This window comes from Streptomyces sp. NPDC058246, assembly GCF_042881985.1.
Taxonomy (GTDB): domain Bacteria; phylum Actinomycetota; class Actinomycetes; order Streptomycetales; family Streptomycetaceae; genus Streptomyces.
The window spans coordinates 1-57,671 of record NZ_JBHVWZ010000016.1 but is presented as its reverse complement, the minus strand read 5'-3'; the positions used below and the strand labels follow the sequence as shown (position 1 = coordinate 57,671).

Genomic DNA, 57,671 nt, shown 5'->3' with positions numbered 1-57,671 from the left:
TCGGTGTAGCCGCTGAGGCTCAGGTGCTGGGGGACGAGTGTCGGGGGTGTGCGGGTGACCTCGTCCGGCGACTTCATCGCGCCGGTCACCATCCAGTAGACCGGGAAGAGGAAGGCGAGCGCGAAGAGCAGGACGACGCCGGTGAAGACGGCCCAGTAGGCGGCCTTGCCGCGGGGGCGGGCCAGGGTGAGCGGCGAGACCAGGGTGCGGACGCTCATGACTCCTCCCCGGTGGAGCGGGTCAGCCGGAGATAGACCGCGGAGAAGGCGCTGAGCAGGACGAGCAGCATGACGCTCAAGGCACACGCCCCTCCGAAGTCGTTGTAGAGGAAGGCGTACTTGTAGATCAGGTACAGGACCGTCACGGTCGCGTTCTCCGGGCCGCCGCCGGTGATCACGAACGGTTCGGTGAAGACCTGCATGGTGGCGATGATCTGCAGCAGCATCAGCATGAGGATGATGAAGCGGGTCTGCGGGATCGTCACGTGCCGGATGCGCTGCCAGATGTTCGCGCCGTCCAGTTCGGCCGCCTCGTACAGCTCGCCGGGGATGCTCTGCAGGGCGGCGAGGTAGATGAGGACGGTGCCGCCGAGGTTGGCCCAGGTGGCGACGATGACCAGGGAGACGAGCGCGGTGTCGGCGCCGTTGGACCAGTTCGAGGTCGGCAGGTGCAGGAAGCGCAGCGCCTCGTTGGCGAGGCCCGCTCCGGGATCGTAGAACCACTTCCACAGCAGCGCGCTGACCACCGGCGGGATCATCACCGGCAGATAGACCACGACTCGGAAGAAGGCCTTCGCGTGCCTCAGTTCATTGAGGACCAGCGCCATCACGAAGGGGACGGCGAAGCCGATGAGCAGGGCGAGGAGCGTGAAGGTCAGGGTGTTGCGCCAGGCGGCGGTGAACTCCGGGTCGTGGAAGACGCGGGTGAAGTTCGCGGTGCCGACCCACTCGCCGCCTGAGCCGGGCGTGTACTTCTGGAAGGCGATCACGACCGCGCGGATCGCCGGGTACCAGGAGAACAGCGCGAAGCAGAGCAGGCCGCCGATCAGGAAGGCGTACGCGCGGGACTGGTCGGCCAGGCGCCGGCGCCATGGGCCCCCGTTCCGGCGCCCGGCCGACCGCGGCACCTCCGGCGCGCCGAGGGCGGCCGGAGGGAGTGCTGCGGGCTTCGATGCGGTCTTCATGAACGGTGTCAGCCTCGGGCCAGGATGGAGTCGATCTTGCCGGAGGCGTCCTTCAGCAGTTTGTCGACGTCGGCGTCCTTCTTGGTGAGGACCGCCGAGACGGCGCCGTCGAGGACCGAGTAGATCTGCTGGGCCTGCGGCGGCTCGATCTTCATCTGCAGGCTCTGGTTGCCGTCGAGGAAGGCCTGGTAGTTCTCGACGGGGACGTTGGCGTTGGCCTTCTTGACCTGCTGGTCCTTGGCGTCGGCGGCGCCGGTGAACAGGCGCGGCTCGGGCAGACCCACGGGCGCGTTGTTCTGCTTGGCGCGGGCGTAGTCACCGAGGAAGCCGTCACCGGGCGTCAGGAACATGCTGTCGAGCCACTTGAGGCCGGCCTTGATCTGCTCCGGACTGTCCTTCTTGTTGAACATGTAGCCGTCGCCGCCGATGAGCGTGCCCTTGCCGCCGGGCATGGGCGCGAGGGCGAGGTCGTCGTAGTTGCCGCCCTTCTCCTTGACGAGGATCGGGATGTTGTCGGGCGCGGAGAGGTACATGCCGAGCTTGCCGGAGCCCATCAGCTGCTGGACGTCGTTGATGACCAGGAGCTGTTTGCTGCCCATGGAGTTGTCGGTCCAGCGCATGTCCTTGAGGTTCTGCAGGACGGCCTTGCCCTCGGGGGTGTCGACGGTCGCCTTCTTGCCGTCCTCGCTCACCACGTTGCCGCCCTGCGAGTACATCTCGGCGGTGAAGTGCCAGCCGCCCTGGTTCTGGGCGCTGTAGTCGGCGTATCCGACGGTGCCGTTGCCGAGCGCGGCTATCTTCTTGGCGTCCGCGCGCAGCTCCTCCCAGGTCGCCGGGGGCTTGTTCGGGTCGAGACCGGCCTTCTCGAAGAGCTTCTTGTTGTAGATCAGACCCATCGAGTAGCCGGTGCGCGGGACGCCGTAGATCTTGCCGTCGACGGTGTAGATGTCGCGCAGCTGCTGCTGGATGGTGCTGTAGCTCTTGAGGTCCTTGACGTAACTGGTGATGTCGGCGGCCTGGTTGATGTCGACGACGTGCTTGGCGTCGGTGAAGTACGTGTAGAACACGTCCTCCATCTGGCCGCCGGCGAGCTTGGCGTCGAACGTCTTGGGGTCCTGACACGGGAACGCGTCGTGTGCGACGACGTCGATGGTCGGGTTGGCCTTCTCGAACGCCTTGACGTCGGCCTCGAAGAACGAACGGTCGACCTTGGCGCTCTTGGGCGGCATGCAGTTGACCGTGATGCGGGTCTTGCCACCCGCGGAGCCGTCGTCGCTGGAGCCGCACGCCGTGATCGCGGTCAGCGCGAGGGCGGAGGCCATGAGCGTGGTGCTGGTGCGGCGGAACCCGGGACTTCTCATCGGTGGACCCCTCTTGGGCAGGCGCAGGGAAGGGCCACGGCGGCGCACCTGGTGGTGCGGCGTCCGTGTCTGGCGCCGCACACTCAAGCACCGGTGACAGCGGTGCGCAAGATCTCGCGCAGAATCTGTAATTATTTGACAGCCCCATGGATCTGACGTGGCTGTAGTGACGGGACGCTTGCGCGGCCGGCCCACGGGATCCTTGCGCGGTCGACACGCGGGGCGCCCGCGCGGTCGATCAGCCGGCGCCCGCGCGCTGGGTCTGCGGGGCGCCCGCGCGGTGGGTCAGCGGGGCGCCGGCATGGTGGGTCAGCGAGGCGCCTGCGCTGTCGGTCATCGGGGCACCTGCGTGGTCGGTCAGCGGGGCGCCTGCGCGGTCGAGCCGCGGACCACCAACTCCGGCTCGAACAGCAGCTCTTCGGGAGTGACGCTGCCCCCGCCGATCTGGGCGTTCAGCAGCTCGACCGCGGCGCGCCCCATCGCCTCGATGGGCTGACGGACCGTGGTGAGCGGGGGTTCGGTGCAGTTCATGAACGCCGAGTCGTCGTACCCCACGACGGAGACCTCGCCCGGGACGGCGAGTCCCCTGCGGCGGGCCGCCCGCACGGCGCCGAGCGCGAGCGGGTCGCTGGCGCAGATGATGCCGGTGACGCCCCGGTCGAGCAGCCGGGTGGCGGCGGCCTGGCCGCCCTCCAGCGAGAACATGGCGCGCGCGACGTGCTCGTCGGGCAGGTCGGGGGCGAGCGCGCGGGCCGCCGTCAGCTTCCGCTGGGAGGGCATGTGGTCGGCGGGTCCGAGGACGAGACCGATGCGTTCGTGACCGAGCGAGGCCAGGTGGCGCCAGGCCTGTTCGACGGCGACGGCGTCGTCGCAGGAGACGCAGGGAAAGCCGAGATGCTCGATGGCCGCGTTGACCAGCACCACCGGAATGTTGCGCTCCGCGAGCTGCCGGTAGTGGTCGTGCGGCGCGTCCGCCTGCGCGTACAGACCGCCCGCGAACACCACGCCGGAGACCTGCTGCTGAAGCAGCAGCTCCACATAGTCGGCCTCGGAGACACCGCCCTTGGTCTGGGTGCACAGCACCGGGGTGAGCCCGAGCTGCGCGAGCGCCCCGCCGATCACTTCGGCGAAGGCCGGGAAGATCGGGTTCTGCAGCTCGGGCAGCACGAGGCCCACGAGCCGCGCCCGTTCACCGCGCAGCTGCGTGGGCCTCTCGTAGCCGAGGACGTCGAGGGCGGACAGCACCGCCTGCCGGGTGGAATCGGAGACTCCGGGCTTGCCGTTGAGCACCCGGCTGACCGTGGCCTCGCTGACCCCGACCTTCTTCGCCACCTGAGCAAGTCGTCGCGTCATGCACGCAAGAATAGCGCAAGTTATGCAAACGACTTGCGTAACCTCCTCGCCGCCCGTCAGCAGGCCCCACTCCCCCCGGGACGGGCCAGGGGTGTGCCCTGTCATCCACGGCCCGAAGCGGACGGAGCGCGACCGCCCCGGCTTCCAGCGCCTGTCCGGCGGATCATGCCGAAGAGACCCTAGCGGGCGGCCCAGATGCCCCGCACATGGCCGAGGTGACGGGTCATCACCTCGCGTACGGCGCCCTCGTCACGGGCCATGAGCGCGTCGAGGAGTTCCAGGTGCTCCTCCGCCGAGGCCTCCAGGCGGCCCGCCTCGACGAGGGCGTGGAGACCGTAGAGGCGCGAGCGCTTCCGCAGGTCTCCGACGACCTCGACCAGATGCGCGTTGCCCGCGAGGGCGAGCAGGCCGAGGTGGAAGCGGATGTCCGCCTCGACGTAGGCGATGAGGTCGCCGGCGGCCGCCGCGGTCACGATCTCCCGGGCGGCCGGGCGCAGCGCCTCCAGCGAGACCAGGTCCGCGGTGCCGGCCAGCCCCACCACGGTGGGGATCTCGATGAGCGAGCGGATGTGGGTGTACTCGTCGAGCTGCTTCTCGGAGACCGCGGTGACCCGGAAGCCCTTGTTGGGCACCGTGTCGACCAGGCCCTCCTTGGCGAGGTCGAGCATCGCCTCGCGCACCGGCGTCGCCGAGACGCCGAAGCGGGCGGCGAGGGTCGGGGCGGAGTAGACCTCGCCCGCGCGCAGTTCACCGGCGATCAGCGCGGCCCGCAGGGCGTCGGCGACGCGCTCGCGGTAGCTGCTCTTCTTGCCGCCCAGCGTGGGCAGGGCGGGAGCGGCGGAGGGTGCGCTGCTGCGCTGGGCGGCCATGGGGGTGTCTCCTCGAACGGGCATGTGCAATGTCACGCGCTACCAGTATCTCCTGAAGATCTAGAGGATGAAGCCGGCCGGGAAAGGATCGGAGGGGTCCAGCAGGTACTGGGCGGTGCCGGTGATCCACGCGCGACCGGTGAAACTGGGCAGTACGGCGGGGATTCCGGCGACCTCGGTCGTACCGAGCAGCCGTCCCGTGAACCGCGTCCCGATGAACGACTCGTTCACGAACTCGGTGTGCAGGGGGAGTTCACCACGGGCGTGCAGCTGGGCCATGCGCGCGCTGGTGCCCGTACCGCAGGGTGAGCGGTCGAACCAGCCGGGATGGATCGCCATGGCGTGGCGGGAGTGGCGGGCCGTGGCGCCGGGGGCGACGAGATGGACGTGGTGGCAGCCGCGGATGGACTCGTCCTCGGGGTGGACCGGTTCGTCCTCGGCGTTGATCGCCTCCATCAGTGACAGACCGGCGGCGAGGATGTCGTCCTTGCGGGCGCGGTCGAAGGGCAGCCCGAACTGCTCCAGCGGCAGGATGGCGTAGAAATTGCCGCCGTACGCGAGGTCGTACGTCACCGTCCGCCCGTCGGCGAGCGTGGCCTTGCGGTCCAGACCGACGGAGAAGGACGGCACGTTCTTCAGCGTGACCGCCGTGGCGGCGCCGTCCTCGACCGCGACCTCGGCGATGACCAGGCCCGCCGGGGTGTCGAGCCGGATGGTGGTGACCGGCTCGACGACCTCGACCATGCCGGTCTCCACGAGCACGGTCGCGACCCCGATGGTGCCGTGCCCGCACATGGGGAGGTATCCGGAGACCTCGATGTAGAGGACGCCGTAGTCGCAGTCGGGGCGGGTGGGCGGCTGGAGGATGGCGCCGCTCATGGCGGAGTGGCCGCGCGGCTCGTTCATCAGGAGCTGCTTGATGTCGTCGCGGTGCTCACGGAAGTGGAGTCGCCGCTCGTTCATGGTCGATCCGGGGATCGCGCCGATTCCTCCGGTGATCACCCGGGTGGGCATGCCCTCGGTGTGCGAGTCGACGGCGTGCAGGACGAGTTTGCTGCGCATGGCACTCCTGGGGGATCGAGGGGGGCGGCGAATCAGGCGAGGCCGGCGGCGACGGCGCGCTCGGTGGCGGCCCGGACGGCGGCCTCCTGCTCGGGCAGCAGCGGAACGCGCGGCGGCCGGACCGGACCGCCGTGCCTCCCGACGATGTCCATGGACAACTTGATGGCCTGCACGAACTCGACCTTCGAGTCCCAGCGCAGCAGCGGGTGCAGCTGACGGTAGAGCTTGCCCGCCGTGGCGAGGTCACCGTCGACGGCGGCGTGGTAGAGCTCCACGCTCGCGGCGGGCAGTGCGTTCGGGTAGCCGGCCACCCAGCCCTTGGCGCCCGCGACCGCGAGCTCCAGCAGGACGTCGTCGGCTCCGATCAACAGGTCCAGGGCCGGGGCGAGTTCGGCGAGCCGGTAGGCGCGGCGCACATCTCCGGAGAACTCCTTGACCGCGTGGATGTACCCCTCGCCGTGCAGTTTCGCGAGCAGCTCGGGGACCAGGTCGACCTTGGTGTCGATCGGGTTGTTGTACGCCACGACCGGCACGCCCGCCTCGGCGACCTGCGCGTAGTGGGCAAGGACGGAACGCTCGTCGGCGCGGTACGCGTTCGGCGGCAGCAGCATCACGGAGGCACAGCCCGCGTCGCGCGCCTGCTCGGCCCAGCGGCGGGCCTCGACGGAGCCGTAGGCGGCGACGCCGGGCATCACGCGCTGCCCGCCGATGGCCGCGACCGCCGTCTCCACGACCTTGGCGCGCTCCTCGGGCGTGAGCACCTGGTACTCACCGAGCGAGCCGTTCGGTACGACGCCGTCGCAGCCGTTCTCGACGAGCCAGGCGCAGTGGTCGGCGAACCTGTCGTAGTCGACGGAGAGGTCGTGGTTCAGCGGGAGGGCGGTGGCGACGAGGACTCCGCGCCAGGGGCGGGCCTGGGGAGTGGTGGCGGTCATGAGCGGTCCCCTCTCAATGGGGTGTGACATTTTACTGGTAGGCCTGGTCGCCAGGATCTGCGACGGATACGGCGGGGTGCGCGGACCGATGCGGCAGGACCTGCGGACGAATACGGCGGGGCTTGCGGACGGATACCGCGGGGCGCACGGGCCGATACTGCGGGGGCCTGCGCACAGATACGGCAGGGCCTGCGGACGGATACGGCGCGGCGTGCCGACCGATACTGCGGCGTGCACGGGCCGATACTGCGGGGGCGCGCGGGCCGATACGGCAGGCGTGCGGGCAAGTGCGTTGCGTCCGGCGTCAGTCGTCCTCCGGCTCCCCGGTGGTCTCGCCCGCGCGGGCGAGCACCCCGAGCGGTACCGGCCGAGCGAACGGCCGCCGCGACGGGGCGAGGGCGCACCCGGCGAGCCCCGCGACGGCGGGCGCGCACATCCGGCCCTGGCACCAGCCCATTCCGGCCCGGGTCAGCAGTTTCACCGTACGGACGTCACCGGCGCCGAGTTCGTCGACGGCCTCGCGGATCGCGCCGCCGGTGACCTCCTCGCAGCGGCAGACGACCGTCTCGTCGGTGATCAGCTCGGTCCAGCGCGCGGGCGGCGCGTAGGCGGCGTCGACCGCCGCGAAGAACCTCCGCAGTCTCGTACGGGACCGCGCGGCCGCCGCCCAGCCGCGCGGGTCGGGTTCGGTGCCCGCCAGCCGCGCGGCGATCGAGCGTCCGGCGATGTGCCCCTCGGCGAGCGAGAGGGCGGCGCCGCCGATGCCGGTGGTCTCGCCGGCTGCCCATACACCCGCCACGTCCGTGCGCTGCTCGTCGTCGACGCGCACGTTCAGGCCGTCCAGCCGGCAGCCGAGGGTCTCGGCGAGGTCGGTGTGCGGGAGCATGCCGTGGCCGACGGCGAGCGTGTCGCAGGGGATGCGCCGCTGCGTGCCGGGACGGACCCGGCCGTCGGCGTCGAGCGCGGCGACGGTCACGGCCTCCAGCCGCTCACCGCCCCGCACTTCGCCGCCCCGCGCTTCGCCGCCGTGGGCCGTGCCGCCGTGCGCCTCGACCACGGTGTGGCGCGCGTAGGTCCTCACCCGGTGGCGCAGCAGCGCGGCCGCGTACTGGGCGCCCTCGGCGAGCTTGGCCGGCTGCGCCGCGAACGCCCTGCCGTGCCGTAGGAAGGCCTTCGGGTCCGCGGACTCGACCAGTGCGGCGACCTCGGCGCCCGCCGCGGCGAGCCCGGTGGCGACCGGCAGCAGCAGCGGCCCGGTGCCCGCGACCACCGCGATACGCCCCGGCAGGACGAGGGCGCCCTTGAGCATGGCCTGCGCACCGCCCGCGGTCACCACGCCGGGCAGCGTCCAGCCGGGGAAGGGCAGGACCTTCTCATAACCGCCAGTGGCGAGCAGCACGGCGTCGGCGAGGACCTCGGCGGGCCTCTCCTGCTCGGGTCCGAGCAGCGCGTGGACGGTGAAGCCGTTCAAATGCCTTTCGACCAACCACACATGATGGTCTCTCAGGTGCGTGATCCGTCCGGCGGCGATGTGCGCGCGGAGCCCGTCGCGGAGCCGCTCCCAGGTGTGCCACTGGTGGTGCAGGGCCTGGGGGCGGCGGGCGCCGAGGTCGTCGGCGGGCTGCCGGTAGAACTGGCCACCGGCGTCGGCGCCGGAGTCGATCACGGTCACGTGCACCCCCCGGGCCGAGGCGGCGATCGCTGCGGCCAGCCCCGCGGGGCCCGCGCCGACCACGGCCAGTCGGGCTCGCTCAGTCATCGTGACCGCTCCCTTCCTGGGTGCGGATCGCGTCACCGGGTCGCAGCGGCACCAGACAAGCCCGTTGATTCGGGCGGCCGTTGACGGTCACCAGGCAGTCGAAGCAGACGCCGATGCCACAGAAGAGGCCGCGCGGACGGCCCTCGCCCCGGGTGGAGCGCCAGGAGGTGACGCCGACGGCCCAGAGCGCGGCGCCGACCGTCCGACCGGGCAGCGCCTCGATCTCACGGCCGTCGAGCGTGACGGTGAAGGCGGGGCCCGGGTGGGCCCGGACCAGGTCCAGCGGGTTCACGCCGCCTCCTGTGACGGGGGAAAACGGTCGGGCCGGAACGGCGCCAGGTCCAGCTCCGGGGCCTTGCCGCTCAGCACCTGGGCGATCAAGTGCCCGGTGCCGGTGGCGAGTCCGATGCCCGCGCCCTCGTGCCCGCAGGCGTGGAAGAGGCCGGGCACCCGCGCGTCGGGCCCGATCGCGGGCAGGTGGTCGGGCAGGTAGGGGCGGAAGCCGACGTAGGCGCGCATCGCCCGCACCTGTTCCAGGAAGGGGAAGAGCCGGGTGGCGCCCGCGGCGAGGGCCCGGACGACCGGCAGCGCGAACGTGCGGTCGAAGCCGACCCGCTCCCGGCTCGCGCCGATCAGCACCGGCCCGGCGGCGGTGCCCTCCACGACCGGCGAGGTCTGCAGCGCGGCCGAGTCGCTGGCCACGTCGGCGACATAGTCCGCCGCGTACACCTTGTGCCGGATCATGCGCGGCAGGGGTTCGGTGACAAGGACGAAGCCGCGCCGAGGGAGCACGGGGAGGCAGACCCCCGCCAGCGCGGCCAGCTCGGCGCCCCAGGTGCCGGCCGCGTTCACGACCGCCGGGGCGTGGATCTCGCCCTGGTCCGTACGCACCCCGCGCACCGCTCCGTCCGCCGTGCGCAGCACTTCGGTGACCGTCCGGCCGGTGAGCAGGCGGGCGCCCGACGCGCGGACGAGATGGGCGGCGGCCAGGGAGGGCATCACCTGGGCGTCCTGCGGATAGTGGACGGCGCCCGCGAGTCCCGGCGCCAAGTGCGGCTCCAGATCGTGGAGTCGACCGGCGTCGACCGGGGCGGCCTCGACCCCGGCGGCCCGCTGGCCGGCCGCGAAGCTCTCCAGGGCGGCGAGCCCCTTTGCCGTGGAGGCGACGACGACACCACCCTTGGCCTCGTACTCGATCGCCTCGCCTCTCCGCTCTGCGAGGGCGGCCCACAATCGCCCGGAGAGCAGGGCGAGTTCGAGCTCCGGCCCCGGTTCCTTGTCGGAGACGAGCAGATTGCCCTCGCCCGCGCCCGTCGTGCCGCCGGCCACCGGGCCCCGGTCGACCAGGACGACGTCCAGGCCCGTCCGGGCCGCGTAGAACGCGCAGGCCGCGCCCACCATTCCGGCCCCGACGACCACGACATCGCAGGTGAATCGCTCGCTCACATCAGTACTATGTCACATGGTTCTCTAGCTGGGAACAGTCACCACACGCGCTTGCCGGGAACACACCACACAACGAAGAAGGTGCCTGACGTGGCCAAGGGCCGAAAGAACGGACTGTACCGAGGAATCTCCGACGAGCTGTCCGCCCTGATGCGGACCGGCTGGGCCGACACCGAGAAGCTGGATCCGGAGCCCATCGAGCAGGCCCCGTACGCCGCCCGGCGCCGTGCCGCGCTCTCCGCCCGCTTTCCGGGCGAGCGACTCGTCGTCCCCTCGGGAATCCTCAAGATCCGCGCGAACGACAGCCACTACCCCTTCCGTCCGTACTCCGGCTATGTCCACCTGACGGGTGACCAAGCCCGCGACGGCGCCCTGGTCCTGGAGCCCCGCCCGGACGGCGGTCATGACGCGCACTGCTACCAGCTCCCCCGCGACAGCCGCGACAGCGACGAGTTCTGGACGGGCATGACGGCCGAGCTGTGGATGGGCCGCCGTCGCTCCCTGGCCGAGTCGGAGCGGGTGCTGGACCTGCCCTGCCGGGACATCCGTACGATCGCCGAGGACCTGCGGGACACCGGCGTACCGACGCGTGTCGTGCGCGGACACGACCCCGTCATCGAAGCGGCGCTCACCACGGACGAGGACCGGGACGCCGAACTCGAGGAGGCGCTCTGCGACCTGCGCCTGGTCAAGGACGCCTGGGAGATCGGCGAGCTGCGCGGGGCCGTGGACGCCACGGTGCGCGGATTCACCGATGTCGTACGGGAGTTGTCGCAGGCGGTCGCCACCTCGGAGCGGTGGATCGAGGGCACCTTCTTCCGCCGCGCCCGCGTCGAGGGCAACGACGTCGGCTACGGCTCCATCTGCGCGGCCGGCGAGCACGCCACGATCATGCACTGGGTGCGGAACGACGGTCCGGTCCGCCCGGGCGACCTGCTCCTGCTCGACGCGGGCGTGGAGGCCCGCACCCTCTACACGGCCGACGTCACCCGCACGCTCCCCGTCAGCGGCACCTTCACCCCGCTCCAGCGCGAGATCTACGACGCGGTGTACGAGGCCCAGGAGGCCGGCATGGCCGCGGTGAAGCCGGGCGCCCACTACCGCGACTTCCACGAGGCCGCCCAGCGGTCGCTGACCGGGCGACTGGTGGAGTGGGGCTTCATCGAGGGCCCGGCGGAGCGCGCCTACGACCTCTGTCTGCAACGCCGCTTCACCATGGCCGGCACCGGTCACATGCTGGGACTCGACGTCCACGACTGCGCACAGGCCCGCAGCGAGGGCTACGTCGACGGCGTGCTCGAACCCGGCATGGTCCTCACCGTCGAGCCCGGCCTCTACTTCCAGCCGGACGATCTGACCGTGCCCGAGGAATGGCGCGGCATCGGCGTCCGCATCGAGGACGATCTGCTGGTGACGGCGGACGGGTACGAGAACCTGTCGGCGGGACTGCCGCGCTCGTCGGACGAGGTCGAGGCGTGGATGCGGGAGTTCGCCGGGTAGCGGCCTGCCGCACCGGGGCCCTGTGCGGGCCGCCGCACCGGGCCCCGGTTCCAGCTCGCTAGATCCTGCTCTCGGCCGCCGTGTCGGCGGACAGTCGCTGGGCCGCGTAGATCGGAAGCACCGAGAGCAGGACGAGCACCGCCGCCACGACGTTCACGACCGGGGCCTGCTGGGGCCGGGTCATGTTGTTGAAGATCCAGATCGGCAGCGTCTCGATACCGGGTCCGGCCGTGAACGTCGTCACCACGATCTCGTCGAAGGAGAGCGCGAAGGCGAGCAGCCCGCCCGCCAGCAGCGCGGAGCGCATCAGCGGGAAGGTGACGTCGGCGAAGGCCCGGAAGGTGTCGGCACCGAGGTCCATCGCCGCTTCCTCGTACGACCCCGCCGTGCGGCGCAGCCGCGCCACCACGTTGTTGAAGACCACGACGATGCAGAACGTGGCGTGGCCGACGATCACGGTGAACATGCCGAGGCCGACGCCGAGCGGTTGGAGGACCGTGCTGAAGGCCGAGTTGAGCGCGATGCCTGTGACGATGCCGGGCAGCGCGATCGGCAGGACGACGACGAAGGAGATGGCGTCGCGGCCGAAGAAGCGGTGCCGGGCGACCGCGAAGGCGATCAGCGTGCCGAGGACGAGGGCGATGGCCGTGGCGCCGAGGCCGGCCTTGACCGAGACCCAGAGGGCCGCGCGGGCGCCCTCGTTCTGCCAGGCGACCGACCACCAGTGGAAGGTGAGCCCGCGCGGCGGCCAGCTGGCGCTGCGGTCCGGGTTGAAGGAGTTGACCAGGACGAGCGCGAGCGGGACGTAGATGACCGCGAAGCCGAGCCCGGCGGCGACGCGCAGCGCGATACGCGCGGAACGGGAGAGTTGCACAGCGGGCTCCTCAGAGGCTGCTCAGTGCGCCCGTGCGGCGCATCGCGAGCAGGTACAGCACGATGACGACGACGGGGACCGTGCCGAGCGCGGCGGCCATGGGCAGGTTCAGTTCGATGTTGGAGTAGACGAGGTTGCCGATGAGCTGGGTCTTGCCGCCGACGATCTGCACGGTGATGTAGTCGCCGAGGCTGAGCGAGAAGGTGAAGACGGAGCCGGCGGCCACGGAGGGCAGGACCATCGGCAGCACCACCGAGCGGAAGGTGCGTCCGGGGCGCCCGCCGAGGTCGGCCGACGCGTCGAGCAGGTTGGCGGGCAGCTGTTCCAGTGCCGTGTGGATCGGCAGGATCATGTACGGCAGCCAGAGATACGTCAGTGCGATGACCGCCGCGGGCAGTCCGAACCCGGGTCCGCTCAGCCCGAACGGCTTCAGCATCCAGTCGGCGAGGCCTCCCTGGGACAGGATCAGCCGCCAGGCGTACACCTTGACGAGATAACTCGCCCACAGCGGGGTGAGGATGGCGACCACGAGCAGCGGGCGCCACCGCGGCTTGGCGATGCGGGCCGTGTAGAAGGCGACCGGGAAGGCGATCACCGCGCACAGGGCGGTGACCGCGAGCGCGACGCCGATGCTGCGCAGGATCACCTGCCGGAAGACGGGGGTGGTGAACAGCGCGTGGAAGTTGTCCGTCGACCAGACCTTCACGACCTCGGAGGTGAAGGAGTCGGTCGTCCAGAACGCCGAGACGAACAGCACGGCCAGCGAGCCGAGGTAGAGCACGGCCAGCCAGAGCAGCGGCGCGGTGAGCAGCAGGGACAGCCGCAGCCGTGGGTGTCGGTGCAGGGTCCCGGCGAGCCGCCGGACGGGGGACCGTCCGGCGGCCTGCGCGGTGGTGGTCATCGGTGTGTCAGCCCTTGATCTCGGTCCAGGCCTGGACCCACTTGGCGTACGGCACGCACTTCACGTCGGTGCGGCCGTCGAGGCACTGCTCGATGGGCGTGTTCCAGAAGGCGATGTTCTTCCAGTAGCTCTCGTCGGCCGCGTGGAAGGTGCCGCAGAAGGACTTGTCGCTGGTCTGGGCGCATGCCTTGGCGTTCGAGGGGGCCTCACCGAAGTACTCGGCGACCTGGGCGTTCACCTTCGGCGAGATGATCCAGTCCATCCACTTGTAGGCGCAGTTGGGGTGCTTGGCCTTGGCGGAGATCATCCAGGTGTCCGACCAGCCCGTGGAGCCCTCCTTGGGCACGAAGGCCTTCACCTTGGCGCCCTCGCCCTGCGCGAGGTTGGCGATGACCTGCCAGGTGGTGCCGACCACGGAGTCGCCGCTCTTGAAGGCGGAGATCTCCTTGAGGTAGTCGCTCCAGTACTCCCCGACGTTCGCGCTCTGCTTCTTCAGCAGGGCGACGGCCGCGTCGAACTGCTTCTGGTCCAGCGCGTAGGGGTCCTTGATCTTCAACTCGGGCTTGGTTGCCTTGAGATACAGCGCCGCGTCGGCGATGTAGATCGGAGAGTCGTACGCCGTCACGTGCCCCTTGTACTTCGAGGCGTCGTCGAAGACGGCGGACCAGGAGGTCGGGGCGGGCGTGACCTTCTGTGTGTTGTACATGAGCAGGTTGGCGCCGCGGCCGTGCGGGATGCCGTACATCTGGCCGTCGACGGAGTTCCAGGCGCCCTTCTTCAGGCCGCTGAAGACGTCCTTGTAGTTCGGTACGAGGTCCGTGTTGACGGGGGCCGCGTCGCCGGAGGCGATGAGCCGCAGGGAGGCGTCGCCGGAGGCGGAGACGGCGTCGTACTGGCCGGTCTTCATCAGCTTGACCATCTCGTCGGAGCTGGCCGCGACCTTGGAGTTGACCTGACAGCCGGTCTGCTTCTCGAAGTCGGAGACCCAGTTGACCTTGGGGTCGTTGGAGCCGTCCTCGACATAGCCGGCCCAGGCGATGAGGTTGACCTGGCCCTCGGTCTTGCCGAGCTTCGACTGGGCCTTGAGGTCAGGGGGGTTGAGGCCGGTGGCCGAGGAGGCGCCCGTGTCGGACGAGCCGCAGGCGGAGGCCGCGAGGAGCACCGCGACGGCGGCCGCGGCGCGGAGGGTTCGGGTGAGGCGCACGACGTTCTCCATACGTAAGGGGCGTGGGGGTCAGTGAGCGTCGGGGACTTCGAAGGTGTGGCGGCGGTGCCACTGGAGCCGGACCCGGGTGCCGCGGTAGGCGGCGACGTCCTCGGAGGAGGTCTCCAGGTTCTGCTGGAGCGCGGTGAGGCGCCCGCCCGCGTCGAGGTCGACGAGGAAGCGGGTGGAGTCCCCCAGATAGACGACCTCGGCGACGGTGCCGGTGGCGGTGGAGTGCTCCGGCTCGTCTGCCTCGGCGGACTCCTTGAGGACCCGGATCTTCTCGGGCCTGATGCTGTACGTGCCCGCGGCGCCGACGATCTGTCGCGCGGACTGGCCGTCGAGCAGGTTGGAGGTGCCGACGAAACCCGCGACGAAGGGGGTGGCGGGCCGTTCGTAGATCTCGGCGGGGGTGCCGACCTGTTCGATGCGGCCCTGGTGGAAGACGGCGATGCGGTCGCTCATCGTCAGGGCCTCCTCCTGGTCGTGGGTGACGAACACGAAGGTGATGCCGACCTCGCGCTGGATCGCCTTGAGTTCGACCTGCATCTGTTCGCGCAGCTTGAGGTCGAGGGCGCCGAGCGGTTCGTCGAGCAGCAGCACGCGCGGGCGTCCGACGAGGGCGCGGGCGAGCGCGACCCGCTGTCGCTGCCCGCCGGAGAGCTGGCTCGGGCGCCGCTTGCCGAACCCTTCGAGGCGTACGTCGGCGAGCGCCTTGCGGGCCCGTACCAGCCGCTCGGCCTTGGGCACCTTGCGGACCTTGAGGCCGTAGGCGACGTTCTGCTCCACGGTCATGTGCGGGAACAGCGCGTAGTCCTGGAAGACGGTGTGCACGTCGCGCTCGAAGGGGGCCAGCCCGGTGACCTCCTGGCCCGCCAGTTCGATACGGCCGGCGGTCGGGGCCTCGAAACCGGCAATCATCCGCAGGACGGTCGTCTTGCCCGATCCGGACGGGCCGAGCATCGAGAAGAACTCGCCGTCGGCGATGTCCAGGTCGACTCCGGCCACGGCCGTCGTCTCACCGAACGCCTTCCGCAGGCCCTGGAGCCGGATCGCCATTCCCTCCATGGGCGGGGAACCTTTCTGATGCATGGACACGTTGGAACGCTGCCGGAAAGATATGAAGCCATAGTTCAAATCTCAAGACCCCTTTAGAGTAAAGGTTGAGTCAACGCACAAGGTGGTGGCCGTGAAGCGGCACGCGAGTAGCAATGTCGACGGCATCCGGAGAGCCGTCTTCACCCCCGTGGACAACCGCGCCCGGGTCGAGACGGTCGTCCACCGGCTCGGCGACGCCATCGAACTGGGACTGCTCGCCGACGGGGAGCAGCTGCCCGGCGAGATGGAGCTGGCCGGACAGCTCGGCGTGTCCACGGTGACCCTGCGGGAGGCGTTGATGGCGCTGCGTCAGCAGGGTCTGGTCACCACCCGCAGGGGGCGTGGCGGCGGCAGTTTCGTGTCCCTGCCCGACGTCCCCGGCGAGGAGCGGCTCAAGACCCGGCTGGCCGGCTGGAGCACCGAGGAGCTGCGCGATCTGGGTGACCACTGGGCCGCCGTGTCCGGAGCGGCCGCCCATCTCGCGGCGCAGCGCACCGAGCCGGACGACCTCCAGCCGCTGCGGCGCACCCTCGGCGAGTTGAGGTCCGCCCAGGACGCGGCGGCGCGCAGCCGCGTCTACGGCCGGTTCCATGTCGAACTCGCCGCGGCGGCCCAGTCCGCCCGGCTGACCCGCGCACAGGTCGCGCTCCAGACCGAGGTGGGGGCGTTGTTGTGTCTCGTGCTCGGGGACGACGAATATCGTGAAGAAGTCGCCGACCGTCACCGCTCCGTAATCTCCGCGGTGCAAGATGGGGCCCACGATTCGGCCAGAGCGCTGGCCGAGCGGTGCGTCCAGGACTCGACGGCGCGGCTCATCGCCCTGCGCCTCGCGATGCCGCGCACCGCGTCCGGTCCCCGTCCGCTGGAGGGCACCCATGAGCAGGAGCCCCGGCAGCCCGACGGGCGCCGCGGCGACGCTTGAGGCGACACCGGAGGCGGCCGTCGCCGCCCAGGTCCGCCGCACGCTGGAGGCCGTCTTCGAGGCGGTCGCCGAGACCCGATCCGATACGGCGGCCCTGCTCACCCGGGTCACCCCGCGGGGCCGGCGCCCGGCGACCGTGGATCTCGCCGCGCTGCGCCCGGGGCTCCATCTCCGGCTCACCCGGCAGGAGCTGGTGTCGGGCGTCGGGTTCGTCGCGGCGCCGGGGCTGCTAGGTGACGTACCGGCGTGGCTGGAGTGGTGGCAGCAGGGCGCCGACGGGGACGTACGACCGCTGCTGCTCGACCTCGATCCGCGGCACTCGGCGTACTCCGACTACACGCACTGGGACTGGTTCGCCCTCCCCCGTGACACCGGGCAGCGCGCGGTCGCCGGCCCCTATGTCGACTACCTCTGCTCCGACGAGTACAGCCTGACGCTGTCCGCGCCCGTGCACGTGGAGGGCCGGTTCGTCGGGGTCGCCGCGGCCGACGTGTATCTGCGGCACTTCGAGGCCGCCGTCGTCCCGCTGCTGCAACGGCTGCCGGGGGCCGCGCACTTGGTGAACGCGCGCGGGCGCGTGGCCGCGTCCGCCGATCCCGCGCATCTGGCCGGATCGCTCACCAAGGGGCCGGACTTCGGGGCCGTACTGACGGGAGCGCGGAGCGCGCGGCCCGCCGACGGGATGCGGCTCGTCCCGTGCGACGGCGTTCCGCTGGTGCTCGTGGTGCTGGACGACTGAACGTGGGGGACGGTACGGCCGGGCGGGCTCAGACTGCGCGCAGCTCCGCCGCGCCGTTGCGGGTCTTGCGTGCCCTGCGGGGTCCGGCCGCCGGCGCGTTCCGCGCCTCACGCAGGACCAGCGTGATCCGCGTATAGCCCATGTCCTGAAGGGTCTTGGGCGTGTCGTCGACGATCCGGCAGTCCGTGCTGCCCCAGCGCGGGTCGGGGTGCACCAGCGGCCGTACGGCGCCGTCGTGCTCGACGGCGCCCGGGCCCACCGCGCGGATCCAGTGCGGCAGGCCGTGCCGGTAGGCGGCGTCCATGATCGGGTCCTGGGCGATGTCCCGGCGGATCGACTGGAGTCCGCGGTCCTGGCCGTGCCGCTCCACGGCGGCCGCGAAGTGGGCCAGCATCGGCAGGCACCAGCTCGACTCGTGCTCGCCGAGGATCGTGGCCGCGTCCGGATGGAACAGGACGAACCGCAGGAAATTGTCACCGGGCATGGCCGTCGGATGGGGGCCGACGCCGTCGAAAAGTGTCTCGAACGCGGCGTTGGACAGGACGACGTCCCAGCGGTGGTCGAAGACGACGGAGGGGAAGTGGACGGCCTCCAGGAGGGCGGCGTAGTCCTGGAGATACGCCTGAGCCTGGAGGCTCTCGGGGACAGGTCGCGGCTGGGACCGCTGCCTTCCTGCCTGGTACGCCATCGGGAGGTCACCCCTCTTGCCTCTGCGGCCTTCACGCGGCGCCCCGATCCTGCTGCCCAAGAAGTAGCCGTGTCAACTATCGTGGCATTTGGCTCCTGTTGACGGCTGAATCTCGCCACAGTTGTGGCGAGACCTGGATGTGAGTTCGAGCGAGGGGCTAGTCTCCCGTTGGTTCCCGACCTTCGTGTCCGGGGTTCCCGACCTTCGTGTCCGGATGATTCCTCACCTTCGTGTCCGGATGATTCCCGACCTTCGTGAGAGCGACCTGAGAGAGACGTAGGAGACCTGTCGGTGACGGATGGCTTCGAAGTTCCGGGCGCCACGGCGACGGTTCTGCTCCAGGCCGTCGTGGCCCGGGTCACCGCACTCGCCGACCGGCTCGGCGTGGACCAGGCCGAAGTCTTCGACGTCAAGCGCCTGTCGGCCGAGTCCGGCGTCCCCGAACCCGTGGTCAAGGCCCTGCTGAACGGCCGGCCCGCCGGGGAGCCCGATCTGCAGGCCCGCTTCCTGCAACGCCTGGACCTGCTGCGCCGCACCCGGCTCAAGCCCAACGGACGCCGGTACACCCAGCAGGAGATCGCCGACGGCGCCGGGATGTCGCGCCAGCAGGCGGGGGCCCTCATCAACGGCGACCGGCGCCCCACCATGGAGCACTGCGACGCCATTCAGCGCTTCTTCCGGGTGCACGCCGGTTTCCTCACGGCCGAGGACGCCGAGGCGCTCGTGGGTGCCCTGCAGCGCTCGGAGCAGGAACTCCTTCAGCGGCTCGCCGATCGCGAGCGCGCGGCGGCCTCGGCCGCGGACGACCCGCTGGAGCGGCTGCTCCTGGACCACGGCGTCCGCGGAATCGCCTGGCGGGCCGCTCAGTTGCCCACCGACCAGCACCGGGACAAAGTCGCCGAGTGGCTGGACATGCTCCTGGAGAGCGTCAAGCGGCCCGAGTCGTGAGCCGGGGGAGAACTGTGGGCATCGGAAGGGACATGCGCCGCCTGTGCGGCGAGTTGGTCGCGGAGCTCTCGCTCCCGGCACCGGCGGAACCCGCCGCCCTGTACGCGGCGCTGTGCGACGCGATGAGCAGACGCCGGGGCCGTCCCGTCCAGTTCCGTACGGCCGCCTTCCCGCCCGGCACCGCGAGCGGGCTGTGGCTCGACATGGCCGAGCAGGACCTCGTCGTCATCGAGGAACGCACCGCGCCCGACCACCAGTTGGTGATCCTCGGCCATGAGCTGTGGCACATGAAGGCCGGGCACTGCAGTCACCACGTCGAGGGCGCGGCCGTCGCGGCGCGCTTATTGAGCGACAGCGCGGATCTTCAGGCGACCGTCCTGAAGGTGGCCGCGCGTACCCGCTTCGACCTCGCCGACGAGAAGGACGCCGAGAGTTTCGGTCTGCTGCTCGCCAGCAAGTGCCGTACCTGGCTGGCCGGTTCCTCCCTGCGCGGCCCGGTGCGGCGCGACGGGCTGGCCGGCCGCATCGAGGCGTCCCTGGGCTATCGCGGGCCCCAGGGCTGAAGGCCCTCGCGCACATGGACGGATCCAGCTACTACTTCCCGGCCGTCGCCATGGGCGCCGCCATCGCGTTCAAGGGGCCCGCCCTGATCCGCGGCCGGCGCGACCCGCTGATGCGCTCCGTGGGCGTGCTCCTCGCCCTCGCGGGCCTGGTGTTCCTCTTCGCGGCCCCGCCGACCATCGCCGAGGTCAACCATCTCACCGGAATCCCCAACATCTCGGCGCCACTGGTCTATTGCCTGCTCAGCGCCTTCAGTGCGTCCTGCCTCGTGCTGATCATCAACTGGCGGGGCGGGCCGCCCGAGGTGACCCGCAGGCTCTCGCGCCGCTGGATCGCCGGGTACGCCGTGGTGGGTGTGGCGCTGATCGTGCTGTTCGCCCTCGGGGACGCCCCCGAGGAGCGCCTGCGGGACCTCGACACGCACTACGCCAACACGCCGTTCATCCGCGAGATGATCGTGCTCTACCTCGCGTCACTCACCGTCGCGGGCGTCGCGATGAACATCATGTGCTGGCGCTGGGCGGTCCAGGTGCACGGCTGGCTGCGCGCCGGCCTGCTGGTCATCGCGTTCGGCTCGCTGTGCAACATCCCTTACGCGGCGGCCAAGTTCACCGCCGTGGTGGCCCGCTGGAACGGCGGGAACCTGGACGGCCTGAGCACCGATCTGGCCCCCGTGCTGGCGTCCGTCGGAGCCCAGCTCACCGCGATCGGCTTCTGCCTCCCGCTCGCCTGCCGGCGCATCGGGGACAGCTGGAACACCTGGTCGACGTACCGACGGCTCGGGCCGCTGTGGCGCGAGCTGAAGCCGCTCTCCGCGCACGAGGACCGCGCGGTACGGATCTCCTGGTGGTCGGCCGCCGAACTCCAGGTCACCCAGCGGGAGTCCGACATCCACGACGGCATGCTCAGTCTGTACCCCTACTTCGACTCCGAGGTGCGCTCCCACGCCTACGACACGGCCCTGGCGGCGGGCTCCTCGCCCGCCCAGGCGCAGGCCGAGGCGGACGCGGCGATGGTGACGGCGGCGGTGCGAGCCCGGGCCGCCGATCCGGAAGGCAGGGTCATCAGCTCGGCGGAGGCGGCCACCGCCCCGACGACATCCACCGACGGTCCCCGCGACCTCGTGCGGATGTCCATCGCCCTGCGTCAGTCACCCGTCGTCGCGGCCGCCCGGGGGCGCGCCGCGACCAGGTCAGAGAGCGACTCCCATGAACGAACCAGCTAGCACGTCCCGGGACTCGGACACACCGAGCAGACCCACGGATGCCCCTCGGGACACGGACTCGTCCGGCGAACCCGACGCCACCTCCCGGGACGCGGTACCGGGCAGCCCGCGTACGGGCTCGCGGCGGGCCGTCGTGGTGGGCGGGGGGCTGGCCGGGCTGTTGGCCGCCGCCGCCCTGCACGAGTACGCCGACGTCACCGTCGTCGAGCGTGACGTGCTGCCCGACGGGCCCGAGCCGCGCAGGGGGCTCCCGCAGGCCCGCCACGCCCATCTGCTCTGGTCCGGCGGCGCCCGTGCGATGGAGGACCTGCTGCCCGGCGTGACCGACGCCTGGCTCGCCGCCGGCGCCCGGCGCGTCCCGCTGCCGACCGGTCTCGTCTCGCTGTCGGCGCAGGGCTGGCTGCGGCGCTGGCCTGAGATGGAGTTCATGATCGCGTGCAGCCGGGATCTGCTCGACTCCGTCCTGCGCGCCCGCCTCGCCGAGAAGCGGCGCGTCACCGTCCTCCAGCGCACCGAACTGCTCGGCCTGGAGGGCAGCGCCGCCCGGGTGACGGGCGTACGGGTGCGCACGTCCGGCGGCGAGGAACGGGTGCTGGAGGCCGATCTGGTGGTCGACACCTCGGGGCGCGGTTCCCGGGCCGCCACCTGGCTCGACGCGCTGGGCGTGCCCGAGGCGCCGATGGAGGAGGTGGACTCCGGACTCGCGTACGCCAGCCGGATCTTCCGCGCGCCCGTGGGCGCCGAGGACTTCCCCGTCGTCAACGTACAGCCGGACGCGGCGCAGCCCGTGCCGGGCCAGTCCGCCACCCTCGTGCCCATCGAGGGCGGGCGCTGGCTGGTGACGCTGTCCGGCACGCGCGGCGGCCAGCCGACGGACTCCGCCGACGAGTTCGCGGCGTTCGCGCGCGGTGTCAGACATCCGATCGTGGGCGAGCTGATCGCCGGCGCCGAGCCGCTGACGGACGTCGTACTCACCCGCAGCACGGTCAACAGGCGGCGCTTCTTCGAGAAGGTGAAGGACTGGCCCGAGGGGTTGGTGGTGATCGGCGACGCCGTCGCCACGTACAACCCGGTCTACGGGCACGGCATGTCGGTGGCCGCACAGGGCGCCGTGGCGCTGCGCGGGCTGGTGGCCGAGCACGGGCTGACGGCGCCGGGACTCGCGCGGCGGGCGCAGCGTGCCGTGTCCCGTCCGGTGTCGACCGCCTGGGAGCTCGCCACGGGCACGGACATCCGTTACCCGGAGGCGATCGGCAAGCAGCCTTCCGGTGCGCAGAATCTGCTCGGCCGCTATGTGAACCGGCTCATGCTGACGGCGACCGGACGTCCCCTGGTCACCCAGGCACTGCTCACCGTGATCACCCTGTCGGGCCCGCTCGCCGCCCTCTTCAAGCCCGAGGTCGCCCTCGCGGTGCTCCGCGGCCCCCGACTCCCGCTTCTGACCGAGCCCCCGTTCACGCACCGGGAACGGGCCATGGTCGACACGGCCGAGTCACCCGCCAGAGGCTGACACCGGTCCTCGCGGGAGCGAGCGGACGTCAGGTCGCGCTGCGTTCGCTCGCCTCCTGCAAATCCCGCTCCACCGCGCGGTTCTGGGCCGTGTCCGGCTGCCCGGCCGCGCTGCCGGGGCGGCCCGCGCGCAGGAGTTCGCGCCAGTGCTCGCGGCTCCAGTCGGCCGGGCTGGTGGTGCGCGTGAACTCCTCGACCAGGGACAGGAAGCGCGCCGGGTCGCTGTGGAAGGGGAAGTGGCCCGCGCCCTCGAAGATCTCCAGCCGGCTGCCCGGCATGGCCTGGTGCGCCCCGTACGCGTGCCGCACCGGGACCACGCTGTCACGGTCGCCCCAGAGCAGCATCGTGGGCATGCCCTCCGTGAGATAGCAGCGGTCGAGCATGGTGACCACCTGGCCGCGCCAGTCGACGACGGCACGCAGCGTGCGGATGAAGGCACTTCGGGAGGTCGCGTCGGGCAGCGCGTCCACGAGGGTCAGCAACTCCGGGGCGTCCTGGCCGAGATCGGTGTCGAGGAGCCTCATCAGACGTGCGAACAGGCCGACTTGGAAGCGCATGCCGGGCAGCCGCAGCGTGGCGAGCATGAGGTGGGCGCCGGGCAGCGAGACGGCCCGCAGGACGGGGTTGACCTCTCCCCCGACGCCGCCCGCGCTGACCAGGATGAGCCGCTCGGTGCGCTCCGGGAACTGGTACGCGAACTGCATCGCCACTCCCCCGCCCAACGAGTGCCCGACCAGGGTGGCCGACTCGATGCCGAGTGTGGTGAGCAGATCGCGCACCCCGTTGGCGTACGCCGCCACCGAGTAGTCGGCGCGCGGCTTGTCGGAGGCCCCGTGACCGAGGAGGTCCGGTGCGATCACCGTGTGGCTGCGGGCCAGGTCGGGGATCAGCTCCGCCCAGGTGGCCGAGGAGTCGCCTATGCCGTGGATCAGCACGAGCGCCGGGCCCTCGCCCGCCATCCGGTAGGCGCGCCGGTAGCCGTGCACGACGCGGTGGTGCAGGCGCAGTTCTCCGTCGCCCACCGAACGCAGCCGCAGGGTGCGCCGCGGATGCCGGTGCGGTACGTCGACCACGGGCTCACCTCCTGTTCCAGTCCGCCGTGAAGGCGGCTCGCAGACCGCCGTGAACGCGGCTTCCCGCCCGCCGAGCAGACGGCTCCAGCTCTTCTCTCCAGCGTAGGGCCCCTGTCCCACAAGGGATTTCCGTGAGGTTTCGCCTCCGCTAAGCGGGCGAACCTGGCCGCACCGAAACGGGATTGTCAGTGGCGGACGGCAAGCTGGAGTCACGTACTGCCATGCACCACTTCATGTACCGCCATGTACCGCTACGACAAGCCGACCCGGGGAGAGCCGTTCCGATGCCGACCGCCGTACTGACCGACCACGAACGCGCCGCCGTGCAGGCCTACCTCCGCCTCCTGAAGACCGTACGAGCCGCCTTCGACGGCCCGCCGGACGGTCGCCGACCACCCGTGGTGCCCCCGTCCGCGCTCGCCGAGGCGGAGCGGGCGCTGGCGGCGGCCGGGCTCGCGGGCAACGAGGAGGCGTTCTTCCGGCTGCTGCACACCTGGCACCCGGGGCCCACCGACAGGTGAGCCACGGCGACCGGCCCGGCTCGACCGGGTGCCACCACCACCGGGGCCGACCCGGACGGCAGCCACGGTGGTCACCGCCGGGCCTGGACGTGAGCCACGGTGATCACCGCTGAGTCCGGACGTGAGTCACGGTGATCACCGCCGGGCTTGGACGAGAGCGGTGATGACCGCCGGACCCACAGGAGGGAGCCCAGATGGTCACCGCCGGACCCCGCAGGGACCGCAGGGAGCCCAGGTGGTCACCGCGGGGCCGGCAGGGAGCCAACAGTGGTCACCGCGGCCCCGCAGGGAGCGCACGGTGGCCACCGACGGGGCTCAGAGGAGCCCACAGTGATCACCGCCGGGGCTCAGAGGAGCCCACAGTGATCACCGCCGGGGCTCAGAGGAGCGGCACGGTCACCACGGTCGCGAGCAGGCCCCGCTGGACGGTCCAGCGCCCGTCGAAGGCGCCGACGCGCTCGCCGTCCACCAGCGGCCCCGGCACCAGGAGTTGGGCGCGGAACCGCCCTGACAGGGCGGTTCCGCCGGACGCGGGTCCCTGGACGATGTCGATGTCCGCCTCGGAGAAGTCCAGCCACTTCCGGGTGAGCGGGAACCACGCCTTGTACACCGACTCCTTGGCGCTGAAGAGCAACCGGTCCCAGTGGACGGTGGGGTTCTCGGCGCCGAGGCGGTCGAGGCGGCCCACCTCCGTGGGCAGGGCCACGGCGTCGAGGACGCCCTCCGGGAGCGCCAGGTGGGGTTCCGCGTCCATGCCGAGGGAGGCGAGGTCGGTGGCGCGGGCGAGCGCGGCGGCGCTGTAGCCCTCGCAGTGCGTCATGCTGCCGATCACGCCCTGCGGCCACTGCGGCGCTCCGCGCTCGCCCGGCAGGACGGGCCCCGGGGGCACGCCGAGTTTCTCCATGGCGCGCCGCGCGCAGGCGCGCACGGTGGTGAACTCGCGGCGCCGCTTCTCCACGGCCCGCGTCAGGAGCGCCAGCTCCTCGGGGTACAGGATCGCTCCCTCGGCCCCGTCGTCACCGTAGCTCTCCACGGCCACGACCGACTCCGGGAGCAGCTCCTCCATCACCGGCTCCGACCTCCATCGGCAGAATGCGGCGCAGCGTGCCCGGTGTTCCCGGTCGTCTGCGCCATTCACGGGGGTAGCCCACCGACACTTCTTCGAACCGGACACCTTCGTGCCAGGTGGTCCGCGGGATGTGGAGATGACCGTAGACCATGGCCTCGACACGGAACCTGCGGTGCCAGTCGGCGGTCAGCCGGGTGCCGCACCACATCGCGAACTCCGGGTAGCGCAGGATGTCCGTCGGGTGACGGTCCAGCGGGTAGTGGTTGACGGGGACGACGGGCAGATCGTCGGGCAGCTCGGCGAGCCTGCGCTCGGTCTCGGCGACCCGGGCCCGGCACCAGGCGTCGCGGCTGGGGTAGGGGTCGGGGTGCAGCAGATGCTCGTCGGCGCAGATCACCCCGGTGCCCTCGGCGTAGGCCAGCCCCTGTTCCTTGGTGACGCAGCCGCGCGGCAGGAAGGAGTAGTCGTAGAGCAGGAAGAGCGGTGCGACGACCACGGGTCCGCCGGGGCCCTCCCAGACCGGATACGGGTCCTCGGGGGTGATCACGCCCAACTCCCGGCACAGAGCCACCAGATGCTCGTAGCGGGCGACGCCGCGCAGCTGCACGGGGTCCGTGGGGTGTGTCCACAGCTCGTGGTTGCCGGGCGCCCAGATCACCTTGCGGAAACGGCCGCTGAGCGTCTCCAGCGCCCACCGGATGTCGGAGACGGTCTCGCTGACGTCACCGGCCACCAGCAGCCAGTCCTCGTCCGACTCGGGGCGCATCTTCTCGACCAGGTCACGGTTCTCGGCGTATCCGATGTGCAGATCGCTGATGGCCAGCAGGTTCCCATGACCGCCGTCTGTCGGCCGCACTCGTCACCCCCGTAGAAAACGAATGGCAACACAAGAACACATGCGCCCGCCGCCGGACAAGGAGGCCCGGGGGCCGCCGTTCGGGAATCCGTAACATCCCTGTAGCAGCACGGGACTCCCGCGCCCCCTATGATCGCCCCAACACCACCGCCACGAACCTGTTCCGGCGTACGGCGGCTTGGTGTTCCTCCCATTCCCCTGGCCGGGCACGGCCTGCTCCGCCGTGCCCGCGAACCGTGAAAGGCGGCCTGCATGGGCTCTCGCGTACGCGTCTGGCTCAACCGCACGTACGCGGAGAACGTGTTCTTCATGGATCAGCTGCGAAGTAATCCGCAGCATCGCGCGGTCGAGATCCATGCCACGCACGGCGACCCGGACTCCCCTGTGCTGGCCGCGGCGGACACCGCCGAGATGGAGCCGGAGGGCCTGTCCCCGCGTGCCTACGTCGAGTACGCCCTCGACCAGTGCGCGCGTCGCTCGGTCGACGTGTTCGTGCCGGTCCTGCACCAGGCGGCCGTCGTGGCCCATCGCGCCGAGTTCGCGGCGCAGGGTACGGCCCTGCTCGCGCCGGCCGCCGAGGCCGTGGCCGTCTTCCACGACAAGGCCACCGCCTACCAGGCCGTGCAGGCGGTGGGCGTGCCGGTGCCGCCGTGGTGGCGGGTGCGCACCGAGGAGGAGCTCGTCGCGGCGGTCGAGGAACTGGAGTCCGCGGGTCACAAGGCGTGCTTCAAGCCGGCCGCGGGGGCGGGCGGTGTGGGCTTCCGCGTGATCACGCGCGCCCCCTTCTCGCTCGCGCACCTCAACGGATTTCCCAGCCCGTACGTGCCACTGAGCCTGGTCGCGGAGGCGGTGCGGGCGGCCGAGCACCCCGTCGACTGGCTGGTGATGCCGCTCCTGGACGAGCCGGAGGTGTCCGTCGACTGCCTCACCGGACCCGATGGCCGGGTCCGCCTGGCAGTGGGCCGCACCAAGAACGGCCGGCGCCGCGGATTCACCCTCCACCCGTCGTGGATCGAGCCGGCGCGACTGCTCGCGGAGGCGTTCGGGCTGCACTATCTGACGAACATCCAGTTCCGCATGTACGGCGACAAGCCGGTCCTCATGGACGTCAACACCCGTCCGGCGGGCGGACTGCACCAGCTCGCGCAGTGCGGCGTCAACGCCCCTTGGGCGGCCGTGCAGTTGGCGCTCGGCGAGGAGACGGGCGAGCTGGTTCCGCCGTTCCTCGGGCAGGACTACGCGGTGGTCTCGGGCCCCCGTCCGGTGCGTCCGGTGTCGTTGCCGCAGCAGCGGACCGACACGCCCGTGGCCCCGCTGCCCGCCGTGCCGTCCCCGGCAGCGGTACCGGCGGCGGAACCCGCGTCGGCGCCCGCCGCCGCCACGGAAAGCGCCACCGCCGCCGCCATCGCACCCGCCTAGTCCTCACTCCCCCCTCCCCCTACCGGTCTGGACCAATTCTCGCTCAGCGTCTTGACAGCGAGATTGGTCCATACCAACTTGGTTGCGCACCTCTCAGCACTCCCGAACACCCCCATTTCCGCAGGGAGATCGCGTGCGCATCACACACCTCAGACGTTCCAGACATCGCTTCTTCGCTCTCCTCGGCACCGCCGCGCTGGCCCTGGCCGGAGCGGTCGCCCTCCCCGGTACGGCCCAGGCCGCCAACATCCTGACCAACCCCGGCTTCGAGACGGGCGGCCTCTCCCCCTGGTCCTGCACCGGGAACCTGGGCTCGGTCGTCTCCTCCCCCGTGCACGGCGGCTCCAAGGCCCTCGCGGGGGCGGTGAGTTCGAGCGACAACGCACAGTGCAGCCAGACCGTCTCCGTCCAGCCGAACACGGCCTACACCCTCTCGGGCTGGGTGCGCGGCAGCTACGTCTACCTGGGCGTGGACGGCGGTTCCTCGACCTGGACGACGTCCCCGTCGGCGTACAGCCGGCTCAGCGTGTCCTTCACGACCGGTGCCTCGCAGACCAGTGCCAAGATCTACGTCCACGGCTGGTACGCGCAGGGCACCTACTACGCCGACGACGTCAGCCTGGACGGTCCGGGCGGCGGTGGCGGCGGCTCCGACACCCAGGCGCCGACCGCGCCCACGAACCTGACCTCCACCGGCAAGACCTCGTCCAGCGTGTCGCTGTCATGGGGCGCGTCGAGCGACAACGTCGGCGTGAGCGCGTACGACATCTACAGCGGCTCGAACCAGCTGCTCAGCGTCTCGGGTACGAGCGCCACGGTCAGCGGGCTGTCGGCGAGCACCGCCTACACGTTCACCGTGAAGGCGCGGGACGCGGCCGGGAACACCTCGGCGGCCTCCAACTCCGTGAGCGTCACGACGGACGCGGGCAGCGGCGGCGGCACCGGCTTCAAGCAGGCCGCTCCCTACCTCTACCTCGGCTGGGGCGATCCGCCGAGCGCGACCTCGGTGATGAGCTCGACCGGGATCAAGTGGTACACGATGGCGTTCATGCTCGACTCCGGCGGCTGCAACCCCGCCTGGGACGGCAGCAGGCCGCTGACCGGCGGCAACGACCAGACCGTCATCAACCAGATCCGCTCCGCGGGCGGTGACATCGTCCCGTCGTTCGGCGGCTGGTCGGGCAGCAAGCTCGGCGCCAACTGCTCGTCGGCGAGCGCGCTCGCCGGCGCGTTGCAGAAGGTGATCAACGCGTACGGGCTCAAGGCCATCGACATGGACATCGAGAACACGGACGAGTTCGAGAACGAAGCCGTCCAGGCCAAGATCCTGACCGCGCTGAAGACCGTCAAGGCCAACAACCCCGGCCTCAGGACGATCGTCACGTTCGGCACCTCGACGACCGGCCCGACCTACTACGGCAACCGGCTCATCGAGCAGGCGCAGTCACTGAACGCCAACATCGACGTCTTCACGATCATGCCGTTCGACTTCGGCGGCGGCTCCGACATGTACGGCAACACGGTCAACGCCACCGAAGGACTGAAGACCAAGCTGAAGTCGACCTTCGGGTGGGACGACGCGACGGCCTACTCGCACATCGGCATCTCCGGGATGAACGGCCTGTCCGACCAGCAGGAGAACACGACTCCGGCCATCTGGACGCAGATCCGCGACTGGGCGAACTCGCACCACATCGCCCGGCTCGCCTACTGGGCGGTCAACCGCGACCGGCCCTGCCCCGGCGGCGGCGTGGTGAGCAACTGCTCCGGCATCAGCCAGAACAACTGGCAGTTCACCTCGATCACGGCCGGCTTCACGGGCTGAGAACCGGCTGACGGCCCCTCCACGGGCCGGACATCAGCCGACGGCAAGACGGTGCGGTGGGTCGTCCGGGGCTTCCGGGCGACCCACCGCACCACTGCGTCCACCCCCATGCCGTGGCAGGCATACTCACGAGGTGACGACCACGCCTTCCGACGCCAGTACCCCGCCGCGCGCCCGGCTGGCCACCTGGCCCACCCCCCTCGAACCCGCTCCCCGGCTGGCCGGCGCACTCGGTCTGGGCCCGGACGACCTGTGGGTGAAGCGCGACGACCTCACCGGTCTGGGCGGCGGCGGCAACAAGATCCGCAAGCTGGAGTGGACCTGTGGCGCCGCCCTGGCCAAGGGCGCCACCACCCTGGTGACCACCGGCGCGCCGCAGAGCAACCACGCGCGGCTGACCGCGGCTGCGGGCGCGCGGCTGGGGCTGCGCGTCGTACTGGTCCTCGCCGGGAAGCCGGGATCGTCGGCCGCCGGCAATCTCGCGCTCGACGGGCTCCTCGGCGCCACCGTCGTCTGGGCGGGCGACGGCGCGGGGCTGGAGTCGCGTTCCCGGGAGGTGGTCGAGGAGCTGCGGCGGCGGGGCGAAGTGCCGGAGCTGATCCCCTTCGGGGGGTCCAGCGCGCTCGGCGCCCGCGGCTACGTCGAGTGCGCGCGCGAACTCCTCGGCCAGGCCCCCGACCTGACGACCGTCGCCGTCGCGCTCGGCTCGGGCGGCACCATGGCCGGTCTCGTCGCCGAACTCGGCACCTCCCGCGTGCTGGGCGTGCACGTCGGCGCCGTCGCCGACCCCGCCCGCACGGTGTCGGACCTGGTCGCGGAGCTGTCCGGCGCGCCGTGTGCCCCCGACGCGCTGCGGCTGCGGCTCGACCAGGTGGGAGACGGCTACAGCACACTCACCGAACCGGTGATGAGCGCCCTGACCCTGGCCGCGCGCACCGCGGGCATCGTCCTCGACCCGATCTACACCGGGCGCGCGATGGCGGGACTGGTCGCGGCCGTGCAGGACGGCACGATCACGCCGGGGCAGCGCACCGTCTTCCTGCACACCGGCGGTCTGCCCGGCCTCTTCGGTCACCCCCCGACACTCGCGCGGGCGGAGGCCGGGCTCCTGAGCCCGCCGGACGCCCCCGCGCACGGGCCGACTCAGTGAGGGGAGGGCTGCGGGAAAGCGCCTACGCCAGGTACGCCAGGCCCGGATGGGCCGAGGTGTATCCGTCCACCAGCCTGCGCGCCACGTTCACGGAGTCCACCAGCGGGTGCAGCGCGAAGGCCTTCACCGCGGTCGTGCGCGAGCCCGACTCGGCGGCGGAAAGGACCTCCCGCTCCACCGCCTTGACCGCGCACACCAGGCCGGTGGCGTGGTCCGGCAGCGGTTCGACGGCGACCGGATGCGCGCCGTTGGCGTCGACGAGGCACGGCACCTCGATGACGGCCTCCGCGTCGAGCGGGCCCAGCGTGCGGCGGTTGCGGACGTTGAGGATCAGCGTGGTGCGCTCGTCGCGGGCGATGGCCCGCATCAGCGCGAGCGCGACCTTCTCGTAGCCGCCGGAGAGGTCGTCGGCGTCGCGTTCGCCCGCGCCGGCGGTCTCCCGGTTCTCGGACATGTACGTGGCCTCGCGCTCGGCGCGCGTACGGTCCCAGGCGGTCAGCGCACCGGCGTCCGGGCGCTTCATCTCCTCGTAGAAACGGGCCTGTTGGTCACGGAGGAAGGCACCGCGCGTCTTCTCCGCCTCCTGATAGGCACGGACCGCCTCGCGGTTGAAGTAGTAGTAGTGCAGGTATTCGTTCGGGACGGCGCCCAGGGACTGGAGCCACTCGGGGCCGAAGAGCTTGCCCTCCTCGAAGGAGCCGAGCAGCTGCGGGTCGGCGAGCAGGCGCGGGAGTTCGTCGCGGCCCGCGACGCGCAGTCCCCGTACCCAGCCGAGGTGGTTGAGGCCGACGTAGTCGATCCATGCCTCGCGGGGATCGGCGCCGAGGACCTTGGCGATACGGCGGCCGAGGCCGACCGGTGAGTCGCAGATGCCGATCACGCGGTCGCCGAGGTGACGGGACATCGCCTCGGTGACCAGACCCGCGGGATTGGTGAAGTTGATGACCCAGGCGTCGGGGGCGAGCCGGGCCACGCGCTGTGCGATGTCGACGGCGACGGGCACGGTGCGCAGGCCGTACGCGATGCCGCCGGCGCCGACCGTCTCCTGGCCGAGGACGCCCTGGTCGAGGGCGATCCGCTCGTCGGCCGCGCGTCCTTCGAGGCCGCCGACGCGGATCGCGGAGAAGACGAAGTCGGCGCCGCGCAGGGCCTCGTCGAGGTCGGTGGTGACGGTCACCTCGGGCGCGTCCGGCACGTCCGCGGCCTGCTCGGCGAGGACGCGGGCCACGGCGGAGAGCCGTCCCGCGTCCAGGTCGTGCAGCACGACGTGGGTGACGCGGCCCTCGGCGCGGTCCCCGAGGAGCGCCCCGTACACGAGCGGGACGCGGAATCCGCCGCCGCCCAGAATGGTCAGCCTCACGCGATTACCACCTTTGCAGTTCGTGCATCGACGCGGGGGACGCGGCGCGAGGTCACGCCACGACCACCCGTACGCCCGCCTCTTCCAGGGAGGACCGTGTGGCCGCGTCCACCGGCGCGTTCGTCACCACCACGTCCAGCTCCTCGGGTCCGCAGACCTTCGCCATCCCCGTCCCCGGGAACTTGGCCCGGTCGGCGAGCAGGACCACCCGCTCCCCCGCCTTGATCATGGCGCGCTTGACCGGTACCTCGACGACGGTGGTGTCCATCACCTGGCCGCCCGGCCGGATCCCACTGGTGCCGAGGAAGAGCCAGTCGGCGTGCAGCTGGCGCAGGTTGTCCTCGGTGAGGAAGCCGACCAGGGAGCGGTACTCGCGGCGGACCATGCCGCCGAGCAGCACCAGCTCTATGTCCTCGTCGTCCGCCAGCTCCTCGTAGACCACCAGGTTGCCGGTGATCACGGTGATCCGGCGGCCGTGCAGCTGCCGGGCCAGCCGGTACGCGGTGGTCCCGATGTCCAGGAGCACGGACTGGCCGTCCTCGACCAGCGACGCGGCCTTCGCGGCTATGGCGTCCTTCTCGGGCACGCGGACCTCGGCGACCTCGGCGAAGGGCTGGTCGCCCTCGTCCACGACCGCGCCGCCGTGCACCCGCGTGAGCAGGCCCTCCTCCTCCAGTTTCACCAGGTCGCGGCGGACCGTGGCGGGGCTCACGCCCAGTTGTTCGGAGAGATCGGTCACGGCCGCGGGACCGCCGGAGCGCAGGGCTCGCAGGATGAGTCGATGTCGTCGCTCTGCCAGCACGACGTGAACACTACTCGTCATCTTCAATCACTTCTATGCTCAGTTCTGCTCGGCCTTCGCCAAATCCCTGGGTGGCGCGCACAATCCTGTGCATCACTTGCAGACTTCTGACGAGAGGGCCCACCCGTGGGCGACGAACGGCCGACGTCCTGCTGCCGGTCGCGCTCGACTTCGCGGAGCGCTTCGCGGGGTGTGCTCCGGTATGAACCGTCGGGCACCGTCAGGCGTAGAAGCGCGACAGGCTCTGCAGGACGGCGGCGGGCTTCCCGCCGCCGTCGATCTCTATGATCCCGTCGACGGCGATCTGCACCCCGCCCGGCACGTCCTCCACCGAGGCGAGCTTCGCGACCAGCCGGATGCGCGAGCCGACCTTCACCGGTGAGGGGAAACGCACCTTGTTCAGGCCGTAGTTGACCTTCGTCGACACGCCCTCGACGTCCAGCAGCTCGGTGAAGAGCGGGATGAAAAGGGAGAGGCTCAGAAAGCCGTGCGCGATGGGCGCGCCGAAGGGGCCCTCCGCCGCCCTCTCCGGGTCGACGTGGATCCACTGGTGGTCGCCGGTGGCGTCGGCGAACGTGTTGATCCGCTCCTGGGTGATCTCGATCCACTCGCTGGTGCCGAGGTCGCTGCCCGCGAGCTTCCTCAGCTCGTCGAGACCGTTCACGGTGATGCTCACAGGGACTTCCTTGCTGACGAGTCGGTGGTGCCGTACCGGGTACGGACCTGGGCTTTGAGGAGCTTTCCCGAGGCGGTGCGGGGGAGTTCGTCCGCGACGACGACCGACTTGGGGATCTTGTACTTGGCGAGGCGTCCGGCGAGCGAGGCGAGGACGGCGTCCGGTTCCAGGGCGACGCCCTCGCGGGGGACGACGACCGCGCGCGGCACCTCGCCCCACTTGTCGTCGGCGACGCCGATGACCGCGCACTCGACGATGTCGGGGTGGGCGAGGAGCAGGTCCTCGATCTCGGCCGGGTAGATGTTCTCGCCGCCCGAGATGATCATGTCTTTGATGCGGTCGACGATGAAGACATAGCCGTCCTCGTCCACGCGTGCGGCGTCGCCGCTGCGGAACCAGCCGTCGGCGAACACGGCGGACGTCTCGTCGGGCAGCCCCCAGTAGCCGGGCATGACGTGCGGCCCGCGCACGACCACCTCACCCGTCTCCCCGACATCGACCGGCGTCAGGTCGGGCCGGACGACACGTACGTCGCTGAAGAAGTGCGGCACGCCCGCCGAACCCGCCTTGTCGACCGCGTGTTCCGCGTCCAGGAAGAGAGCGCCGGGCGCGGCCTCCGTCATGCCGTAGCCCTGGAGGAAGGTGAGCCCGCGCTGGTGGTAGGCGGCGATCAGCGGGGTCGGCACCGGCGAGCCGCCGCAGGTGAGGATGCGCAGTGCGGACAGATCGGCGTCGGCCCAGCGTGGATGGCGGGCCACCTGGTCGAACATGGTCGGCACGCCGAACATGAAGGTGATCCGGTGCCGTTCGATCAGGTCGAGGGTGGCCGCCGGGTCGAAGGACTCGACCAGCACGCAGGTCCCGCCCTTGAGGAGCACCGGCAGGGTGAGCATGTTCAGTCCGGCGGTGTGGAACAACGGGGCGCAGACCAGGGCGCGTTCGTCGGCGGTCAGGTCGTGGTCGACGAGGACGTTGACCGCGTTCCAGGTCAGATTGGAGTGGGTGAGCATCGCGCCCTTGGGCCGGCCCGTCGTGCCCGAGGTGTACATGATGATGCAGGTGTCGTCGGCGGTGACGGGCTGGTCGATCGGTTCGTCGGCGGCTCCGGCGATCAACTCCTCGTAGCGGGCGCCCACTTCGACGAACGTCCGGACGTCGGTGGAGCCGGGCAGCCCCGCGACGAGTCCGGCGAGCGACGGCGCGTACACCAGGGCCTTGGCGCCGGAGTCGCCCAGCTGGTAGGCGATCTCGGGTCCGGCGAGGCGGGGGTTGAGCGGCACGAAGACCGCGCCCAGCAGACCTGCGGCGAAGAGGGTTTCGAGGTAGGCGGGATGGTTGGGGCCGAGATAGGCGATCCGGTCGCCGCGGCGCAGGCCGAGGGCGCGCAGGGCCTGCGCGAGCCGGGTCGTGCGGGTGTGCAGCTCGGCGTAGCTGAGTGCGGTGTCGCCGTGGATCAGGGCGGTGCGGTGCGGGGTCTTGCGGGCCCGGCGCGCGGGCCATGAACCCAGTCCCTCATTGCGCATCTGTCTGCCCCCGTCCGTCATCGCGCATCTGTCTGCCCCCGTCCGTCATCGCGCATCTGTCTGCCCCTGTCCGTCGTCGCACGTGGGATGGCACATGGGGTGGCCCTTCACGGTGTGCTCAGGCCGAGCAAGCGGGCGGCGTTCTCCTTGAGGATCCTCGGCTTGACCTCGTCCTTGACCGGCAGCTTCGCGAAGTCGGCGAGCCAGCGGTCGGGGGTGAGGACGGGGAAGTCGGAGCCGAAGAGGACCTTGTCCTTCAGCAGTGTGTTGGCGTACTGCACGAGCTGGGGCGGGAAGTACTTCGGCGACCAGCCGGACAGGTCGATGTGCACGCCCGGCTTGTGGGTGGCGACGGCGAGCGCCTCGTCCTGCCAGGGGAACGACGGGTGGGCCAGGATGATCTTCAGCTGCGGGAAGTCGGCCGCCACGTCGTCCACGTGCAGTGGGTTCGAGTACTTGAGCCGGATGCCGCCCCCGCCGGGAACTCCGGCGCCGATCCCCGTCTGCCCCGTGTGGAACAGCGCGACCGTGCCGGTCTCCTCGATCACCTCGTACAGGTCGTACGCCACGGAGCGGTCGTTGGGGAAGAAGCCCTGGATGCTGGGGTGGAACTTGAAGCCCTTGACCCCGTACTCCTCGACCAGCCGACGGGCCTGCCTGACCCCGGCCTTGCCGCGGAAGGGGTCGATGGAGGCGAAGGGGATCAGCACGTCCGGGTTGGCGGCGGCGGCCTCGGCGACCTCCTCGTTCGGGACGGGCTCGGTGCCGGTGGCGGACTCCGCGTCCACCGTGAAGATCACGGCGGCCATCTTCCGCTCACGGTAGTACGCGGCCGTCTCCTGAAGGGTCGGCTTCCGCGTGCCCTCGACCTTGAAGTAGGCGGAGGAGGCGTCGTGCAGATCGTCGTCCAGGGAGGAGTGGCCCCTGGAGGACACCTCCGCGTGGGTGTGCACGTCGATCGCGACGAGTTCGCCGAGATCCATGGTGAGGGCCATCACGCCTCCGGCAGCTTCGGCGCGGGGATCCCGACGGTCTCCGGCTCGGCCCCGAGGGAGGAGTCCCAGACGTCGGCGAGGGTGTCCGGGGTCCAGCCGCCGTCGGCGTAGGCCGCCCTGGTCTCCTGCGGATGCGACCAGAGTGTCACCTTGTCGCCGCCGATACCGATGGCCTGCCCGGTGACCCCGCGGGCGGCCTCGGAGGCGAGGAACGGGACGAGGGCCGCGCAGTCCTCGGGGGTGCCGAAGCCCTCGCCCTTGCGCAGGAAGCCGGGCAGCGGCTCGCCCTGCCGCATCGCCTCGATGTAGGGCGCGAAGGCCGGGATGGTCTCGGTCATCGCGGTCGCCGCGACCGGCACGATCGCGTTCACGGTGATACCCGCGCGGCCCAGCTCCATCGACCAGGTACGGGCCATGGCGGCGATGCCCGCCTTCGCGGCGGAGTAGTTCGTCTGGCCGAAGTTCCCGCGCTGCCCGGCCGGCGAGCCGACCAGGATCAGGCTGCCGCCCTCGCCCTGCTCCCGCATCCGCACGGCGGCGGCGCGGGCGCAGGTGAAGGTGCCCTTGAGATGGGTGGTGATCACCGCGTCGAAGTCCTCGTCGGTCATCTTCCACAGGACCCCGTCGCGCAGGATGCCCGCGTTGGTGACCAGGATGTCGAGCCGTCCGAACTCCTCCACCGCGCGGGCGACGAGCCGGTCCGCGGCCTCGGCCGTGCCGACCGCGACCACCTCGGCCACGGCCCTGCCGCCGGCCTCGGTGATGGACTTCACCGCCTGCTCGGCCACGGTCTCGTCGATGTCGTTGACGACCACGCGGGCGCCGAAGGCCGCGAGGGCGTGTGCGTAGGCCAGGCCGAGGCCACGGCCGCTGCCGGTGACGACGGCGACCTTGCCGGTGAGATCGATGCTGGGCACGAGGGGTCCCTTCACATGGGTGCGGCTACGAGATCCACAGGGGGTGCGGCCGCTGGTTCCCGAGATAGTGCGGCTACGAGATCGAAGCTAAGAGCAATAATTGTTAACGTCAATAGTTGTTGCCGTCCGGTCCGTGCGGCATGCTGGGGGACTACGTCCGAACCGCCCCCGACCGGGGCCCGTTCCAGGGAGCCCGTCATCGCAGGAAAGCAGCGCACCGCAGATCCCGCCGCCGGCCCGGCCGCCATCGACGCCGAGGAGCCGTGGATGCGCGGACTGCACGCGGACACCGGCTACCTCCTGTACCGGCTGGGGCTGCGGTCGGGGCAGCTGTTCAACGCGTCCCTTCAGGAGTCGGGGCTCCGCCTGCGCCACTACGCCCTGCTGCGCTTCCTGGCCACCTCCGAGGGGGCCCTGCAAAGGGAGCTGAGTACGCGACTCGGCTACGACCCGAGCGCGATCGTCGGCCTGGTCGACGACCTCGAGAAGCTCGGGTTCGCCGAACGCCGCCCCTCGCCGGACGACCGCCGCAGCCGGATCGTGGTCCTCACCGAGCACGGCCGCGCCTTCCTCCGCGACACCGACGAGGCCGGGCTGCGCGTGACCGACGACCTGCTCGCGCCCCTCGATCCCGTCGAACGGGCAACCCTGCACACGCTCCTGCGACGGGTCGCCGAAGCCGAACTCGACTCATGACCTCCCTGTCCGCACCCGACCGTCTGCTCGCCGTGCTCGCCGCCTTCGACCACGAACACCCGGCGCTCTGCCTGACGGACATCAGCCGCCGGGCCGGACTCACCCTCACCACGGCCCACCGGCTCGTGGGCGCGCTGACCGACTGGGGCGCCCTGGAGCGGGACGAGGAGGGCGTCTACCACGTGGGGCTGCGCCTGTGGGAGGTGGCGGCGCTCGCTCCGCGCGGGCTCGCGCTGCGGCAGATCGCGCTGCCGTACCTGGAGGACCTGTACGAAGCGACGCACGAGAACGTGCAGTTGGCGGTCCGCGACGGCTCCGAGGTCGTCTACATCGAGTGGATCTCCGGGCGCTCGGCGGTCGGCGTGCGCATCCAGGTGGGCGCCCGCTGGCCGCTGCACGCCACGGGGGTGGGGCTCGCGCTGCTCGCCCACGGCGACCCGGCGTTCCAGGAGGCGTACTGCGAGGGCCCGCTCGCCTCCTTCACCGCGCACACCGTCACGGACCCGGCCCGGCTGCGCGGCCTGCTCGCCGAAGTGCGCCGCACGGGCGTGGCGGTGAGCAGCCGTCAGGTCACCGACGACGCCTTGTCGGTGGCCGCTCCGGTGCGCGGCGGGGGCGGCGGCGTCGTCGCCGCGGTCTCGGTCGTGGTGCCCCAAGTCGACGCGCAGGTACCCGCGTTGATCCCGGCGGTACGGCTGGCGGCACGCGGGATCTCCCGGGCGCTCGGGTGGCAGCCGGGGACAGCAGCGGCGGTTCAGCACTCCTAGGCCGCCGGAACACGTCGAGCGCCCGATATCCCTCTCACCGGTGAGGCTTCGCCGTGTCACGGTCGGGATACTGGGACGGCCCTTGCCCGGAGGAGCCGCATATGTCCGCCCAGTCCTGGTTCACGCCCGCCGTCTCACGGTGGCAGGCGGCCGTGTCGCCTGCCGTCGCCCGATGGCGCTCGGCCGTCTCGCGGTTGCGGACGACACATCCGTACGTCGTCGACACCGCGCTCGCCGCACTCGTGCTGTTCGCCGCCTCGCTGCAGTTCATGTTCCGGGACGAGGGCCACGACCGGCTGTCCTGGCAGGGGTTCCTGCTGGGAGCCGGCACGGCGGTACCCCTGGTGTGGCGGCGCCGGGCACCGTTCCTGAGCGCCTGTGCGGTCTCGGTGTGCACGCCCGCCGCGTCGCTCTACCACGCGCCGGCGCCCAATGTGGCGTACGGCGGCCTCGTCGTCCTCTACACGGTCGCCGCGCTGTGTCCGCCCGCGCTCCGGCGGTTCATGCTGGTGGGCTGGCTGGTCGGGGCCTCGCTCACGATGCTCGCCAAGCAGCAGACAGCACCCTTCGAGTACGCCTTCCAACTGCTGGGATTCCTCAGCGCGTACGCCCTCGGCATCCTCACCCGCGTCCAGCACGCGTACACCGCGGAGCTCGAGGACCGGGCCCGCCGCCTGGAGCGGGAGCGCGCCTTGGACACGGCGCGCGCGACCGCGCAGGAACGCGCCCGGATCGCCCGGGACATGCACGACATCCTGGCCCACGCGGTGAGCCTCATGGTTGTGCAGGCCGAGGCGGGCCCGGTGGTCGTGCGCAGCGATCCGGAGCGCGCCGAGGCGGCCTTCGACGCGATCGCGACGAGCGGGCGGGACGCGATGCGGCAGCTGCGGCGGATCCTCGGAGTCCTCAAGGAGGAGCCGGTGAACGGAACGTCGGCCCGGTTGCCGCAGCCCGGCATCGCCGCGCTCACCGAACTGGCCGGCCAGGTCACGGAGTCCACCGGTCTGCGGGTGGACCTGAGCACGACCGGAGTGTCCCGCCCCCTGCACCCGGACACCGAGGTGGCCGCCTACCGGGTGGTGCAGGAGGCGCTGACCAACACCGTGAAGCACGCGTACGCTGCCTCGGCACGGGTCGAACTCGACTGGACGGAAGACGCGTTGACGCTCACGGTGACGGACGACGGGCGGGGGCCGGTGCGTTCGCGCCCGGACGGCGGCGGATCGGCTGAGCCGGGCGGCCATGGGCTGATCGGCATCCGCGAGCGGGCCGCGGCCTGCGGAGGCAGCGCCGAGTCGGGCCGCGGCCCCGACGGCGGTTTCCGGGTCACCGTCCGCCTCCCCGCGGCCGTCGGGCGACAGGCGGCCCTCGGATGAGCATTCGCGTGGTCGTCGCCGACGACCAGGAACTGGTCCGCAGCGGCTTCAGCATGATCCTGGAGGCCCAGCGGGACATCGAGGTGGTCGCGGAGGCCGGGGACGGCCTCGAAGCCGTCGCCGCCGTACGCCGGCACGCGCCCGACGTCCTGCTGCTCGACATCCGCATGCCGCACATGGACGGGCTGGAGGCGGCCCGTCTGGTGTGCGCGGAGTCCGGCTGCAAGGTCGTCATGCTGACCACGTTCGACCTCGACGAGTACGTGTACGAGGCGCTGTACGCGGGAGCGAGCGGCTTTCTCCTCAAGGACGTTCGCCGGGACGACCTGGTGCACGCGGTCCGGGTCGTCGCGGCGGGCGACTCACTCCTGGCCCCCTCGGTGACCCGCCGCCTGGTGGCCGACATCATCCGGCGCCGCCGCGCCGAAGCGGCCCCGGAGCCGGCCCCTGCCCGGCTCGACGTCCTCACCGCCCGTGAGGAGGAGACCCTGCGGCTGCTCGCCCGCGGACTGTCCAACGCGGAGATCGCCACCGCCCTCTTCGTGAGCGAACACACCGTCAAAACCCATGTCAGCAACGTGCTGAGCAAGCTGGGGCTGCGGGACCGGGTGCAGGCGGTGATCTGCGCGTACGAGACGGGTCTGGTGACGCCGGGGGGCTCCTAGGGCCCCTCCGGCCCGGTGCGGCGGACAGGCCCCGGCTCCCTCCTCCGGGTGAGGCCGGTCCTCGTATCCGTCGTGCGAGGGAGTCCCCGAAACCGCTCCCTCCGGCGATCCGCCGGCCACCCGCCGGGCACGACGCTGTGTGGTGATGTCACCAACCGCCGGGAGGCGTACCGTGCTCGCCACGATCTCCCGGGCGGCGACCCGCCGCCCGCTCACCGTGATCCTCGTCTGGCTGCTCATGCTGCTGATCGGCTTCGGCCTCGGCACGGGCGTCTTCGGCCGGCTCGTCGACTCGGTGCCCGATGTCCCGGGCACCGAGTCGGAGCGGGCCGCCGCCTATCTCGACCGCGTCGACAAGAGCGGTGAGTCGATCACCGCCGTCGTCGCGGGCACCGCGGTCGCCGACCCCGGCCTGCGGTCCCAGGTCCAGCGCGCCGTCGCCGACGTGCGTACGGTCTCGGGCGTCGCCGACGTACCCGACCCTTACACCACACACGGCCTCACCTCCGAGGACGGCAAGGCCCTCGTCATTCCGGTGACGCTCAAGGGCGACCTGAAGTTCAAGGACAAGAAGACGGCCGTGGACACCGCGGTCGAGCGCATCCGGCGGATCGAGGCGCCCGACGTCCACGTCAGCGGCGGGCTGCTGCTCGGCCAGCAGATGAGCGGACGCGCCCAGGAGGACGTACAGCGCGCCGAGTTGATCTCGCTGCCGGTCGTGCTGGCACTGCTCCTCGTCGTCTTCGGCGGGCTGCGGGCGGCCGGGCTGCCCCTGGTGATCGCGATCAGCGGAGTCGCGGGGGCGTTCCTGGCGCTGTTCACCTTCAGTCAGTTCACCGACATCTCGGTGTACGCGATCCAGGTCACCACCATGCTGGGCCTCGGACTCGCCGTGGACTACGCCCTGTTGATGGTGGTCCGATTCCGCGAGGAACGGCGGCACACCGACGACGTCGTCGAGGCCGTGCACCGCACCGTCGCCGGCGCCGGGCGGACCGTCCTGTTCTCCGGGCTCACGGTGGCCGTCAGTCTCACCGGACTGCTGGTGTTCCCCAGCCCCTTCCTGCGCAGCATGGGTCTGGCGGTAGCCGCCGTGGTCGTCGTCGACATGCTCGCCGCGGTCACTCTGCTGCCGGCCCTGCTGGCCCGGTTCGGCGCCCGCATCGCACCGGCCGCGAAGAGCGAGAAGACCGGCACCGGGACCGCCCCGGCCGAAGGCGCCGACCCCGACTCCGACTCCGACTCCGACTCCGAAGGCCGCGTCTTCGCCCGCCTCGCCCGCTTCGCCACGCGCCGTCCCGTCGTCGTCCTCGCCACCCTCGTCCCGGCCCTGCTCGTCCTCGCGCTGCCCGCCGCCGGGATGAAGATCAGCATCGGGGACGCGAAGCAACTGCCGTCCACCACCGAGGCACGGCAGTTGTACGACACCCTGGACGCCCACTTCCCGCCCGGCACCGGGGTCTCGCCGGTGACCGTGGTGGTGCGCCCCGGCGCCGCCCCGGACACGGTGGCCAGGATCCGCGCCCTCTCGGACACGACCGACTCGCGCGCTCTCCCGGGCGGCGCCACGCTGGTGCACCTCCAGCCGACCGGCAGCGTCGACGGCAAGGCGGCGACCGATCTGGTCGAGCGGGTACGCGAGGTACGCGGAAGTGAGCCCGTCGAGGTCACCGGTGTGGCGGCCCGGCTGGTCGACTTCCGCGCGATGCTCGCCGACCGGGCGCCCTGGGCCGCGGTCACCGTACTCATCGGCATCTTCGTGCTGCTCTTCGCCTTCACCGGGTCGGTACTGATCCCGCTGCGGACCATCGCGACCACACTGCTCAGCCTCGGTGCCGCGCTCGGCGCGGTGGTCTGGGTCTTCCAGGACGGCCATCTGGCCGGTGCGCTGGGCGCCGAGGGCCTCGGCTCGCTCAGCCTGACGGCCCCGCCGCTGATCATCGCGATCGCCTTCGGACTGGCCATGGACTACGAGCTGTTCATCCTCGCCCGGATGCGTGAGAGCTGGCAGCAGACCGGCGACGCCCAGGAAGCCGTGGTGACCGGCCTGCGCCGCTCGGGCCGCGTGGTCAGCTGCGCCGCGCTGCTCCTCGCGATCGTCTTCGGGGCGTTCATGACCGGCGGCTTCTCCCCCATCCTGCAGATCGGCCTCGGGCTCACCCTGGCTGTCCTGATCGACGCGACCGTCGTCCGGATACTCCTCGTACCGGCGACGATGGCGCTGCTCGGGCGGCGCGCCTGGTGGGCACCGGGCGCCTTGCGGCGGGCGCACGACCGGTTCGGGGTGAGCGAGGAGGCGCCGAGCCGACCCCAACTGACCAGTGTCTGACCGCTGACCGAAGCAGTCCGTCACCCGCCGTCCGGCGACGGGTGACGGACTGCTTCGTGAGCTGGGCGCGGAATGCCTGGCAGCCCGGTCCCTCGCCGGTGATCTCCAGGGGTCGACCCTGGCGAACTCGATCACCTCGGACGGCGGCCGCTCCACGCTGACGGGCACGGCGACCGGTGCGTGGAACCCGAGCTTGTTCCCCTCGTCCGGCTGCTGCAAGGCGGCCGACAACAGCGACAAGGGCATGGCGCGCGCCCGCTTCGGCTCCGCGTCCGACAGCAGGCAGCCCACCGACCCGCGTCCCCGCGACGGGGCCCCGTGTCCGGCACATGATGGAACGGGACCGGGTACGCGATGCCTCGCTCAGCCGAGCCGTGATCGACGCGTACGCGACGGCCCGCTCAGCCGGGCAGCGCGGCGAGCAACCGTCGGTCCCGCGGCGCCGCCCCGCGGTCGAGGCGCGCGTCCAGCAGACGCCGGGCGGCGTCGCAACGGCCCGCCGCGACAAGGGCGTACAGCAGTGTCTCCTCGACGACCTCGCGCTGGGCCGCGCTGCCCCCGACCTTGCGGAGCACCGGCAGGAGCGCGTCGAGGCCGCGGGCCGCTTCGAAGAAGCGTTCCTCGACGAGGGCGCCGAAGGCCTCGCAGAGCGGGACGATGATCTCGCGCTGTACGGGATCGGCGCCCGCCGCGTGGTCGCGCAGCCGGCGCAGCGCCGCCAGGTCCCCGGCGGCGGCCAGGGCGACGGCCGCGTGCAGCGCGGTGAACGCGGTCGCGGGCCGCTCCACGACCTCCCGTGCCACCGTGTCGAGCACGTCCGCGACCGGCACCTGCCCGCGCCAGCTGTCGCTCAGCCGGGCCCGCCACAGCAGCGACCCCGAGTCGACCAGGGCCCGCACCCCGCTCACCCGCCCGGGCGCGAGCTGCGCGAACCACCTCTTCCGTACGGCGGCCGGGTCGTCCAGGGCGAGTTCGTGCAGCGCGATGTGCCAGGAGAAGTGCGCCCGGTGGACGGCGCCCCGGCCGTGCCCGGACACCCAGGAGTCGAGCCAGTCGCGGCCCGCCTCGTGGGCGCCGGACTCGTAGTGGACGTGCGCGAGCGCGTGCACGGCGTGCCCCGAGGCCGGTTCGGTGCCCAGCGCGCGGTGGGCCAGCTCGGCGGCCTCGTGGAAACGCCCCTGCTCCTGGCGCAGGAAGGCGAGCAGCGAGGCGGGGAACCAGTGCCCGTCGTACGCGGGCGAGGTGCGCTCGACCAGGCGCAGCGCGTAGGCGTCGTCGAGGTCGTTGATGCCGGAGAAGGCGATGGTGGGCACGGCGGCGGCGAGCGCGAGCGCGTCGGCGGGGTGCGCGGTGAGGTGCCCGAGCAGCGCCCCGTCGCCGTCGTTTCCCTGGATGCGCCGCGTGACGACCTCCACGAACGAACGCTCCCGTTCGTCGGCCCGTTCGCGCGCGGAGCGCTGCGCGTCGGCGAGGGCCCTGGGTACGTCGACGGCGGCGCCGCACTCGTGACCGAGCAGGGCGAGCGCGGCGTGCCCGAGCGCGAACCCGGGGTCGAGGGCGACCGCGCGCCCGAAGGCGTCCTCGGCTCCGGCCCGGACCTTGAGGACCCGGTCGAGCCCGGTGCGGTAGGCGGCGGCCGCCTCGGCGTGCGTGGACAGCGCGAGCCCGTGCGAGTCGAGTGGCCGGCGGCGGCGCTCGGCTTGTCGCGGCTTCCCCAGGGGTGCCAGCAACTCCTTCGCCAGCGCGGCGGCCTGGACGCGGATCTCCGGGACGGCCGTGGTCTCCCACAACTCACCGCGGCGCGGGGCGCCGAGCGTGAACAGCGGCCGTTCGGTGCTGCCTTCGGCATCGAGGAGCCGGCCGTCACGGGTCGCGACCCCCAACCCCAGGGGACCCGGCACGGCGGCACCGGTCTCGAACAGCGAGCGCCACAACGGGTCTTCGGGACGCGGGCCGGGTCCGGTGCAGTCGACGACCCAACCCGCACGTATGTCCCGCCCGTCGGAGAGCGTCACCCGCACCGAGCCGTCGTCCTCGACGGCGGCGTCGGCGACCGCTCCGGAGTGCACGCGCAGGCGCCGGGCCGTGCGGGCGCGGGTGACCGCCTCGGCCGTCGCGGGCGCCATCCGATGACGGTGCGTGTTCCACAGCGTGCCCTCGTACCTCAGGAACGCGGCCCGTTCCTCGGGGGTGAGGCTGCGCCACAGCCCTGCGGTGTGCGGGCGGAGGCTGTCGAGCGCCGGGCGCCAGTCGCCGTGGGTGCGGACGGCCCGGCCGATGTGACGGTAGACGGTTCTGCGCAGCGCGGACAGCGACGGCGGCGCGTCGAGCCCGTCGGGGGCGGCCATCGCCGCTGCGGGGCTGAGCGCGTGCGGCTGCGGCAGCAGGCCGGTGCGGGAGGCCGCGTGCACGGTCCGCCCCGGACGGTCCAGGCTCAGGGCCAGGTCCACCGCCGTGAGTCCGGTACCCACCAGCAGTACGTCGGCTGTGTCCCCGAGCGGGCCGTCCAGGGCGCCGGGCGCCCACGGGGACCGCAGGAAGCGCTCGGACGTCCGCAGCCCAGGCGGGGCCCAGTCGCCGCGCGGGGCGGCCGGTCCGGTGGCGAGGACCGCGCTGTCGGCCGTCAGAAGTCCCCCGTCGGCCAGCTGGAGCTCCACCCCGCCGCCGGGGGTGCCGGTACAGCGCTCCGCCCGCGTCCGCAGCCGGCGCACGGCGACCGTCCCGTGGGCGCGGATGATCGCCTGGGCCAGGGTGTCGGCCAGATAGGCGCCGTACCGGTAGCGGGTGGCGAAGTCGGCTCCCCTGACGGTCGGTTCGCCGTGCCGGCACAGCCAGCGGGTGAAGTGTCCCGGGTCGTCCGGGTAACAACTCATGCCGCTCGCGGGCACGTTGAGCCGGTGGCGTGGATCGGGCGTGGCGTACGCGGTGCCGCGCCCCGCCTCCGGAGCCGGGTCGACCAGGACGAGGTCGAGGGACACCCGGCGGCGCGCCGCCGTCTCGCACAGCTGGACGGCCGTGAGCGCGCCGGCGGCGCCCGCTCCGACGATGGCCACGGTGTGCCGCTTGCGGGCTGGACTCACGAAAACCTCCGGCGGGGTCTGCTGCGGGACCGGTAAGCGGAACTCCTTCTTCACTATTGCGACCGGAGAGGCGGGAAGGCCCGGCGGGAGGGGGATCTCACCGGAAACTCAGGGCACCGGTCGGCTGTTCATCATCTGTTCACAATCGGAGGCGGGCCGACAACCGTGGTTTCAGGACGTCTCTCCGGGCGTCTTCACAGGAATCTCAGGTGGAGCCCTCGGATTCAAAGCATCAATCCAGGTAAGGGGCGCAAGATGCGTCCGCAGTGGTGGTGATCGAGGAATCGAAGAAAGGCGTGCCGTGGGCGTCCCTCAGATATCGAACCGGTCCGAGCAGTCGTCGAACCGGTCCGAGCCGGCGCGGTACCGGGGCCGGTCGGCACGGAACCGGACCGAATCCCGGAGCCCGTCCGACCGGCCGGCGTGGTCGCGGCGCGGGATCCTCGCCGCGCTCGGTGCCGTACCGGCGGTCGCCCTGACGGGCTGCAGCGGATCGGCGGACGCCTCGGAGGGGTCCGGCGCCTCGGCGACGGCCGCCGCGAGCACGAAGGCGAAGGCCAGGACGGCGACGCCGACCGTCTCGGTCACCCCGGCCGACGGCACGAAGAAGGCCGATTTCACCAGCCCGGTCGAGGTCACCGTGGCGGACGGCACCCTGTCGAGTGTCAAGGTCACGGGAAACGACGGTTCCACTCTGGCGGGATCCTTCAACGACGCCCGTACGCGATGGACTTCCACCAGGAATCCGTACTCGGGCACCAAATACACGGTCACAGCGACACCGCGGGGCGCCGGCGCGCAGACCACGAGCTTCGTCACGAAGTCCCCCGGCGAGACCTTCGTGGGCTATTTCACTCCGGAGGCGAATTCGACCTCCGGTGTCGGCATGCCCGTGTCCCTCAACTTCACCCGGGCCGTCAAGGACCGGGCCGCCGTGGAGAAGGCGATCACGGTGACGGCCGAGCCCGCGGTCGAGGTGGTCGGCCACTGGTTCAGTGACACCCGGCTCGACTTCCGGCCCGAGGAGTACTGGGCCGCGGGCACGAAGGTCACGCTGAGTCTGCGCCTCAAGGACGTCGAGGGCACGGACGGCGTGTACGGCACGCAGTCCAAGGACGTCACCTTCCACATCGGCCGCCGCCAGGTCAGCACGGTCGACCTGGCGAAGAAGACGATGACCGTCGAGCGCGACGGCTCCACCCTCGCCACCTACCCCGTGAGCGGCGGCGACGCCGACCACACCACCTGGTCCGGGATCATGGTCGTCAGCGAGCGGTTCAAGCAGACCCGGATGGAGTCCTCGACGGTCGGTCTCGGCGACGAGTACGACATCCCGGACGTCCCGCACGCCCAGCGCCTGACCACCTCCGGCACCTTCATCCACGGCAACTACTGGGCCTCGACCTCGGTGTTCGGCTCCAGCAACACCAGCCACGGCTGCATCGGCCTGCACGACGCCAAGGGAGCCGACGACAGCTCCGTGCCGGGCTACAAGTTCTACGCGAGCTCGATGCTCGGTGACGTGGTGATCGTCAAGAACTCGGGCGAGCGGACCGTGGACCCGGCCAACGGGCTCAACGGGTGGAATCTGTCCTGGGCGGACTGGAAAGCGGGCAGCGCTCTGTAACGGTTTCCCGAAGGGGGCGGGTACCGGCGGATCGCCGTGACCCGCCCCCTTCGCATGCACACCCCCTTCTTTCACGGCGTGAACTCCCGTGCGCCCAAAAGACTTTCTCGACTTCACCTCTTGACGGCCGGAGTGACGGAGAGCACATTGTCGGCGCAGCAGTTCTGAGAGCGCTCTCAAAGGCCACGGGAGCGCTCCCCTCCACACCACCCGCGCGCTCCACTCCGTACCCGAAGAGGCATCCATGAGTGAAACGGCCGGCACACCTGTCAGACGCGGTTCCCTACGGCGCGTCCTCATCGCCGTGTTCAGCACCCTCGGTCTCGCGGCCGCCGCAGCAACAGCAGCCACCTTGCCCGCCAACGCGTCCGCCCCCACTCCCCCGTCCGGCTGGTCCCAGGTCTTCCTCGACGACTTCAACGGGGCCGCCGGATCGGGCGTCAACACCGCCAACTGGCAGTACACGACCGGCACGAGCTATCCCGGCGGGCCCGCCGGCTTCGGTACCGGCGAGGTCGAGACCATGACCTCCAGCACCAACAACGTCTCGCTCGACGGCGCCGGAAACCTCCGGATCACCCCACGGCGCGACGCCGCGGGCAACTGGACGTCGGGCCGTATCGAGACGAATCGATCCGACTTCCAGCCGCCCGCCGGCGGCAAACTGCGGGTCGAGGCCCGGCTCCAGATGCCGAACGTGACCGGTGCCGCCGCCAAGGGCTACTGGCCCGCCTTCTGGATGCTGGGCGCGCCCTACCGCGGCAACTGGTGGAACTGGCCCGGCATCGGCGAACTGGACATCATGGAGAACGTCCAGGGCATCAACAACGAGTGGGCCACGATGCACTGCGGCACCAGCCCGGGCGGCCCGTGCAACGAGAAGTCCGGCATCGGCGGCCAGCAGGTCTGTGCGGGCACGACCTGCCAGGGCGGCTTCCACACCTACGCCGTGGAGTGGGACAAGTCGACGAGTCCCGAGGAGATGCGCTTCTACCTGGACGGCGTCAACTTCCATACGGTCAGGCAGAATCAGGTCGACGCGACGACCTGGACCAATGCCACCAACCACGGCTACTTCATCATCCTGAACGTCGCGATGGGCGGCGAGTTCCCGGCGGCCTTCGGCGGCGGCCCCGACGGCGGCACGGATCCGGGCCACCCGCTCGTGGTCGACTACGTCCAGGTGCTGCAGTCGACCGGCGGTGGCGGAACGACCCCGCCGCCCACGACCCCGCCGCCCTCCGGCAACCGTGACGCGTACAGCGCGATCCAGGCCGAGTCGTACGACGGCCAGGCGGGCGTCGGCACCGAGACCACCACCGACACCGGAGGCGGCCAGGACATCAACACCCTCGCCAACGGCGACTACGCGCTCTACAAGGGCGTCAACTTCGGCTCCACGGCGGCCAAGCAGTTCTACGGCCGGGTCGCGAGCGGTGCGGCGGGCGGTGTCAGCGGACTGGTCGAGGTGCGCCTCGACAGCCGTACGAGCGCACCGATCGGCAGCTTCGCGGTGGCCGACACCGGTGGCTGGCAGTCGTGGCGGACGGTGCCCGCGAACATCAGCTCCGTCACCGGCACCCACGACGTCTATCTGACCTTCAGCAGCGGTCAGCCGGCGGACTTCGTGAACGTCAACTGGTTCGACTTCGGCCACTGACAAGGGAGTCGACTGATGTTCACACACTCCCCGGTCAGGTCCGGAGCGCCACGCCCCAAGGTCGGGCGGCTGGTGACGGCCGTCCTGGCCGCCCTCATCACGGTGCTGGCGCTCGGCCTGGCCGGGGCGGCGCCCGCGAAGGCCGCCGCCGACTACACCCAGGGGGTCGACGCCACCGGCTCCGGTTCGGTCCGGATCTGGTTCAAGCCGACCACCTCCGCGTCCCTGGTCGATGTGCACTACCAGTCCCCCGGCTCGGGTCAGCAGAACTTCCGGATGACGAACAACGCCGGAGTCTGGGAGCAGAACGTCGGCGGCCTGCCGAGCGGCTTCACCCTGGAGTACTGGTTCACGTACGAGAAGAGCGGTCCGCTCTACGACACCGGGCACTTCACCTACGTCGTCGGCACCGGCGGAGGAGGTGGTGGTGGCGGCGGGGGCGGCACCGGCAGCTTCCCGATCACCTTCCAGAACAACACCCGCGGCACGTACACCGATGCACAGATCTATGTCACCGTGCTCGGTCAGGTGACGCCCGGTCAGTGGTCGTACATGAAGGCCGACGGGACCATGGCCCACATCAACCACCTGGACGCGAGCGCGCCCGGACACCTCACCAAGAACGGCGTGACCTACCCGAACATGTCGTTCACGCTCGCCCGGTCGGGCGGCTCGGTCCCCTCCCCCACGTCGATCCGGGGCGGCCGGATCTACGTCTCCCTCGGCTCGCCCCTGTACATCCCGGTCTCCCCGGACGACCAAGGCTGGGGCGGCCCCGACCTGCGCAACCCGAACGACCCCAACAGCGACGTCTACTACGACTGGTACGAGTACACATACGTCTTCGGGCAGGTGGCGTTCGGCGGCAACACCACCCAGGTCGACCAGTTCGGCTTCCCGATGACCTCGCGGCTCACGCAGTCGTCGAGTGGCTACGACACCACGCGCGGCATCACGCTGACCCGCGCCCAGGTGATGTCGCAGTACGCCGCCTCGGTGGGCGCGGCCTTCAGGCCGCTGCAGAACACGTACCGGATCGTCGCCCCGCGCTCCTCGAACCTCTTCCTCGCGGGAGGCTCACAGGCCGGCTACCTCCAGTCGTACGTCGACCAGACCTGGTCCTACTACTCCACCCACCCCTTCAAGCTGACCCGGCTCGGTGAGACCTTCACCGGCCAGGTCTCCGGGAGCACCCTCACCTTCACCAAGAACGGTGCCGGCCCCTACACGCTCCAGAAACCGTCCTCCCCGGACGTCGTGGCCTGCGCGGGCGCGCTGGCTTCGGGCAGCGATCCGGAGAAGCAGCTCGGCGCGGAGTTCTGCGCCGCGTTCAACCGGGGCGTGGCGCTCGACACCTCGGCCTGGTACACCCCGTCCGCCTACTACACCGGAGGCGTCAAGAACGACTACGCCGCTTTCCTGCACACCGTCGGCCTCGACAAGCGTGCCTATGCCTTCCCCTACGACGACATCAACGACCAGTCGTCGGTGCAGATCCTGGGCAACGCGAACCCGCCGACCGGGCTGACGCTCGGCATCGGCTGGTGATGAAGAAGTAGTGAGCAGAACTAGTAAGCAGAAGTAGTAAGCAGTTGAGGGAAGGGGGTGGGCCTTGCGGTCCGCCCCCTTTCAGCGCAGTTCCGCGCGGAACGCCACCGGCGTCGTACCCGTGTGCTGGTGGAAGAACTTGGAGAAGTTGGCTGAGTCGGGGAAGCCGACGGCGACGCCGACGCGGCCGATGGGCAGTTCCGTGTGGGCGAGGAGGCGCTTGGCCTCCAGAACGACCCGCTTGTCGATGAAGCCCTTCGGGGTCTCGCCGGTGGCCGCGCGCACCGCGCGGACCAGGGTGCGGCGGGAGTAGCCGAGCGCGTCGGCGTACGCGCTGACGCTGTGGTTGGTGGCGAAGTCCTTCTCCACCGCGTCCCGGAAGCGGGTGAACGTGGTGTCGGTCGGCCGGCGGGCCGCCTCGGCGGAGCTCGCCGCGAGATGGGCGAGGCGCAGCAGGAACGCGGTCAGGGAGTGCCGCAGCACCGCCGTGTGCAGACTGAGCGGCAGCGTGGTCGTGTCGTTGTACTCGCGCTCCAGCTGGGCGAGGGAGTGTTCGAGCGCGGCCAGCTGGTCCCCGCCCGGGTGCAGCAGCGGGGGCTGGTCGTAGCGGTAGAGGCCGGTCGCCTCGACGGTCGCCCGTGGCAGGAAGCCGGGCTGCATGGTCAGGGCGGTGCCGCGGTAGCGGTCGGTGCCCGAGAAGCGGTGCACCTGACCGGGGCGGATCCACAGGATGTCCCCCGCGGAGACCTCGTACTCGGCGAAGTCGACCATGTGCGTGACGGGGCCCGCGTGGAAGAACATCACGACGTGGAAGTCGATCCGGTGCACGCGCTCCAGGGGCGCCTCCGCGTGCCAGACGCGGCCGGTGCCCATCGGGCCGACCTGCATGCCGACGCCGGAGAGGCTCAGGTCGACAGGGAAGGGAAAGGTTCTGATCCCGTCGCCCTCTTGGGCGGCTCGGGTGGTTCTGTCTGCCATGTCCCTCTCGCGGCGGCTCGGCCCTGCTGTCGATGTCCCACTTTCACCGAAGGCTGACACACGGGCACCTTCCCCAGCAAAAGTCAGACTTTTAGTTTTGAAGGCGTACCGACAGTGATGGCCCCTCTCGTGAGGACTTCTTGAAGATGAGCACGCACAGCCCCGACAGTTTCGAGTGGACCGACCTGGACCGGCGTGCCGTCGACACGGCCCGTCTGCTCGCGGCCGATGCCGTGCAGCAGGTCGGAAACGGTCACCCGGGCACCGCGATGAGCCTGGCCCCGGCCGCGTACACGATCTTTCAGAAGGTGATGCGTCACGATCCCGCCGATCCGGAGTGGACCGGCCGCGACCGCTTCGTCCTCTCCCCCGGCCACACCTCGCTGACTCTTTACACCCAGCTCTTCCTGTCGGGCTACGAGCTCGGACTGGACGACCTGAAGGCGTTCCGCACGCACGGTTCGAAGACGCCCGGTCACCCCGAGTACGGGCACACGGCGGGCGTCGAGACGACCACGGGCCCGCTCGGCCAGGGTGTCGCCAACGCCGTGGGCATGGCGATGGCCGCCCGCTACGAGCGCGGCCTCTTCGACCCCGAGGCCCCCGAGGGCGAGTCCCCCTTCGACCACACCATCTGGGCGATCGTCTCGGACGGCGACCTGGAGGAGGGCATCTCCGCGGAGGCCTCCTCCCTCGCCGGCCACCAGAAGCTGGGCAACCTCGTCTTCGTCTACGACGACAACCACATCTCCATCGAGGGCGACACGGCGACCGCGTTCTCCGAGGACGTCCTGAAGCGGTACGAGGCGTACGGCTGGCACGTGCAGCGGATCGAGCCCGCGCTGGGCGGCGACATCGACGTCCACGCCCTCCACACCGCCCTCAGGACGGCCCAGGCCGAGACCGGGCGCCCCTCCATCATCGCGATGCGCACGATCATCGCCTGGCCCGCACCGAACGCGCAGAACACCGAGGCCTCCCACGGCTCCGCGCTGGGCGCCGAGGAGATCGCCGCCACCAAGCGCATCCTCGGCTTCGACCCGGAGCAGACCTTCCAGGTCGACACCGAGGTGCTGGACCACGCCCGCCAGGCCCTCGACCGGGGCGCCGAGGCGCACGCCGCCTGGGACAAGCAGCTCGCCGAGTGGCGCACCGCACAGCCCGAGCGCGCGAAGCTCTTCGACCGTGTCGTGGCCGGCCGACTGCCCGAGGGCTGGGAGGCCGCGCTGCCGGTGTTCGAGGCGGGCACGTCCGTCGCCACCCGTGCCGCCTCCGGCAAGGTCCTCCAAGCGCTCGGCGGCGTGCTCCCCGAGCTGTGGGGCGGCTCCGCCGACCTCGCCGGCTCGAACAACACCACCATCGACAAGGCCTCGTCCTTCCTGCCGAAGGGCAACCCGCTCCCGGAGGCCGACCCCTACGGCCGCACCGTCCACTTCGGCATCCGCGAGCACTCGATGGCCGCCGAGATGAACGGCATCGCGCTGCACGGCAACACCCGCATCTACGGCGGCACCTTCCTGGTGTTCTCCGACTACATGCGCAACGCCGTACGCCTGTCGGCCCTCATGCAGCTCCCGGTGACGTACGTCTGGACCCACGACTCCATCGGCCTCGGCGAGGACGGCCCCACCCACCAGCCGGTCGAGCACCTCGCCTCGCTGCGCGCCATCCCCGGCCTGAACATCGTCCGCCCGGCCGACGCCAACGAGACCGCGATCGCCTGGGCCGAGATCCTCAAGCGGCACGCCACGAACCCGGCCCCGCACGGCCTGGCGCTCACCCGTCAGGGCGTGCCCACGTACGAGGCCAACCCCGAGGCGGCGAAGGGCGGTTACGTCCTGCGCGACTCCTCGTCCGAGACCCCCGACGTGGTCCTCATCGCCACCGGCTCCGAGGTACAGCTCGCCGTCGCCGCGCGCGAGCTGCTCGAAGCCGAGGGCGTCGGGACGCGGGTCGTGTCGATGCCGTCCGTGGAGTGGTTCGAGGAGCAGTCGCCGGAGTACCGCGCGAGCGTCCTTCCGCCGTCCGTGAAGGCCCGCGTCGCGGTCGAGGCGGGCATCGGCCTGACCTGGTACCGGTACGTCGGTGACGCGGGACGCGTCGTGTCCCTGGAGCACTTCGGCGCCTCCGCCGACGCCAAGACCCTGTTCGCCGAGTTCGGCTTCACCGCCGAGAACGTCGCCGCCGCCGCGCGGGAATCTCTTACCGCAGCCCGCGGTTGATCCGATCGCACCAAGGAAGATGATCACTGTGACCGAAGCAACCGCGACCGCGGTAACCCTGAAGCGCCTCTCCGACGAGGGCGTCTCCATCTGGCTGGACGACCTGTCGCGCAAGCGGATCGCCTCCGGCAACCTCGCCGAACTCATCGAGCACAAGCACGTGGTGGGCGTCACCACCAACCCCTCCATCTTCCAGGCCGCCATCGGCTCGGGCGAGGGGTACGAGGAGCAGCTGGCCGACCTCGCCGTGCGCGGCGTGACGGTGGACGAGGCCGTCCGCATGATGACGACGGCCGACGTGCGCGCCGCCGCCGACATCCTGCGCCCGGTGCACGACGCGACCGGCGGTCGTGACGGCCGGGTCTCCATCGAGGTCGACCCGCGTCTGGCCCACCACACCGCCGCGACGATCGCCGAGGCCAAGCAGCTCGCCTGGCTGGTCGACCGCCCGAACGTGATGATCAAGATCCCGGCGACGAAGGCAGGTCTCCCGGCGATCACCGAGGTCATCGGCCTCGGCATCAGCGTCAACGTCACGCTGATCTTCTCGCTGGAGCGCTACCGCGAGGTGATGGACGCCTACCTGGCGGGCCTGGAGAAGGCGCGGGCGGCGGGCATCGACCTGTCCACCATCCACTCCGTGGCCTCCTTCTTCGTCTCCCGCGTCGACAGCGAGATCGACAAGCGGCTGGCGAAGGCCGGCACGGACGAGGCCCTCGCCCTCAAGGGCAGGGCGGCGCTCGCCAACGCCCGGCTCGCCTACGAGGCGTACGAGGACGTCTTCGGGGGTGCGCGCTGGACCGCCCTCGCCCCCTCCGGCGCCCACAAGCAGCGCCCCCTGTGGGCCTCGACGGGCGTCAAGGACCCGGCGTACAAGGACACTCTGTACGTCGACGAGCTGGTCGCGCCTGGGACGGTCAACACCATGCCGGAGGCGACCCTGAACGCCACCGCCGACCACGGTGACCTCCACGGCGACGCGGTGACCGGCGGCTACGAGCAGGCCCGCGCCGACCTGGCCGCCGTCGAGGCGCTCGGGATCTCGTACGACGAGGTCGTGAAGCAGCTGGAGGACGAGGGCGTCTCGAAGTTCGAGGCCGCCTGGCAGGAGCTGCTGGAGGCCGTCACGGCCTCGCTCGGCAGCAAGGGAGTTGAGGGGGAATGACCGAGCGTGAGGCGATTCCCCACAGCGCCGCGCAGGATGCGGCCACCGCGACGCAGGGACCTGGTGACACGCCCGTGGAACCGGCCGTGGTGACGACGGGATCCGGCGGCGCTAGCACCGAACCGGCCGACGCGACGGGATCCGGCGACGCGAGCACCGAACCAGCCGACACGATGACGGGATCCGGCGACGCGAACACCGAACCGGCCGACGCGACGACGGGATCCGGCGACGCGAACACCGAACCGGCCGACGCGACCTCGCGGCAGGGTGAGCTGACGGCGCGGGCCCTCGCCGAGGCGCTCGGCGTCCCTGCCGCCGACTGGGACAACCCCCTGCGCGACCCGCGCGACCGTCGTCTCCCCCGTATCGCGGGCCCCTCCGGCCTCGTCATCTTCGGCGTCACCGGCGACCTGTCCCGCAAGAAGCTGATGCCGGCCGTGTACGACCTCGCCAACCGGGGCCTGCTTCCGCCGGGCTTCTCGCTCCTGGGGTTCGCCCGCCGTGAGTGGGAGGACCAGGACTTCGCGCAGGTCGTCCACGACTCGGTGCGCGAGCACGCCCGTACGGAGTTCCGCGAGGAGGTCTGGCAGCAGCTCGCCGAGGGCATGCGGTTCATCCCGGGTGACTTCGACGACGACACGGCGTTCAAGCAACTGCGCGCGGCGGTCGAGGAGCTGGACTCCTCCCGGGGCACCAGCGGCAACTACGCCTTCTATCTCTCCGTACCGCCGAAGTTCTTCCCGAAGGTCGTCCAGCAGCTCAAGAAGCACGGACTGGCGGACGCGCCGGAGGGCTCCTGGCGCCGCGCGGTCATCGAGAAGCCGTTCGGCCACGACCTGGTGAGTGCGCGTGAACTGAACGCGATCGTGCACGAGGTGTTCGACCCGGACCAGGTGTTCCGCATCGACCACTACCTCGGCAAGGAGACCGTCCAGAACATCCTGGCGCTCCGCTTCGCCAACCAGATGTACGAGCCCGTCTGGAACCGGTCGTACGTCGACCACGTCCAGATCACGATGGCCGAGGACATCGGCATCGGTGGCCGCGCGGGCTACTACGACGGCATCGGGTCCGCCCGGGATGTGATCCAGAATCACCTCCTCCAGCTGATGGCGCTGACCGCCATGGAGGAGCCGGCCTCGTTCGACGCCGAGTCGCTGCTCACCGAGAAGCTCAAGGTCCTCAGGGCCGTGAAGCTGCCGGAGAACCTGGGCGAGCACACCGTGCGCGGCCAGTACGCCGCGAGCTGGCAGGGCGGCGAGAAGGTGCGCGGCTACCTCCAGGAGGACGGCATCGACCCCGCGTCGACGACCGACACCTACGCGGCCGTCAAACTCCAGGTCGACAACCGCCGCTGGGCGGGCGTCCCCTTCTACCTGCGCACCGGCAAGCGCCTGGGCCGCCGGGTGACCGAGATCGCGGTCGTCTTCCAGCGCGCGCCCCACTCGCCCTTCGACTCCACGGCCACCGAGGAACTCGGCGCGAACGCGATCGTCATCCGCGTCCAGCCGGACGAGGGCATGACGGTGCGCTTCGGATCGAAGGTGCCGGGTACGTCGATGGAGATCCGGGACGTCACGATGGACTTCGCGTACGGCGAGTCGTTCACCGAGTCCAGCCCGGAGGCGTACGAACGGCTGATCCTGGATGTCCTGCTCGGCGACGCCAATCTCTTCCCCCGGCACCAAGAGGTGGAAGAGTCGTGGAAGATCCTCGACCCGATCGAGGGGTACTGGGACACGCACGGCAAGCCCGCGCAGTACCCCTCGGGCAGTTGGGGCCCGAAGGAAGCCGACGAGATGCTCGCACGAGACGGACGGAGCTGGCGCAGGCCATGAAGATCGACCTGACCGACACCACGGCAAGCAAGATCAACAAAGCGCTCGTGCAGGGGCGCCGGGCCATCGGCACCCCCGCCGTGGGCATGGTCCTGACGATGGTCATCGTCACCGACGAGGAGAACGCGTACGACTCGATCAAGGCGGCCGAGGAGGCCTCCCGCGAGCACCCCTCGCGCACCCTGGTCGTCATCAGGCGGGTCGCTCGCACCCCGCGCGACCGCACCAACTCCCGGCTGGACGCCGAGGTACGCGTCGGCTCGGACGCGGGCACCGGCGAGACGGTCGTGCTGCGGACGTACGGCGAGGTGTCCGACCACGCCGACTCCGTGGTGCTGCCGCTGCTGCTGCCGGACGCCCCGGTCGTCGTCTGGTGGCCGGTGGACGCGCCCGACGTCCCGGTCAAGGACCCGCTGGGCGCCCTCGCGCAGCGCCGGATCACCGACATGTACGCGGTCGAGGCCCCGCTCGTCGCCCTGGAGGCCCGCGCCGCCTCCTACGCGCCAGGTGACACCGACCTGGCGTGGACGCGGCTGACACCGTGGCGCTCGATGCTGGCCGCCGCGCTCGACCAGGCCCGTACGAAGGTGATCTCGGCGGCCGTCGAGAGCGAGGCCGACAACCCGAGCGCCGAACTGCTGGCGCGCTGGCTGGAGGCCCGCCTCCAGGTCCCCGTCGAGCGGGTCGTCACTGAGGGGCCGGTCGTGACCGCCGTACGGCTCGGCACCGAGAACGGCGAGATCGTGATCGACCGTCCCGAGGGCCCGCTGGCCACGCTGTCCCTGCCCGGCCAGCCGCCCCGCACGCTCGCGCTGAAGGTGCGCTCCACCTCCGAGCTGATCGCGGAGGAGCTGCGCCGCCTCGACGCGGACGAGATGTACGCCGTCGCCCTGCGCGGCGAGGGCACCGAGGAGACCCCCAGCCATGGCTGACTCCCCCAAGCTCACGCGGCGCCCGGAGTGGGTGGCCCTGGAGGACCACCGCGCGGACGCGCTGCTGCGCCCGCAGCTGCGTGAGCTGTTCGCCGCCGACCCGTCGCGCGCGGAGCGCTACGTCGTCCGGGTCGGCGATCTGCGGATCGACTACTCCAAGCATCTGATCACCGACGAGACCCTCGCCCTCCTCCAGGAACTGGCTGCCGCGACCGACGTGTTCGGCCTGCGTGACGCGATGTTCCGTGCCGAGAAGATCAACGTCACCGAGGGCCGTGCGGTGCTGCACACCGCGCTGCGCGCTCCGCGGGACGCGGTGATCGAGGTCGACGGGGAGAACGTCGTCCCTGCGGTGCACGCCGTGCTCGACAAGATGGCCGACTTCGCCGGCCGGGTCCGCTCGGGTGAGTGGACCGGCCACACCGGCAAGCGCATCAGGAACATCGTGAACATCGGCATCGG

49 protein-coding genes and 1 pseudogene (1 of these 50 running past the window's edge) are annotated in these 57,671 nt (G+C 71.2%); 24 read left to right on the top strand and 26 right to left on the bottom strand.

Annotated elements, in window-relative coordinates; all coding sequences use genetic code 11:
- From ACFVXA_RS23270 to ACFVXA_RS23225, 10 genes are all read right to left on the bottom strand, one after another.
- Positions 1-218: the 5' end (the start) of a carbohydrate ABC transporter permease gene (locus ACFVXA_RS23270; protein ID WP_383738620.1), read on the bottom strand. It extends 658 nt beyond the left edge of the window; only the first 218 of its 876 coding nucleotides appear in the window; it begins with the start codon at positions 216-218; its stop codon lies beyond the left edge, outside the window.
- Entirely contained in the window at positions 215-1,183 is a 969-nt protein-coding gene (locus ACFVXA_RS23265) for a sugar ABC transporter permease (protein WP_362019963.1), read from the bottom strand. Before ACFVXA_RS23265 ends, ACFVXA_RS23270 begins: the two co-directional genes overlap by 4 nt.
- An 8-nt stretch (positions 1,184-1,191) precedes the next feature.
- Positions 1,192-2,544: a sugar ABC transporter substrate-binding protein gene (locus ACFVXA_RS23260; protein ID WP_362019960.1), complete on the bottom strand. Its 1,353-nt coding sequence runs from the start codon at positions 2,542-2,544 to the stop codon at positions 1,192-1,194.
- 357 nt (positions 2,545-2,901) lie between these two features.
- Positions 2,902-3,897: a LacI family DNA-binding transcriptional regulator gene (locus tag ACFVXA_RS23255; RefSeq protein WP_383738624.1), complete on the bottom strand. Its 996-nt coding sequence runs from the start codon at positions 3,895-3,897 to the stop codon at positions 2,902-2,904.
- A 179-nt stretch (positions 3,898-4,076) separates the two neighbouring features.
- A complete protein-coding gene (locus ACFVXA_RS23250) occupies positions 4,077-4,766 on the bottom strand; it encodes a GntR family transcriptional regulator (RefSeq protein WP_383738627.1) in 690 nt (229 codons plus the stop codon).
- A gap of 60 nt (positions 4,767-4,826) precedes the next feature.
- The gene (locus ACFVXA_RS23245) at positions 4,827-5,828 is read right to left on the bottom strand and encodes a proline racemase family protein (protein WP_390026327.1); all 1,002 of its coding nucleotides are present in this window, start codon (positions 5,826-5,828) and stop codon (positions 4,827-4,829) included.
- 32 nt (positions 5,829-5,860) lie between these two features.
- A complete protein-coding gene (locus ACFVXA_RS23240) occupies positions 5,861-6,763 on the bottom strand; it encodes a dihydrodipicolinate synthase family protein (protein ID WP_390026324.1) in 903 nt (300 codons plus the stop codon).
- A 304-nt stretch (positions 6,764-7,067) separates the two neighbouring features.
- Positions 7,068-8,522 (bottom strand): NAD(P)/FAD-dependent oxidoreductase, encoded by a 1,455-nt coding sequence (locus tag ACFVXA_RS23235; protein WP_390026321.1) that lies wholly within the window; start codon positions 8,520-8,522, stop codon positions 7,068-7,070.
- Complete coding sequence (locus tag ACFVXA_RS23230) at positions 8,515-8,814, bottom strand: (2Fe-2S)-binding protein (protein ID WP_389747912.1); 300 nt, start codon at positions 8,812-8,814, stop codon at positions 8,515-8,517. The genes ACFVXA_RS23235 and ACFVXA_RS23230 overlap by 8 nt, the downstream gene beginning before the upstream one ends.
- On the bottom strand, positions 8,811-9,968 hold the full coding sequence (locus tag ACFVXA_RS23225; protein WP_390026318.1) for an NAD(P)/FAD-dependent oxidoreductase: 1,158 nt from the start codon (positions 9,966-9,968) through the stop codon (positions 8,811-8,813). The genes ACFVXA_RS23230 and ACFVXA_RS23225 overlap by 4 nt, the downstream gene beginning before the upstream one ends.
- 90 nt (positions 9,969-10,058) lie before the next feature.
- Between ACFVXA_RS23225 and ACFVXA_RS23220 the strand changes: the two genes are divergently transcribed.
- Entirely contained in the window at positions 10,059-11,468 is a 1,410-nt protein-coding gene (locus ACFVXA_RS23220; protein ID WP_389465760.1) for an aminopeptidase P family protein, read from the top strand.
- Positions 11,469-11,526: 58 nt separating this feature from the next.
- Here the strand turns inward: ACFVXA_RS23220 and ACFVXA_RS23215 are convergent, their stop codons facing one another.
- Genes ACFVXA_RS23215 through ACFVXA_RS23200 form a run of 4 tightly spaced genes read right to left on the bottom strand, consistent with a single transcriptional unit; the run spans position 11,527 to position 15,515 of the window.
- On the bottom strand, positions 11,527-12,342 hold the full coding sequence (locus ACFVXA_RS23215; protein ID WP_362019935.1) for an ABC transporter permease: 816 nt from the start codon (positions 12,340-12,342) through the stop codon (positions 11,527-11,529).
- Positions 12,343-12,352: 10 nt separating this feature from the next.
- Complete coding sequence (locus ACFVXA_RS23210) at positions 12,353-13,243, bottom strand: ABC transporter permease (RefSeq protein ID WP_383738642.1); 891 nt, start codon at positions 13,241-13,243, stop codon at positions 12,353-12,355.
- 7 nt (positions 13,244-13,250) lie between these two features.
- Positions 13,251-14,459, bottom strand: a complete 1,209-nt coding sequence (locus tag ACFVXA_RS23205) for an ABC transporter substrate-binding protein (protein ID WP_390026316.1) — start codon at positions 14,457-14,459, stop codon at positions 13,251-13,253.
- An 18-nt stretch (positions 14,460-14,477) separates the two neighbouring features.
- Positions 14,478-15,515, bottom strand: a complete 1,038-nt coding sequence (locus ACFVXA_RS23200; protein ID WP_362019926.1) for an ABC transporter ATP-binding protein — start codon at positions 15,513-15,515, stop codon at positions 14,478-14,480.
- A 121-nt stretch (positions 15,516-15,636) separates the two neighbouring features.
- Here ACFVXA_RS23200 and ACFVXA_RS23195 point away from each other — a divergent pair, with 121 nt between their 5' ends.
- Positions 15,637-16,467, top strand: a complete 831-nt coding sequence (locus ACFVXA_RS23195; RefSeq protein WP_362019922.1) for a GntR family transcriptional regulator — start codon at positions 15,637-15,639, stop codon at positions 16,465-16,467.
- Positions 16,421-17,206 (top strand): cache domain-containing protein, encoded by a 786-nt coding sequence (locus ACFVXA_RS23190; RefSeq protein ID WP_362019919.1) that lies wholly within the window; start codon positions 16,421-16,423, stop codon positions 17,204-17,206. The genes ACFVXA_RS23195 and ACFVXA_RS23190 overlap by 47 nt, the downstream gene beginning before the upstream one ends.
- 28 nt (positions 17,207-17,234) lie before the next feature.
- On the opposite strand, the gene ACFVXA_RS23185 is transcribed toward ACFVXA_RS23190, so the two are convergent.
- On the bottom strand, positions 17,235-17,894 hold the full coding sequence (locus ACFVXA_RS23185) for a hypothetical protein (RefSeq protein ID WP_383738648.1): 660 nt from the start codon (positions 17,892-17,894) through the stop codon (positions 17,235-17,237).
- 291 nt (positions 17,895-18,185) lie between these two features.
- On the opposite strand from ACFVXA_RS23185, the gene ACFVXA_RS23180 reads away from it, so the two are divergent.
- From ACFVXA_RS23180 to ACFVXA_RS23165, 4 genes are read left to right on the top strand one after another with little or no spacing between them, the layout of a single operon-like run.
- Positions 18,186-18,842 (top strand): helix-turn-helix transcriptional regulator, encoded by a 657-nt coding sequence (locus ACFVXA_RS23180; protein WP_362019913.1) that lies wholly within the window; start codon positions 18,186-18,188, stop codon positions 18,840-18,842.
- 32 nt (positions 18,843-18,874) lie between these two features.
- Positions 18,875-19,405, top strand: a complete 531-nt coding sequence (locus tag ACFVXA_RS23175) for a toxin-antitoxin system, toxin component (RefSeq protein ID WP_362020445.1) — start codon at positions 18,875-18,877, stop codon at positions 19,403-19,405.
- 14 nt (positions 19,406-19,419) lie between these two features.
- Entirely contained in the window at positions 19,420-20,628 is a 1,209-nt protein-coding gene (locus tag ACFVXA_RS23170; protein WP_390026313.1) for an MAB_1171c family putative transporter, read from the top strand.
- Complete coding sequence (locus tag ACFVXA_RS23165) at positions 20,612-22,138, top strand: NAD(P)/FAD-dependent oxidoreductase (protein ID WP_390026310.1); 1,527 nt, start codon at positions 20,612-20,614, stop codon at positions 22,136-22,138. The genes ACFVXA_RS23170 and ACFVXA_RS23165 overlap by 17 nt, the downstream gene beginning before the upstream one ends.
- Positions 22,139-22,166: 28 nt before the next feature.
- On the opposite strand, the gene ACFVXA_RS23160 is transcribed toward ACFVXA_RS23165, so the two are convergent.
- Positions 22,167-23,210, bottom strand: coding sequence for an alpha/beta fold hydrolase (locus ACFVXA_RS23160; protein WP_390026308.1), 1,044 nt, complete (start codon positions 23,208-23,210; stop codon positions 22,167-22,169).
- A 284-nt stretch (positions 23,211-23,494) separates the two neighbouring features.
- On the opposite strand from ACFVXA_RS23160, the gene ACFVXA_RS23155 reads away from it, so the two are divergent.
- Entirely contained in the window at positions 23,495-23,731 is a 237-nt protein-coding gene (locus ACFVXA_RS23155; protein WP_390026306.1) for a hypothetical protein, read from the top strand.
- Between the two features lie 379 nt (positions 23,732-24,110).
- On the opposite strand, the gene ACFVXA_RS23150 is transcribed toward ACFVXA_RS23155, so the two are convergent.
- Together ACFVXA_RS23150 and ACFVXA_RS23145 are read right to left on the bottom strand one after the other, a co-directional pair.
- Complete coding sequence (locus tag ACFVXA_RS23150; protein ID WP_390026304.1) at positions 24,111-24,800, bottom strand: 4'-phosphopantetheinyl transferase; 690 nt, start codon at positions 24,798-24,800, stop codon at positions 24,111-24,113.
- Positions 24,748-25,656: a metallophosphoesterase gene (locus ACFVXA_RS23145; RefSeq protein WP_362019896.1), complete on the bottom strand. Its 909-nt coding sequence runs from the start codon at positions 25,654-25,656 to the stop codon at positions 24,748-24,750. Before ACFVXA_RS23145 ends, ACFVXA_RS23150 begins: the two co-directional genes overlap by 53 nt.
- 252 nt (positions 25,657-25,908) lie before the next feature.
- On the opposite strand from ACFVXA_RS23145, the gene ACFVXA_RS23140 reads away from it, so the two are divergent.
- The 3 genes from ACFVXA_RS23140 (at position 25,909) to ACFVXA_RS23130 (ending at position 30,050) form a co-directional block, all read left to right on the top strand.
- On the top strand, positions 25,909-27,075 hold the full coding sequence (locus ACFVXA_RS23140) for an ATP-grasp domain-containing protein (RefSeq protein ID WP_390026302.1): 1,167 nt from the start codon (positions 25,909-25,911) through the stop codon (positions 27,073-27,075).
- 133 nt (positions 27,076-27,208) lie between these two features.
- The gene (locus ACFVXA_RS23135; RefSeq protein ID WP_362019890.1) at positions 27,209-28,900 is read left to right on the top strand and encodes a carbohydrate binding domain-containing protein; all 1,692 of its coding nucleotides are present in this window, start codon (positions 27,209-27,211) and stop codon (positions 28,898-28,900) included.
- Positions 28,901-29,033: 133 nt separating this feature from the next.
- Entirely contained in the window at positions 29,034-30,050 is a 1,017-nt protein-coding gene (locus tag ACFVXA_RS23130) for a D-cysteine desulfhydrase family protein (protein ID WP_390026300.1), read from the top strand.
- 22 nt (positions 30,051-30,072) lie between these two features.
- Here ACFVXA_RS23130 and ACFVXA_RS23125 read toward each other — a convergent pair whose 3' ends face one another.
- From ACFVXA_RS23125 to ACFVXA_RS23100, 6 genes are all read right to left on the bottom strand, one after another.
- Positions 30,073-31,410 carry a 6-phospho-beta-glucosidase gene (locus tag ACFVXA_RS23125; protein ID WP_390026298.1) on the bottom strand — a complete coding sequence of 446 codons (1,338 nt, stop codon included), beginning with the start codon at positions 31,408-31,410 and terminating at the stop codon, positions 30,073-30,075.
- 52 nt (positions 31,411-31,462) lie between these two features.
- A complete protein-coding gene (locus tag ACFVXA_RS23120; protein ID WP_390026438.1) occupies positions 31,463-32,212 on the bottom strand; it encodes a DeoR/GlpR family DNA-binding transcription regulator in 750 nt (249 codons plus the stop codon).
- 220 nt (positions 32,213-32,432) lie between these two features.
- On the bottom strand, positions 32,433-32,888 hold the full coding sequence (locus ACFVXA_RS23115) for a MaoC family dehydratase (RefSeq protein WP_362019882.1): 456 nt from the start codon (positions 32,886-32,888) through the stop codon (positions 32,433-32,435).
- The gene (locus ACFVXA_RS23110) at positions 32,885-34,411 is read right to left on the bottom strand and encodes a long-chain fatty acid--CoA ligase (protein ID WP_390026296.1); all 1,527 of its coding nucleotides are present in this window, start codon (positions 34,409-34,411) and stop codon (positions 32,885-32,887) included. The genes ACFVXA_RS23115 and ACFVXA_RS23110 overlap by 4 nt, the downstream gene beginning before the upstream one ends.
- A 107-nt stretch (positions 34,412-34,518) precedes the next feature.
- On the bottom strand, positions 34,519-35,394 hold the full coding sequence (locus ACFVXA_RS23105; RefSeq protein ID WP_390026435.1) for an amidohydrolase family protein: 876 nt from the start codon (positions 35,392-35,394) through the stop codon (positions 34,519-34,521).
- Positions 35,395-35,405: 11 nt separating this feature from the next.
- Positions 35,406-36,323, bottom strand: a complete 918-nt coding sequence (locus tag ACFVXA_RS23100) for an SDR family NAD(P)-dependent oxidoreductase (RefSeq protein WP_389465738.1) — start codon at positions 36,321-36,323, stop codon at positions 35,406-35,408.
- 267 nt (positions 36,324-36,590) lie between these two features.
- Between ACFVXA_RS23100 and ACFVXA_RS23095 the strand changes: the two genes are divergently transcribed.
- The 5 genes from ACFVXA_RS23095 to ACFVXA_RS23075 all read left to right on the top strand — a co-directional run bounded on the left by ACFVXA_RS23095 (position 36,591) and on the right by ACFVXA_RS23075 (position 42,156).
- Positions 36,591-37,019 (top strand): MarR family transcriptional regulator, encoded by a 429-nt coding sequence (locus tag ACFVXA_RS23095; RefSeq protein ID WP_362019874.1) that lies wholly within the window; start codon positions 36,591-36,593, stop codon positions 37,017-37,019.
- Complete coding sequence (locus ACFVXA_RS23090; protein ID WP_362019871.1) at positions 37,016-37,786, top strand: IclR family transcriptional regulator; 771 nt, start codon at positions 37,016-37,018, stop codon at positions 37,784-37,786. Before ACFVXA_RS23095 ends, ACFVXA_RS23090 begins: the two co-directional genes overlap by 4 nt.
- A gap of 101 nt (positions 37,787-37,887) precedes the next feature.
- Entirely contained in the window at positions 37,888-39,162 is a 1,275-nt protein-coding gene (locus ACFVXA_RS23085) for a sensor histidine kinase (protein WP_384399334.1), read from the top strand.
- Positions 39,159-39,827, top strand: a complete 669-nt coding sequence (locus ACFVXA_RS23080) for a response regulator transcription factor (RefSeq protein WP_362019865.1) — start codon at positions 39,159-39,161, stop codon at positions 39,825-39,827. Before ACFVXA_RS23085 ends, ACFVXA_RS23080 begins: the two co-directional genes overlap by 4 nt.
- Before the next feature lie 172 nt (positions 39,828-39,999).
- Positions 40,000-42,156: an MMPL family transporter gene (locus ACFVXA_RS23075; protein ID WP_390026294.1), complete on the top strand. Its 2,157-nt coding sequence runs from the start codon at positions 40,000-40,002 to the stop codon at positions 42,154-42,156.
- 401 nt (positions 42,157-42,557) lie between these two features.
- Here ACFVXA_RS23075 and ACFVXA_RS23070 read toward each other — a convergent pair whose 3' ends face one another.
- Positions 42,558-45,236, bottom strand: coding sequence for an FAD/NAD(P)-binding protein (locus ACFVXA_RS23070; RefSeq protein ID WP_390026292.1), 2,679 nt, complete (start codon positions 45,234-45,236; stop codon positions 42,558-42,560).
- A 301-nt stretch (positions 45,237-45,537) separates the two neighbouring features.
- On the opposite strand from ACFVXA_RS23070, the gene ACFVXA_RS23065 reads away from it, so the two are divergent.
- From ACFVXA_RS23065 to ACFVXA_RS23055, 3 genes are all read left to right on the top strand, one after another.
- On the top strand, positions 45,538-46,863 hold the full coding sequence (locus ACFVXA_RS23065; RefSeq protein WP_390026290.1) for an Ig-like domain-containing protein: 1,326 nt from the start codon (positions 45,538-45,540) through the stop codon (positions 46,861-46,863).
- Positions 46,864-47,107: 244 nt separating this feature from the next.
- Positions 47,108-48,523: a glycoside hydrolase family 16 protein gene (locus ACFVXA_RS23060; RefSeq protein WP_390026287.1), complete on the top strand. Its 1,416-nt coding sequence runs from the start codon at positions 47,108-47,110 to the stop codon at positions 48,521-48,523.
- Positions 48,524-48,538: 15 nt separating this feature from the next.
- On the top strand, positions 48,539-50,071 hold the full coding sequence (locus ACFVXA_RS23055) for a glycoside hydrolase family 64 protein (protein ID WP_390026285.1): 1,533 nt from the start codon (positions 48,539-48,541) through the stop codon (positions 50,069-50,071).
- 81 nt (positions 50,072-50,152) lie between these two features.
- Here the strand turns inward: ACFVXA_RS23055 and ACFVXA_RS23050 are convergent, their stop codons facing one another.
- A complete protein-coding gene (locus ACFVXA_RS23050; protein WP_362019851.1) occupies positions 50,153-51,049 on the bottom strand; it encodes an AraC family transcriptional regulator in 897 nt (298 codons plus the stop codon).
- A 146-nt stretch (positions 51,050-51,195) separates the two neighbouring features.
- On the opposite strand from ACFVXA_RS23050, the gene tkt reads away from it, so the two are divergent.
- The 5 genes and pseudogenes from tkt to ACFVXA_RS23025 form a co-directional block, all read left to right on the top strand.
- On the top strand, positions 51,196-53,271 hold the full coding sequence (gene tkt, locus ACFVXA_RS23045) for a transketolase (protein ID WP_390026282.1): 2,076 nt from the start codon (positions 51,196-51,198) through the stop codon (positions 53,269-53,271).
- Between the two features lie 19 nt (positions 53,272-53,290).
- Positions 53,291-54,436, top strand: coding sequence for a transaldolase (gene tal / locus ACFVXA_RS23040; protein WP_383738709.1), 1,146 nt, complete (start codon positions 53,291-53,293; stop codon positions 54,434-54,436).
- A 173-nt stretch (positions 54,437-54,609) separates the two neighbouring features.
- Complete coding sequence (gene zwf, locus ACFVXA_RS23035; protein WP_390026432.1) at positions 54,610-56,277, top strand: glucose-6-phosphate dehydrogenase; 1,668 nt, start codon at positions 54,610-54,612, stop codon at positions 56,275-56,277.
- Entirely contained in the window at positions 56,274-57,209 is a 936-nt protein-coding gene (gene opcA / locus ACFVXA_RS23030; RefSeq protein ID WP_384022645.1) for a glucose-6-phosphate dehydrogenase assembly protein OpcA, read from the top strand. Before zwf ends, opcA begins: the two co-directional genes overlap by 4 nt.
- Positions 57,202-57,671 (top strand): annotated as a pseudogene (locus ACFVXA_RS23025) (glucose-6-phosphate isomerase); the annotation flags it as partial. The gene opcA and the pseudogene ACFVXA_RS23025, both read left to right, overlap by 8 nt.

Coding starts and splice junctions, on each gene's coding strand:
- ACFVXA_RS23265 (WP_362019963.1), bottom strand. CDS start 1,183: ATGAAGACCGCATCGAAGCCCGCAGCACTCCCTCCGGCCGCCCTCGGC.
- ACFVXA_RS23260 (WP_362019960.1), bottom strand. CDS start 2,544: ATGAGAAGTCCCGGGTTCCGCCGCACCAGCACCACGCTCATGGCCTCC.
- ACFVXA_RS23255 (WP_383738624.1), bottom strand. CDS start 3,897: ATGACGCGACGACTTGCTCAGGTGGCGAAGAAGGTCGGGGTCAGCGAG.
- ACFVXA_RS23250 (WP_383738627.1), bottom strand. CDS start 4,766: ATGGCCGCCCAGCGCAGCAGCGCACCCTCCGCCGCTCCCGCCCTGCCC.
- ACFVXA_RS23245 (WP_390026327.1), bottom strand. CDS start 5,828: ATGCGCAGCAAACTCGTCCTGCACGCCGTCGACTCGCACACCGAGGGC.
- ACFVXA_RS23240 (WP_390026324.1), bottom strand. CDS start 6,763: ATGACCGCCACCACTCCCCAGGCCCGCCCCTGGCGCGGAGTCCTCGTC.
- ACFVXA_RS23235 (WP_390026321.1), bottom strand. CDS start 8,522: ATGACTGAGCGAGCCCGACTGGCCGTGGTCGGCGCGGGCCCCGCGGGG.
- ACFVXA_RS23210 (WP_383738642.1), bottom strand. CDS start 13,243: ATGACCACCACCGCGCAGGCCGCCGGACGGTCCCCCGTCCGGCGGCTC.
- ACFVXA_RS23205 (WP_390026316.1), bottom strand. CDS start 14,459: ATGGAGAACGTCGTGCGCCTCACCCGAACCCTCCGCGCCGCGGCCGCC.
- ACFVXA_RS23200 (WP_362019926.1), bottom strand. CDS start 15,515: ATGGAGGGAATGGCGATCCGGCTCCAGGGCCTGCGGAAGGCGTTCGGT.
- ACFVXA_RS23190 (WP_362019919.1), top strand. CDS start 16,421: ATGAGCAGGAGCCCCGGCAGCCCGACGGGCGCCGCGGCGACGCTTGAG.
- ACFVXA_RS23185 (WP_383738648.1), bottom strand. CDS start 17,894: ATGGCGTACCAGGCAGGAAGGCAGCGGTCCCAGCCGCGACCTGTCCCC.
- ACFVXA_RS23175 (WP_362020445.1), top strand. CDS start 18,875: ATGCGCCGCCTGTGCGGCGAGTTGGTCGCGGAGCTCTCGCTCCCGGCA.
- ACFVXA_RS23170 (WP_390026313.1), top strand. CDS start 19,420: ATGGACGGATCCAGCTACTACTTCCCGGCCGTCGCCATGGGCGCCGCC.
- ACFVXA_RS23165 (WP_390026310.1), top strand. CDS start 20,612: ATGAACGAACCAGCTAGCACGTCCCGGGACTCGGACACACCGAGCAGA.
- ACFVXA_RS23155 (WP_390026306.1), top strand. CDS start 23,495: ATGCCGACCGCCGTACTGACCGACCACGAACGCGCCGCCGTGCAGGCC.
- ACFVXA_RS23140 (WP_390026302.1), top strand. CDS start 25,909: ATGGGCTCTCGCGTACGCGTCTGGCTCAACCGCACGTACGCGGAGAAC.
- ACFVXA_RS23110 (WP_390026296.1), bottom strand. CDS start 34,411: ATGCGCAATGAGGGACTGGGTTCATGGCCCGCGCGCCGGGCCCGCAAG.
- ACFVXA_RS23105 (WP_390026435.1), bottom strand. CDS start 35,394: ATGGATCTCGGCGAACTCGTCGCGATCGACGTGCACACCCACGCGGAG.
- ACFVXA_RS23095 (WP_362019874.1), top strand. CDS start 36,591: ATGCGCGGACTGCACGCGGACACCGGCTACCTCCTGTACCGGCTGGGG.
- ACFVXA_RS23090 (WP_362019871.1), top strand. CDS start 37,016: ATGACCTCCCTGTCCGCACCCGACCGTCTGCTCGCCGTGCTCGCCGCC.
- ACFVXA_RS23085 (WP_384399334.1), top strand. CDS start 37,888: ATGTCCGCCCAGTCCTGGTTCACGCCCGCCGTCTCACGGTGGCAGGCG.
- ACFVXA_RS23080 (WP_362019865.1), top strand. CDS start 39,159: ATGAGCATTCGCGTGGTCGTCGCCGACGACCAGGAACTGGTCCGCAGC.
- ACFVXA_RS23060 (WP_390026287.1), top strand. CDS start 47,108: ATGAGTGAAACGGCCGGCACACCTGTCAGACGCGGTTCCCTACGGCGC.
- ACFVXA_RS23055 (WP_390026285.1), top strand. CDS start 48,539: ATGTTCACACACTCCCCGGTCAGGTCCGGAGCGCCACGCCCCAAGGTC.
- ACFVXA_RS23050 (WP_362019851.1), bottom strand. CDS start 51,049: ATGGCAGACAGAACCACCCGAGCCGCCCAAGAGGGCGACGGGATCAGA.
- tkt (WP_390026282.1), top strand. CDS start 51,196: ATGAGCACGCACAGCCCCGACAGTTTCGAGTGGACCGACCTGGACCGG.
- tal (WP_383738709.1), top strand. CDS start 53,291: ATGATCACTGTGACCGAAGCAACCGCGACCGCGGTAACCCTGAAGCGC.
- zwf (WP_390026432.1), top strand. CDS start 54,610: ATGACGGGATCCGGCGACGCGAACACCGAACCGGCCGACGCGACGACG.
- opcA (WP_384022645.1), top strand. CDS start 56,274: ATGAAGATCGACCTGACCGACACCACGGCAAGCAAGATCAACAAAGCG.